This is a genomic window from Bacteroides sp. 51 (genome assembly GCF_010500965.1).
Taxonomy (GTDB): domain Bacteria; phylum Bacteroidota; class Bacteroidia; order Bacteroidales; family Bacteroidaceae; genus Bacteroides.
In genome coordinates this window covers 1-57,671 of the sequence record NZ_QVMI01000025.1, presented here as the reverse complement: position 1 = coordinate 57,671, position 57,671 = coordinate 1, and the positions used below count along the sequence as shown (strand labels likewise).

The 57,671-nt window shown below is 39.6% G+C and carries 48 protein-coding genes and 2 tRNA genes (1 of these 50 running past the window's edge); 12 read left to right on the top strand and 38 right to left on the bottom strand.

The window, feature by feature from the left end; all coding sequences use genetic code 11:
- The 16 genes from D0T87_RS17155 to D0T87_RS17080 form a co-directional block, all read right to left on the bottom strand.
- Positions 1-459 carry the beginning of a VWA domain-containing protein gene (locus D0T87_RS17155; protein ID WP_163176352.1) on the bottom strand. The gene continues 567 nt to the left of window position 1, outside the view, so the window shows 459 of its 1,026 coding nt (coding positions 1-459); its start codon is at positions 457-459; its stop codon lies off the left edge, out of view.
- Between the two features lie 12 nt (positions 460-471).
- Positions 472-1,455 (bottom strand): VWA domain-containing protein, encoded by a 984-nt coding sequence (locus tag D0T87_RS17150; RefSeq protein ID WP_163176351.1) that lies wholly within the window; start codon positions 1,453-1,455, stop codon positions 472-474.
- 37 nt (positions 1,456-1,492) lie between these two features.
- Positions 1,493-2,566: a BatD family protein gene (locus D0T87_RS17145; RefSeq protein WP_163176350.1), complete on the bottom strand. Its 1,074-nt coding sequence runs from the start codon at positions 2,564-2,566 to the stop codon at positions 1,493-1,495.
- Between the two features lie 7 nt (positions 2,567-2,573).
- A complete protein-coding gene (locus D0T87_RS17140; protein WP_163176349.1) occupies positions 2,574-3,443 on the bottom strand; it encodes a DUF58 domain-containing protein in 870 nt (289 codons plus the stop codon).
- Positions 3,444-3,479: 36 nt separating this feature from the next.
- Positions 3,480-4,475 (bottom strand): MoxR family ATPase, encoded by a 996-nt coding sequence (locus D0T87_RS17135; protein ID WP_163176348.1) that lies wholly within the window; start codon positions 4,473-4,475, stop codon positions 3,480-3,482.
- Between the two features lie 196 nt (positions 4,476-4,671).
- Positions 4,672-5,964: an HU family DNA-binding protein gene (locus tag D0T87_RS17130; RefSeq protein WP_163176347.1), complete on the bottom strand. Its 1,293-nt coding sequence runs from the start codon at positions 5,962-5,964 to the stop codon at positions 4,672-4,674.
- A 10-nt stretch (positions 5,965-5,974) separates the two neighbouring features.
- Positions 5,975-6,247 (bottom strand): HU family DNA-binding protein, encoded by a 273-nt coding sequence (locus D0T87_RS17125; protein ID WP_163176346.1) that lies wholly within the window; start codon positions 6,245-6,247, stop codon positions 5,975-5,977.
- A gap of 69 nt (positions 6,248-6,316) precedes the next feature.
- Positions 6,317-7,618, bottom strand: coding sequence for a 30S ribosomal protein S12 methylthiotransferase RimO (rimO, locus tag D0T87_RS17120; protein ID WP_163176345.1), 1,302 nt, complete (start codon positions 7,616-7,618; stop codon positions 6,317-6,319).
- Positions 7,615-8,574, bottom strand: coding sequence for a signal recognition particle-docking protein FtsY (gene ftsY / locus D0T87_RS17115; RefSeq protein WP_163176344.1), 960 nt, complete (start codon positions 8,572-8,574; stop codon positions 7,615-7,617). Before ftsY ends, rimO begins: the two co-directional genes overlap by 4 nt.
- Positions 8,575-8,783: 209 nt before the next feature.
- Positions 8,784-8,942 carry a DUF4295 domain-containing protein gene (locus D0T87_RS17110; RefSeq protein WP_163176343.1) on the bottom strand — a complete coding sequence of 53 codons (159 nt, stop codon included), beginning with the start codon at positions 8,940-8,942 and terminating at the stop codon, positions 8,784-8,786.
- A gap of 14 nt (positions 8,943-8,956) precedes the next feature.
- The gene (gene rpmG / locus D0T87_RS17105) at positions 8,957-9,145 is read right to left on the bottom strand and encodes a 50S ribosomal protein L33 (protein ID WP_008761579.1); all 189 of its coding nucleotides are present in this window, start codon (positions 9,143-9,145) and stop codon (positions 8,957-8,959) included.
- Positions 9,146-9,167: 22 nt separating this feature from the next.
- Positions 9,168-9,428, bottom strand: a complete 261-nt coding sequence (gene rpmB / locus D0T87_RS17100; RefSeq protein ID WP_163176342.1) for a 50S ribosomal protein L28 — start codon at positions 9,426-9,428, stop codon at positions 9,168-9,170.
- Positions 9,429-9,550: 122 nt separating this feature from the next.
- Positions 9,551-10,018 carry a CinA family protein gene (locus D0T87_RS17095; protein WP_163176341.1) on the bottom strand — a complete coding sequence of 156 codons (468 nt, stop codon included), beginning with the start codon at positions 10,016-10,018 and terminating at the stop codon, positions 9,551-9,553.
- A 6-nt stretch (positions 10,019-10,024) separates the two neighbouring features.
- A complete protein-coding gene (tsaD, locus tag D0T87_RS17090) occupies positions 10,025-11,044 on the bottom strand; it encodes a tRNA (adenosine(37)-N6)-threonylcarbamoyltransferase complex transferase subunit TsaD (RefSeq protein ID WP_163176340.1) in 1,020 nt (339 codons plus the stop codon).
- A gap of 343 nt (positions 11,045-11,387) precedes the next feature.
- Positions 11,388-12,014 carry a GNAT family N-acetyltransferase gene (locus D0T87_RS17085; protein WP_163176339.1) on the bottom strand — a complete coding sequence of 209 codons (627 nt, stop codon included), beginning with the start codon at positions 12,012-12,014 and terminating at the stop codon, positions 11,388-11,390.
- Entirely contained in the window at positions 12,011-12,565 is a 555-nt protein-coding gene (locus D0T87_RS17080) for a hypothetical protein (protein WP_163176338.1), read from the bottom strand. The genes D0T87_RS17085 and D0T87_RS17080 overlap by 4 nt, the downstream gene beginning before the upstream one ends.
- Positions 12,566-12,777: 212 nt before the next feature.
- On the opposite strand from D0T87_RS17080, the gene D0T87_RS17075 reads away from it, so the two are divergent.
- Complete coding sequence (locus D0T87_RS17075) at positions 12,778-17,331, top strand: translocation/assembly module TamB domain-containing protein (RefSeq protein ID WP_370526891.1); 4,554 nt, start codon at positions 12,778-12,780, stop codon at positions 17,329-17,331.
- Between the two features lie 20 nt (positions 17,332-17,351).
- Here D0T87_RS17075 and proS read toward each other — a convergent pair whose 3' ends face one another.
- The 6 genes from proS to D0T87_RS17045 all read right to left on the bottom strand — a co-directional run bounded on the left by proS (position 17,352) and on the right by D0T87_RS17045 (position 21,838).
- On the bottom strand, positions 17,352-18,833 hold the full coding sequence (proS, locus tag D0T87_RS17070) for a proline--tRNA ligase (RefSeq protein ID WP_163176337.1): 1,482 nt from the start codon (positions 18,831-18,833) through the stop codon (positions 17,352-17,354).
- A gap of 80 nt (positions 18,834-18,913) precedes the next feature.
- Positions 18,914-18,988: transfer RNA gene (locus D0T87_RS17065), tRNA-Pro, on the bottom strand.
- Positions 18,989-19,020: 32 nt separating this feature from the next.
- Positions 19,021-19,095 (bottom strand) — tRNA-Pro (locus tag D0T87_RS17060).
- Positions 19,096-19,437: 342 nt separating this feature from the next.
- Positions 19,438-20,520, bottom strand: a complete 1,083-nt coding sequence (locus tag D0T87_RS17055; RefSeq protein WP_163176336.1) for an HpaII family restriction endonuclease — start codon at positions 20,518-20,520, stop codon at positions 19,438-19,440.
- A complete protein-coding gene (locus D0T87_RS17050) occupies positions 20,510-21,193 on the bottom strand; it encodes a C39 family peptidase (protein ID WP_163176335.1) in 684 nt (227 codons plus the stop codon). The genes D0T87_RS17055 and D0T87_RS17050 overlap by 11 nt, the downstream gene beginning before the upstream one ends.
- A 39-nt stretch (positions 21,194-21,232) precedes the next feature.
- Positions 21,233-21,838, bottom strand: a complete 606-nt coding sequence (locus tag D0T87_RS17045; RefSeq protein WP_163176334.1) for a YigZ family protein — start codon at positions 21,836-21,838, stop codon at positions 21,233-21,235.
- Between the two features lie 128 nt (positions 21,839-21,966).
- Here D0T87_RS17045 and D0T87_RS17040 point away from each other — a divergent pair, with 128 nt between their 5' ends.
- On the top strand, positions 21,967-22,905 hold the full coding sequence (locus D0T87_RS17040) for a ribose-phosphate pyrophosphokinase (RefSeq protein ID WP_163176333.1): 939 nt from the start codon (positions 21,967-21,969) through the stop codon (positions 22,903-22,905).
- Between the two features lie 92 nt (positions 22,906-22,997).
- Here D0T87_RS17040 and D0T87_RS17035 read toward each other — a convergent pair whose 3' ends face one another.
- From D0T87_RS17035 to D0T87_RS17010, 6 genes are all read right to left on the bottom strand, one after another.
- Entirely contained in the window at positions 22,998-23,756 is a 759-nt protein-coding gene (locus D0T87_RS17035) for a creatininase family protein (RefSeq protein WP_163176332.1), read from the bottom strand.
- 86 nt (positions 23,757-23,842) lie between these two features.
- Entirely contained in the window at positions 23,843-24,652 is an 810-nt protein-coding gene (locus D0T87_RS17030; protein WP_370526888.1) for a helix-turn-helix domain-containing protein, read from the bottom strand.
- 455 nt (positions 24,653-25,107) lie between these two features.
- Positions 25,108-27,399, bottom strand: coding sequence for a TonB-dependent receptor (locus tag D0T87_RS17025; RefSeq protein ID WP_163176330.1), 2,292 nt, complete (start codon positions 27,397-27,399; stop codon positions 25,108-25,110).
- Positions 27,400-27,852: 453 nt separating this feature from the next.
- Positions 27,853-28,347, bottom strand: coding sequence for a GAF domain-containing protein (locus D0T87_RS17020; RefSeq protein ID WP_163176329.1), 495 nt, complete (start codon positions 28,345-28,347; stop codon positions 27,853-27,855).
- Positions 28,348-28,357: 10 nt separating this feature from the next.
- The gene (locus D0T87_RS17015; RefSeq protein ID WP_163176328.1) at positions 28,358-30,097 is read right to left on the bottom strand and encodes a bifunctional UDP-sugar hydrolase/5'-nucleotidase; all 1,740 of its coding nucleotides are present in this window, start codon (positions 30,095-30,097) and stop codon (positions 28,358-28,360) included.
- 12 nt (positions 30,098-30,109) lie between these two features.
- Positions 30,110-32,059 carry a HAMP domain-containing sensor histidine kinase gene (locus D0T87_RS17010; RefSeq protein WP_163176327.1) on the bottom strand — a complete coding sequence of 650 codons (1,950 nt, stop codon included), beginning with the start codon at positions 32,057-32,059 and terminating at the stop codon, positions 30,110-30,112.
- Between the two features lie 115 nt (positions 32,060-32,174).
- Here D0T87_RS17010 and D0T87_RS17005 point away from each other — a divergent pair, with 115 nt between their 5' ends.
- Positions 32,175-34,307: a Tex family protein gene (locus D0T87_RS17005; RefSeq protein WP_163176326.1), complete on the top strand. Its 2,133-nt coding sequence runs from the start codon at positions 32,175-32,177 to the stop codon at positions 34,305-34,307.
- Between the two features lie 91 nt (positions 34,308-34,398).
- On the opposite strand, the gene D0T87_RS17000 is transcribed toward D0T87_RS17005, so the two are convergent.
- A complete protein-coding gene (locus tag D0T87_RS17000) occupies positions 34,399-35,319 on the bottom strand; it encodes a CPBP family intramembrane glutamic endopeptidase (protein WP_239063737.1) in 921 nt (306 codons plus the stop codon).
- A gap of 138 nt (positions 35,320-35,457) precedes the next feature.
- Between D0T87_RS17000 and D0T87_RS16995 the strand changes: the two genes are divergently transcribed.
- Both D0T87_RS16995 and D0T87_RS16990 read left to right on the top strand, forming a co-directional pair.
- Complete coding sequence (locus D0T87_RS16995; protein WP_163176324.1) at positions 35,458-36,507, top strand: leucine-rich repeat protein; 1,050 nt, start codon at positions 35,458-35,460, stop codon at positions 36,505-36,507.
- A gap of 272 nt (positions 36,508-36,779) precedes the next feature.
- Positions 36,780-37,175, top strand: coding sequence for an HU family DNA-binding protein (locus D0T87_RS16990; protein ID WP_163176323.1), 396 nt, complete (start codon positions 36,780-36,782; stop codon positions 37,173-37,175).
- Between the two features lie 40 nt (positions 37,176-37,215).
- Here the strand turns inward: D0T87_RS16990 and D0T87_RS16985 are convergent, their stop codons facing one another.
- Positions 37,216-38,835 (bottom strand): ABC-F family ATP-binding cassette domain-containing protein, encoded by a 1,620-nt coding sequence (locus tag D0T87_RS16985; protein WP_163176322.1) that lies wholly within the window; start codon positions 38,833-38,835, stop codon positions 37,216-37,218.
- A 193-nt stretch (positions 38,836-39,028) separates the two neighbouring features.
- Here D0T87_RS16985 and D0T87_RS16980 point away from each other — a divergent pair, with 193 nt between their 5' ends.
- Together D0T87_RS16980 and dnaJ are read left to right on the top strand one after the other, a co-directional pair.
- Positions 39,029-39,592, top strand: a complete 564-nt coding sequence (locus D0T87_RS16980) for a nucleotide exchange factor GrpE (protein ID WP_163176321.1) — start codon at positions 39,029-39,031, stop codon at positions 39,590-39,592.
- 7 nt (positions 39,593-39,599) lie between these two features.
- On the top strand, positions 39,600-40,775 hold the full coding sequence (dnaJ, locus tag D0T87_RS16975; protein WP_370526894.1) for a molecular chaperone DnaJ: 1,176 nt from the start codon (positions 39,600-39,602) through the stop codon (positions 40,773-40,775).
- Positions 40,776-40,908: 133 nt separating this feature from the next.
- On the opposite strand, the gene D0T87_RS16970 is transcribed toward dnaJ, so the two are convergent.
- From D0T87_RS16970 to uvrA, 3 genes are all read right to left on the bottom strand, one after another.
- A complete protein-coding gene (locus D0T87_RS16970; protein WP_163176319.1) occupies positions 40,909-42,453 on the bottom strand; it encodes a peptide MFS transporter in 1,545 nt (514 codons plus the stop codon).
- Positions 42,454-42,579: 126 nt separating this feature from the next.
- On the bottom strand, positions 42,580-43,077 hold the full coding sequence (gene ybaK / locus D0T87_RS16965) for a Cys-tRNA(Pro) deacylase (RefSeq protein ID WP_163176318.1): 498 nt from the start codon (positions 43,075-43,077) through the stop codon (positions 42,580-42,582).
- 39 nt (positions 43,078-43,116) lie between these two features.
- Positions 43,117-45,966: an excinuclease ABC subunit UvrA gene (gene uvrA, locus D0T87_RS16960; protein WP_163176317.1), complete on the bottom strand. Its 2,850-nt coding sequence runs from the start codon at positions 45,964-45,966 to the stop codon at positions 43,117-43,119.
- Positions 45,967-46,189: 223 nt separating this feature from the next.
- Between uvrA and D0T87_RS16955 the strand changes: the two genes are divergently transcribed.
- Positions 46,190-47,980: a LysM peptidoglycan-binding domain-containing protein gene (locus D0T87_RS16955; RefSeq protein WP_163176316.1), complete on the top strand. Its 1,791-nt coding sequence runs from the start codon at positions 46,190-46,192 to the stop codon at positions 47,978-47,980.
- 21 nt (positions 47,981-48,001) lie between these two features.
- On the top strand, positions 48,002-48,694 hold the full coding sequence (locus D0T87_RS16950; RefSeq protein WP_203558717.1) for a porin family protein: 693 nt from the start codon (positions 48,002-48,004) through the stop codon (positions 48,692-48,694).
- On the opposite strand, the gene D0T87_RS16945 is transcribed toward D0T87_RS16950, so the two are convergent.
- The 3 genes from D0T87_RS16945 to rfbC form a co-directional block, all read right to left on the bottom strand.
- On the bottom strand, positions 48,674-49,495 hold the full coding sequence (locus tag D0T87_RS16945; RefSeq protein ID WP_163176315.1) for a DUF4738 domain-containing protein: 822 nt from the start codon (positions 49,493-49,495) through the stop codon (positions 48,674-48,676). The two genes, D0T87_RS16950 and D0T87_RS16945, sit on opposite strands and share 21 nt — an antisense overlap.
- A gap of 132 nt (positions 49,496-49,627) precedes the next feature.
- Entirely contained in the window at positions 49,628-50,941 is a 1,314-nt protein-coding gene (locus D0T87_RS16940; protein ID WP_163176314.1) for a UDP-glucose/GDP-mannose dehydrogenase family protein, read from the bottom strand.
- A gap of 18 nt (positions 50,942-50,959) precedes the next feature.
- Positions 50,960-51,508: a dTDP-4-dehydrorhamnose 3,5-epimerase gene (gene rfbC, locus D0T87_RS16935; protein ID WP_163176313.1), complete on the bottom strand. Its 549-nt coding sequence runs from the start codon at positions 51,506-51,508 to the stop codon at positions 50,960-50,962.
- 160 nt (positions 51,509-51,668) lie between these two features.
- Between rfbC and D0T87_RS16930 the strand changes: the two genes are divergently transcribed.
- Complete coding sequence (locus D0T87_RS16930) at positions 51,669-52,757, top strand: SPOR domain-containing protein (RefSeq protein ID WP_163176312.1); 1,089 nt, start codon at positions 51,669-51,671, stop codon at positions 52,755-52,757.
- 15 nt (positions 52,758-52,772) lie between these two features.
- The gene (locus D0T87_RS16925; protein ID WP_163176311.1) at positions 52,773-53,303 is read left to right on the top strand and encodes an FHA domain-containing protein; all 531 of its coding nucleotides are present in this window, start codon (positions 52,773-52,775) and stop codon (positions 53,301-53,303) included.
- Positions 53,304-53,366: 63 nt separating this feature from the next.
- Here the strand turns inward: D0T87_RS16925 and D0T87_RS16920 are convergent, their stop codons facing one another.
- Positions 53,367-54,806 (bottom strand): tagaturonate reductase, encoded by a 1,440-nt coding sequence (locus D0T87_RS16920; RefSeq protein ID WP_163176310.1) that lies wholly within the window; start codon positions 54,804-54,806, stop codon positions 53,367-53,369.
- Positions 54,807-54,834: 28 nt separating this feature from the next.
- The gene (locus D0T87_RS16915; RefSeq protein ID WP_163176309.1) at positions 54,835-55,893 is read right to left on the bottom strand and encodes a substrate-binding domain-containing protein; all 1,059 of its coding nucleotides are present in this window, start codon (positions 55,891-55,893) and stop codon (positions 54,835-54,837) included.
- A 219-nt stretch (positions 55,894-56,112) separates the two neighbouring features.
- Between D0T87_RS16915 and uxaC the strand changes: the two genes are divergently transcribed.
- Complete coding sequence (uxaC, locus tag D0T87_RS16910; RefSeq protein ID WP_163176308.1) at positions 56,113-57,519, top strand: glucuronate isomerase; 1,407 nt, start codon at positions 56,113-56,115, stop codon at positions 57,517-57,519.
- Positions 57,520-57,671: the final 152 nt, after the last annotated feature.

Sequence of the window (57,671 nt, the reverse complement as noted above, 5' to 3'; positions counted from 1 at the left end):
TGCAGAAATATAGTCACTTGTGATAGGTAACTGGGTAAATGCATCACCCGCAAATACAATCATTCCGACTTTATCATTATGCAATTCATCAACCATTCTGGATATCAAACGTTTAGACCTTTCCAAACGATTCGGTTGAACATCCTGAGCCAACATTGAATTGGATATATCCAAAGCAATAATAACCTCCACCCCGCTTCTCTTTACAGTTTCTTTCTTTGAACCGAATTGCGGACGTGCAAGAAGTACTGCAAATAATGCTACAGCCGAAAATAAAAGCCAGAATTTTACGTCGGGCCTATATTTTGATACATTGGGCATTAATGGTGCCATCAATACCGGATCTCCAAACTTACGAAGTGCTTTTCTCTTCTTATAATTGGAATATAGATAAAATGCTACTAAAAAAGGTAATAGTAGTAACAAGTATAAATATGTAGAATTCTCAAATTGAAACATCTCAAAATCAAATTAAGGTATTTTCTTCAAAATAGAGTTTCGTAATAGTATCTCAAGTAAAACACAGAGGAAAGCAATTAATGCAAATATTCTGTATTCTTCCTGACGTTTGCTATACTCTTTTACATTCAATTTAGTTTTTTCCAACTTATCAATTTGCTCGTATACTTCTTTTAGTTTAGAATTGCTAGTTGCGCGGTAATAGGCGCCATCTGTAATTCCGGCAATTTGAGTCAGTACTTTCTCATCAATTTCAACAGGTACATTTCTGTATTGGATTCCTGCTACTGTTGGGTATGGGTATGGAGCTGTTCCATTCGTTCCTACTCCAACGGTATATACTCTGATTCCAAAGCTTTTAGCAATTTCTGCGGCTGTTAATGGAGATATGTCACCTTTGTTATTTGTACCGTCAGTCAGCAAAATGATGACTTTGGACTTAGCATTGCTGTCTTTTAATCGGGTAACAGCATTAGCAATTCCCATTCCTATAGCTGTACCATCTTCAATAATCCCACATTTAATACCTTGAAATAGGTTCAGCAATACAGCATGGTCTGTTGTTAGTGGGCATTGAGTGAAACTTTCACCAGCAAATAGCGTAATACCAATGTTATCGTTAGGTCTTCCGTTTATGAACTCGGCTGCAACATCTTTGGCTGCTTCCAGACGATTTGGTTTTAAATCTTCGGCAAGCATACTTGTCGATACGTCAATTGCCAGCATAATATCTATCCCTTCTATTTCACTATTCTGCCAACTGTTAGTCGTTTGCGGACGGGCAAGCACTAAAACAATCGCTGTCAGGGCAATAATACGTAATACAAAAGGCGCATGTAATAAATATATCTTATAGCTTTTAGGCGTATGGGCATATACACGGGCATCGGAAACTTGCAGGGTAGCTTCGTTCCTTTTTCGCCTCATTATATACCATACGATATAAGGTATAAGTAGTATGAGTAAAAATAAATATTCAATATTGGCAAATACCATTCTTTAATTCAATTAAGCGTTTATACTAACGTTATGTTTATAACAGGTTGATTAACTGTGTTATGACATAAACGATAATCGTAATAATGGATAGTGACAAAAACAAAATACCACATACAAGAATAATCTTGGTGCGCAATGAGCGCTTTTCGATAATTGTAATTTCTGTGGGCTGTGGTTTCTGATTTTCTTCTTCAACCAACTTTGTTTCATTGATAAATTCAATTGCATTAATAAGATTAGCATCATTTTCGTTTATCAATGGGTTGTGTTTTGCAAATTTCACAAGGTCGGCAGTCTGGAAAAGAGATTTCAGTTCACTGAGATCTTCTTTCTCTTTCATTTCCAATAACTTATCAATGATCTCGGATGAGGTCATTTCGAGTGCGTTAAATCCGAACCGGTCTTTAATATATGTACGGATAATATCGGTCAGCTCGGTATAGTATTCTTTTGGCTGATCTTTCTGCCATGACTTTTCTTCCTTCACCTTTTCTATATGTTTCATAGCCAGGACATGAGGAGGAAGTTTAGGCTCAACTTTCACTTTGCGAATGATCGGTTTATTATCACGTATACGTACTACAAGATAAATTAAAAGAATCAACAGTGGAATACCTAAAAGAGATAATCCTATGACTCCCCGCCAATCCTCCCACGCAAAAGGTGCTTTCATCACTGTTTTTTGCCCAAAGAAATGGTCGGGATTCAGCGTATCGACCGGAATAGAATATACTTTTAACGCCAATGCTCTGGACTTGTATTGTTTATCGTCTACCATTACCGATAAAGGTGGCAGGTAATATAAAGCAGAGTCAAATGATGTAATTGTATATTCCTGCGTAAGGAGCATTCGTTGTTTGTCGTTCAGATATTGCGTATCAATTTTAGAGGTTTCAACGATTTCCACTCCTCTTACCAGTGTATCGGTCAATTGAGGGAAAGAAGCTTTTTGCTTGCTATCCATCGCTACTTGTAGTTGAATTTTTGCTTGTTCGCCAATCAGAATCTGTAAAGAGTCTATTTTGGCTTCCACAGTTACAACTTGTGCGGTAGCTTTGTTTGTGATACTTAATAATAGCAGTAATATTATAAATATATTCCTGTTCATTTTTCGGTTAATTTCGTTTTGCAAACAAATTCAGTAGGGCTTTGACGTAATCCTGATCAGTACGTACAGAAACTGCATCTACATTACTTTTGGCAAACACATCATTTAATTCGGTTTGTTTATTTACCCACCAGTTATGATGTGTTTTACGTACGGCAGATGAAGATGTATCTATCCATTGCTCATGACCAGTTTCAGCATCCTTGATCTTCATTAATCCGATGGATGGAAGTTCGGCAACTCGTCTATCATATACCTGGACGGCTACAACGTCGTGTTTCCTGTTGGCAATAGTCAATGCATTTTTAAACCCGTTTTGATCGATAAAGTCTGAGAGGATGAATGCCGTACATCGCCTTTTCATCACATTTGTCAGATATTCAAGAGCTGCCTGAATATTTGTCCAGCGGCTATCGGGATTGAAATCGATTAATTCGCGGATTATATATAAGATATGTTTTCTACCTTTTTTCGGAGGGATAAATTTCTCTATCCGGTCTGAAAAAAAGATAACTCCAATCTTATCGTTATTTTGGATGGCAGAAAAGGCTATGGTTGCTGCGATTTCTGTAACCATATCTTTTTTGAATTGTTTGACTGTACCAAATTCCAAACTACCGGAAACGTCTACCATCAACATTACAGTTAGTTCCCGTTCTTCCTCAAACACTTTGATGTAGGGTTTATTAAAGCGGGCTGTAACATTCCAGTCAATATCACGGATATCGTCTCCAAATTGATATTCGCGTACTTCAGAGAATGCCATACCCCTTCCTTTGAAGGCGGTATGGTATTGTCCTGCAAATATATTATTGGATAATCCGCGGGTTTTGATTTCGATACGACGTACCTTTTTTAGTATTTCAGCTGTTTCCATATAGTTTCTACTAAGGAATAGATCGTAAATAAATGATTAAGGTACTTCGACTTTATTCAATATCTTACTTACAATTTCATCGGAGGTCATGTTGCTGGCTTCGGCTTCATATGTTAAGCCGATACGATGACGCAGTACATCATGTGCTATTGCTCTGACGTCTTCCGGAATAACATATCCACGACGTTTGATAAAGGCGTATGTACGGGCTGCAAGTGCCAGGTTTATGGATGCACGTGGAGAACCACCGAATCCAATCATATCTTTCAGTTCTTTTAAACCGTATTGTTCCGGATATCGTGTAGCAAATACAATATCTACAATGTAGCGTTCTATCTTTTCATCTAAATATACCTGACGAACGACTTTTCTTGCTTCAAGGATTTCTTCTGCTTTCAAGATTGGTTTTACGTCAAATTTCTCGCCATTGATATTTTGGCGTATGATTAATTTTTCTTCTTCATGTTTTGGATAGTCGATCACGACTTTAAGCATGAAACGGTCTACTTGTGCTTCTGGCAGAGGATATGTACCTTCCTGTTCGATGGGGTTTTGGGTAGCCAGAACCAGGAATGGTTCTGGTAATTTGAATGTTTCTTTACCTATTGTGACTTGACGCTCTTGCATAGCTTCCAGTAGCGCACTTTGTACTTTAGCCGGAGCACGATTGATTTCATCGGCTAATACAAAGCTAGCGAATATAGGTCCTTTTTTAACTTGGAAGGTTTCATCTTTCTGACTATAAACCATTGTACCAATAACGTCGGCTGGAAGTAAGTCGGGCGTAAACTGAACACGACTATATTTTGCATCAATCAACGATGCCAAGGTTTTGATAGCCAAGGTCTTTGCCAAACCCGGCACCCCTTCAAGAAGTACGTGTCCATCGGATAATAATCCAATTAACAAAGATTCAACTAAGTGTTTCTGACCAACGATAATTTGGTCCATACCTTTTGTAAGATTGGTCACGAAAGCACTTTGTCTTTCAATTCGCTCGTTTAATTCGCGGATATCAATTGATTCAGCCATAATTATAAATACTATTTTTTAATCTATAATGTCTTAAAATAAAAAATGATTCCAAAATTACATTTTATAATTAACCATAGCAACTAAAAATTATTAAAAAAGTATGCTAAACGTTTTATAATAAAAAAAACCATTGCAATAGGCCGGTTTTAGCACTTTTGCAATGGATCAAATGATGAGTTTTTAGCTCATGGGATTACTTTTTCTTCAATTCCGGTATGTTTATTGTTGTACCGAGTGGAACGGAATTAGGATTCTTGATAACCGAACGGTTATGCTTTATCAGGTATGGGTATAAATCTTTTGTTCCATAATAATTATAGGAGATTCGGATTAAGGTTTCTCCTTCTTTTATGGTATGGGTGGTTTTAGTACCAATAATCTCATAACTCGTGGAGTCTGGCTTTACGGGTATTTTAGCGAATGGTATAGCGCTATTATCTGTTTCAGTAGCATTATTTGCCACAGGTTTGGCGGTGACTACAGGCTTTTCTACTTTTGGAGCTTCTGGCTTAACTTCATCAGGTTTGGCTTTTGTTTGAGGTTCCACTTTAGTTTCTTCTTTAGATTCGGGTACTGCTATTGGTATTTCTACATCTGGAACTATTGCTGCTGGTTTTTCCATCGAATCCGTAACTATAGGGGCAGTGGTGGTAGCATTTGTATTTTCCACAACCGGAGGTATCACGAATACAGGTTGCTTTTTTTCTTCGGGAAAAATATCTTCGTAATATGTAAAAAACAGAAGTATACCGCACAATAAGATGGTTAAAATCACAACTATCGTTAGTACCTTATTATTAGGAGCAGAAAGTTCATTATCGTTTTCCTTTTCAGAGGTTGGTGTGGCAGGCGGCGGAGCTAATCTCTCTGCTGCTATAATTTCTTCAATTGTTAAGGTTTTTTTTACTGGAACCTCATTTTCTTTATTTTCTTCTATTTCTTCTTCAGGAATAGAAGTTGTTTGAATCTCTTCTTCTTTTTCCTCCTCGGTTTCTTGTTTATCTGTATCTTCTTCCTGATAAGTAATAATAGTTTCTTCGGATACGACCTCTTCTGCTTTCAATTCCTCTTCGGGGGCAAGAGTTATTTTTTCTTCAACAAGGTTCGATTCTGTAGAGTCTAATGACTCTGTGTTGTCTGGCGTTATATCGTTGAATTCAACGCCTTCATTAAGAACAACAGTTTCAAAATGAGCAAATGGCTTATTAATAATATCACGTAAGGCAGTATCCGGCGTAAATGAAATCTTGGTATGACCTTGTATCTCAATTCTTTCTCCTGTGTTTACATTTACACTTTCCCGGCTTTCAACATCAACCAGTTTAAATGTACCAAACCCTTTAATTTTTACGAATCTATCTTTTTCAAGCCCTTCTTCTATCAATGCAAAGAATTCTTTGACGAAGTTTTCGGCTTCTTTCCTCTCGATTCCTCGATGGTTTATTAATAGATCGATCAAGTCTTGGGTATTTAATCTGTCACTCATAGCCTACGGTTTATTTGAACTTCTCTTTTAGTATGTTACTTGGTTTGTAAGATAATACAAGTTTAGGAGGTACAAGCATTCGTTCTTTAGTAGTGGGGTTAACGGAAATGCGTTCGGCTTTCTTTTTAACCTCAAAAGAGCCAAATCCTTGTATTGTTACTGACTTGCCGTTTTGTAATTCTTCAACCAGTTCGGACAATAAGGATTCAATTGTTTGAGCGGTTTCCTTTGAGGAAGTGCCCAATCTCTGAGAAAGTTCTGTTGTAAACTCTTTATTATTCAAAATTTGTTCGTTTTATTAGTGCGCTGCTATATTAGTAAAATTTAGTGGGAATTGCAAATTTAGCTTTACTTACCTTTCAATAATCTCTCCAAAAAGATCAAATTCATCGGAGTCTACAACTTGTACCCAATAAAAGTTTCCTATAGACAATGCTGCATCTGTTTGTTTGATTAAAACCTCGGGGTCTACTTCGGGTGAATCAAATTCTGTTCGTCCGATGTAGTACTCTCCTTCTATTCTATCAATGATGATTCTGAGTTGTTGCCCAATCTTTGAAGCACTTAACTTTGCTGATATGGATTGTTGAATACGCATAATCTCGTCAAGACGATTGTTTTTAGTATCTTGATCAATCGTGTCTTCGTAATGTTTGGCGGCATACGTACCTTCTTCTTCTGAGTAAGCAAAAGCTCCCATTCTATCGAATTGTACTTCTCGTACAAACGCTTTCAGTTCTTCAAAATCGGCTTCGGTTTCCCCTGGATGTCCTACCATAAGGGTGGTTCTGAGGTGTATTCCCGGAACTTCTTTTCTGAATTGATTAATGAGCTCGTATGTTTCCGCTTTCGAAACATGGCGTTTCATCATGGAAAGCATATTGTCGCTGATATGTTGCAGGGCGATATCCATGTACTTGCAAACGTTATCTCTTTCCCTCATTACACGAAATAAGTCTTTGGGGAAATGTGCCGGATATGCATAATGTAGTCGTATCCATTCTACTCCTGGAATCTCTGATATACGTTCAATCAGTTCGGGCAGCATTTGCTTTTTGTATAGATCAAGTCCGTAATAAGTTAATTCCTGAGCTATAACCTGAAATTCCTTAACTCCCTCCGAGACTAAGTATTTAACCTCGTCGATGATTTCCTCCATTGGACGGGAAACGTGCTTACCGGTGATAATCGGAATTGCGCAGTATGAACATTTTCTATCGCAACCTTCTGATATTTTTAAATATGCATAATGTTTTGGGGTAGTTAAGGTGCGTTCTATCTCAATTTCATTATGATATGATTGGCCTAAATCGGCTAATAGTTCTTTCCAGTTGAATTTGCCGTAGTATTTATCTACTTGAGGTATTTCTATTGACAATTCTTTCAGATAACGTTCTGATAGACAGCCCATAACGTAGAGTTTGTCTAGGTTTCCTATCTCTTTTTGTTCCGCAAATTCCAGAATAACATTGATGGATTCTTCTTTGGCATCTCCGATAAAACCGCAGGTGTTTATAACGGCTATATCTCCTTTAGGGTTTTCTGAGTCGTGGGTGACGTCATAGCCTACTTCCTCTAGTTGTCTGATTAATTGTTCAGAGTCGACAAGGTTTTTGGAACATCCTAAAGTAATAATATCTATTGTTTTCTTCATTCACTATCTCCGAATAAGGATTCTACGAATTCTTTTTTACGGAACACCTGCAAATCTTCTATTCCTTCTCCAAGGCCGATGTATTTTACAGGTATCTTGAATTGATCGGAAATGCCAATGACTACCCCACCCTTTGCTGTTCCATCCAACTTAGTGATTGCCAATGCAGTAACTTCGGTGGCGAGGGTAAATTGTTTGGCTTGTTCGAATGCATTTTGTCCGGTAGAACCATCCAGAACCAATAAAACTTCATTTGGAGCATCGGGAACAACCTTCTTCATTACATTCTTTATTTTAGTTAACTCATTCATTAAGCCAACCTTATTGTGCAGTCGACCTGCTGTGTCAATGATAACTACATCTGCGTTGTTTGCTACAGCAGAATTTAATGTATCGAATGCTACAGAAGCAGGGTCTGCCCCCATTTTTTGTTTGATAACAGGCACTCCTACTCTTTCTCCCCAAATCACCAATTGTTCTACCGCTGCTGCACGAAAAGTATCGGCCGCTCCCAGATAAACTGATTTACCGGCTTTTTTGAATTGGTAAGCTAATTTTCCGATAGTAGTCGTTTTGCCCACTCCGTTTACTCCAACCACCATGATTACATATGGTTTTTTGTCTAGTGGGGTTTCAAAATCGACTTCGTCTCCTGAGTTATTTTCAGTCAATAATGCGGCGATTTCTTCCCGTAATATTGTATTAAGTTCTTCCGTATTTACGTATTTATCGGAAGAAGCGCGTTGCTCAATACGTTTGATAATATTTAACGTAGTTTCAACTCCTACATCTGAAGTTATAAGTACCTCCTCGAGGTTATCCAAAACTTCATCGTCAACTTTGGATTTCCCTGCAATAGCGCGGGTTATTTTGCTAAATACGCTTTCTTTGGTTTTTGATAACCCTTTGTCAAGCGTTTCTTTTTTTTCTTTGGAGAAGAAATTGAAAAATCCCATAATGGTATTTGATGTTATCTATGTTATATTATTCTACAAAGATAAATATTTAAGATCAATCTAAAAAATGGGTAGATAAGTTTGATGAGTAATAATGCATTGCTTTATAGAAATAATGTATTAAGTTATGATAAACTTTGTCTTAAACAAAAAAACCTTTCATTGAGATCAATGAAAGGCTTTATATTATGTGTTGGTTTCTATAAGAATTACTTCTTGAAGAAATCTTGTACTTTATCATTAGGAACCATTTGTTCATCAAAGATATAAGCTCCTGTCTTTGGAGATTTTACCATTTTGATAACTTTGGTATAAGAACGGCCTTCTTTAGTTCCGTCTTGTAAACTTGCTACGGTTTTCTTTGCCATGGGTTATATTCTTCTTATTTAATTTCTTTATGTACTGTCACTCTTTTCAGAATTGGATTGTATTTTTTCAATTCAAGTCTTTCAGTAGTGTTTTTTCTGTTTTTAGTTGTGATATAACGAGAAGTTCCCGGCATGCCACTTTCTTTGTGCTCTGTACATTCAAGGATTACCTGAACTCTATTACCTTTTGCTTTCTTTGCCATAATTCAATTCCTCTCTAAATGTTTAGCCTATTACTTTAATGCTTTTCCAATCACAAAAGCCTTTTTTCACTGCATCGTTCAAAGCTGCGTCCAGGCCTTTTTTATTGATGGTACGTAAACCTGAAGCGCAAATGCTTAGGCTAATCCAACAATCTTGTTCTACATAGTAGAATTTTTTCTTAAACAAGTTCACATCAAAAGTTCTTTTTGTTCTTCTCTTTGAGTGCGAAACATTGTTGCCAATCATGGCTTTTTTTCCGGTAATTTGACAAATTTTCGACATTTCTATCTTGTTTTTTATAGTTTTTTTCTATATTTCCTTTAAACAGAGCGCAAAGTAAGTACTTTTATTGATACGAAACAAATAATTTTAGAATTAATTCACTGTGTAATAGCAATATTTCTTCATTTTATAAGTTTCAGAATCAGATTCAGGGCTTCGCAAACGGCGTTTTCTATATTTGGGGCTCTTCCCCTATCCTTTTCCAATTTTTGCGTAATAATTTCGTTTTTATAGGCAGCTGCTATCCAGATTGTCCCTACCGGCTTAGTTGGTGTTCCACCTCCGGGGCCGGCAATACCGGATGTGGCCACAGCACAATCCGTTTTTAGCGTACCCATCGCTCCTTTTACCATTTCAATTACTGTTTCACGACTAACAGCTCCATGTTCTTCCAGTGTGTTGGGGGAAACCCGGAGCAAATTCATTTTCACTTCATTGTCGTAAGCAATTATACTTCCTTTATAATATTCAGAACTTCCCGGAATTGCAGTAATTCGTGCCGAAATATTTCCTCCCGTACAGCTTTCTGCGGTGGAAAGGGTTAAATTCTTCTGTTTTAGTATATATCCAATGGTTTCTTCGGTCTTCATTATATATTATAGAGTAACTCTGGAATAAGCTGGAAGATCTATTGAGCAGAAATCCTTATTTAAGTATTTGAAATAACCTGTTATCGCTATCATCGCAGCATTGTCTGTAGTATACCCGAATTTAGGAATAAATATCTTCCAACCGTATTTCCTGGCATGTTCATGGAACGCATTTCGTAATCCGGTATTTGCAGATACTCCACCGGCTACAGCTACCTGGTTAATTTTATATTGTTTGGCTGCTTTGCGCAGTTTATCCATTAAGATTTCTACAACAGTAGCTTCCAGAGACGCCGCCAGGTCTTGCTTGTGATTCTCAATAAAATCAGGATCTTCTTTTATCCAGTCCCTCAAAGAATATAGGAATGAGGTTTTTAGCCCGCTAAAGCTATAATCAAGCCCAGGAATATGAGGTTTATTAAAAGTGTATGCTTTAGGATTTCCCTGGCGGGCTAATTTATCAATAATCGGGCCACCCGGGTAACCCAATCCCATAACCTTGGAACATTTGTCAATAGCTTCTCCTGCGGCATCATCAATCGTTTGACCCAATACCTCCATTTCATCATACGACTTTACAAGTATGATTTGCGAGTTTCCCCCAGATACAAGTAAGCAAAGAAACGGAAATTCAGGCTGCTCTGCCTCTTCATCTTTTTCTTTTATAAAATGAGCTAATACGTGAGCCTTTAAGTGGTTAACATCAATAAGAGGAATATCTAATGCACGTGCAAACCCTTTAGCAAACGAAACGCCAACCAGTAGCGACCCCATTAAACCAGGACCACGTGTGAAGGCTACTGCACTGATCTCATCTTTACTGACTCCTGCCTTTTTCAGCGCCTCATGAACAACTGGTACTATATTCTGCTGATGAGCTCTCGAGGCCAGTTCGGGTACAACTCCACCATATGATTCGTGAACAGCTTGTCCGGCGACTATATTGGATAATAAGACTCCATCCTTAATGATTGCCGCAGAAGTGTCATCACAAGATGATTCGATTCCTAAAATTATCGTACTCATATTTTTAATATTTAACGATGCAAAAGTAGTGATAAAGTCGGTTCATAACATTATATTTTATATATTTCTAACCTATACTGATTATCAGTGAATTACAAAACTAGTTATTAGAACTCGTTGTTCAAATCCTACCCTTTCAACCTTACAAAGATAGGCATTTTCCTCCAATAACACTTTCTCTTGCTCAAAAAGTCAAATTAGATTCTCATCAAATAAAAACATAGGGATTTGAATCGGCTAGGTAACTCGTGTGGAGTGTGCTTAAGAAGTTACCACACCTATATCATGGTAATGGTTATGCAATCATCGGAAAATTTTCCAGAAAAAAAATCTGTAGAAATAATTAGGTCATAGTTGCCGCACTTTCAGTTTGCAAATTGTCCATATCGTTGTTATGGTTAATATTTAATGATTGTCTATTCTTTCTCATTTCTGATACCGACAATAACATATCTTCATACCCAGTTATTTCTTTTCCACAGTATTCGTGGCAAAAGCTCTTGCTTGCTATTCTATTTCGATATTTACTTTCATCCATGTTTCGTGGTCGAAATTTTTGATTGTACACTGTGGCACGCCATACATCAGTATGAGTATTGAAGTAGTTACCTATCGCCATGTTAACGGTTTTAATATATAATTTGTATCCTTCATTCTTGAATATACCACCAACAAAATTGCATATTATAGAACCAATATTTAAGCCGTGAAATTGAGGCAACACAACAAGGCGACTTATACTTAATGCGTTGGACATATTACGCTTAGGAGCATGGAGAACTGCACAAAAGCCAACCACCTTATCCTCCCAATAGAAAACAAAGCATTTGGATGATTTATTGAGTTTCTTCGTGCGGTAGTGGTGAACGTGAAATGATAAATCTTCCCATACATTTGCTTCTACCCTCTGCACTCTTAACTTAATCTGAGGTCTTATACCTTTGTTGTGTTCTACTATGTTCACCTTCATGGTAATTCCTTAATTTCAGTTAGCATATCTTGCGCTGCTATTTGTTTATAGGTTTCATATTCCTTATCATCAGCATATATCTGCCATTCAATATTCACAGTATCATCTTGGGGCTTATTAAGGTTCAAAATCCAATCTGGCTGAATCCATTCTATTACATCTGTGTTGGATGTTGCCAAAATTATTTTTTTGTTAATCCTTCTTATATATCTCTGCAAAGAGTAGCTCATTGACATAGCCCAATCCCTATCTAACATGGAACTATATTCATCACAAAGAATTATTTCATCATCCTTAGCTGTAGATATAAGGAAAGCGAGATCTAAGCGAGCCTTCTCACCTAGAGATAGCTCATGTACTTTGCGGAGATATGTGGGAATAGATGATAACCCAACTGAACTAAAGAGCCTACAAACCTCTTCTTCTGCTAACCAAGTAAAGTTACTGACAATAGCTTTGGTGTCATCATATTGGGGTTTCTTTAATTCACCAATACACTTTTGCCTAAGGTTGAAGCGTAGTTGAAAATCTAAAAAAAATTGCTCTTCCATGCCTTTGGTTCTTTTTTAGGTTATTACTTTTGGTTACTGAAATTGGTGGTTGGAAGGCTATTTTTGAACTGTTTTGTTCCTTTAACTTTTCTAAGTGACTGATTTATAGTGCTGAAAATTAATGTTTTATATAATCTTTTTTTTTGCAAATAAAATTTATATTTTTGTTCGCAAAATAACCTCAATAGCTTATCAGAAAGTTTAAAAAAGTAGTGCGTTATGTACTCGGGATTATACTTGGAGTATATTTCGGGACTGTAATATTGTTGAATATCCCTTATATTCAGCGAAAAACGACTTTGCTGGTAGCCAATGAACTTTCAGAATTATTAGAGTCGGAAGTAAGTATCAGTAAAATCAATATAGGCCTTTTTAATCGTATTATTATTGATGACCTGCTATTGAATGACCAGTCCGGAGAAGAGATGCTAAAGGTTTCCCGGCTTTCGGCTAAATTTAGTGTTCTTCCTCTCTTTAGAGGTCGGGTATCTATTAGCAGTATTCAGTTATTTGGTTTTAATATTGCTTTAAATAAACCTTCTCCAGATGCAGATTCAAATTTTAAATTTGTGATTGATGCTTTTAGCCCCAAAGAAAGTACAGAGAAAAAAACGAATATTGATTTACGTATAAATTCTCTTCTGATCAGACGCGGTAAACTGGCTTATGATGTTTTATCAGAGGAAGAAACCCCTGGTAAATTTAATCCCAAACATATTAAACTCTATAATATTATTGGCAACATTTCGCTGAAAGCACTAAGTAATGATTCGATCAATGCTCAGATAAAACGCTTTAGTATAGATGAGCAATCAGGACTGGAGTTGCGAAAGTTAAGTTTGAAGTTGTTGGGCAATGAACAACAAATGGCTATTGAGAACTTTGAAATTGACTTACCGGGTACTTCGCTAAAAATGGACACCATTCGGATGCAATATGATAGTCTGGGAGCGTTTAATCGTTTTATTACCGATGTGCAGTTTTCTTTCAAAATGCTTCCGTCTTATGTGACATTGCACGACCTCTCTCCTTTTATTCCTGCCTTTGCCAATTTTAAAGAGAAAGTAGAACTGGAATTAGATGCAGATGGCACAATAAATCAACTGAATATACCGCGTTTGATTCTTAATGGAGGAAATCATTTACGAATCAGAGGAGATGTGGCCTTTCAAGATCTGTCAGACCCGTCCAATGCATTCATATTTGGAAATCTATCCCATTTATCTGCTGATAAGGAAGGAGTGGATTTTATTGCCCGGAATTTCAGTGAGAATTATGGGGAAACTCCCCGTATGCTAAAAAATCTGGGAGATGTCTTTTTCCGTGGAGAAGTATCAGGCTATTTCACTGACCTTGTAACTTATGGTTTATTAAGAACAGAGTTGGGTATTCTGAATGTAGACGTTAAGTTGACTTCAGATAAGACCAAAGGGTTATTTTCATATTCAGGTAGGCTAAAAACAGATGAGTTTGAGTTTGGACAGTGGTTGGACTTTAAGAAATGGGGAAAGATATCATTTAATCTCGATGTAAATAGTAGTATCTATAAAAACCGAAAATACCCTTCTGTTGTCATGAAAGGGTTGGTTTCTTCTTTAGAATATAGTGATTATGCCTATGAGAATATAACATTAGATGGCGAATATAAATCAGGCGGTTTTAATGGTAAAGTAGCATTGGATGATGCAAATGGCTCCATTTTATTAAATGGTAGTTTTAATCTGGCCGAAAAAACACCAACTTTCGACTTCCTTGCCAGTATTAAACATATTCGTCCACATGAATTGAATCTTACTCCTAAATATGAGGATGCGGAATTTTCCATGATACTCAGGGCTAATTTTGTAGGAGGAAGCATCGATGAAATGATTGGTACTATTGATGTGGATAGTGTGCGCTTTGAAGCTCCTGAAAAAACATTCAATTTAGATAATATACGCGTGGTAGCAACCCGCGAATTAGGGAAGAATAAGTTAGTACTTCGATCCGAATTCTTAAATGCAGATATTGAAGGGAATTATTCTTACCGCACTCTTCCTGCGAGTATCACAAGTATGGTGAGAAGATATCTTCCCTCAGTATTCTTGCCTCAAAAAACAACTGTTGCTACAAATAATATCCTTAATTTCGATATCCATATCTATAATTCAGAGATTCTACCGATGATTTTCGATATTCCCTTGAATATATATAGTCACTCCACATTTAAAGGGTATCTTAATGAACAAACAAACCGTATTCGTGTTGAAGGTTATTTTCCACGTTTCAGTTATGGTAACACTTTTGTAGAGTCGGGCATGGTTCTACTGGAAAATCCATCTGATCACTTAAGAGGGCGTGTACGATTTAGTAATCACAGGAAAAGTGGGGCTGTTAATATTTCCCTGGATACACAAGCTCAGAATGATATGTTAACTACCCGGTTGAACTGGGGTAACAATGCAACTACAACCTATAGCGGACATTTCCTGGCTGAAACAAACTTTTCCAGATTAGAAGATGAACAGAAATCATTGAAAACCGTTGTTGACATAAAACCGACTAATGTAATTCTGAATGATACAATCTGGAAGATACATCCTTCACAGATCATCTCCGATTCGGAAAAAATACATGTCGATAATTTCTATTTCGGGCACACAGATCAATATTTGCGGATTAACGGTTATGCTTCTCAGAATCCTGTCGATACGCTAAAAGTAGATCTAAAGGAAATTAATATCGGCTACGTTTTTGATATTGTCAACTTAAAGGCAGTAGATTTCAAAGGTTCTGCTACCGGCATTGCTTATGCAAGCGGCTTACTTAAAGACCCTGTTATGAATACCCGCCTATTCGTTCGGGACTTTAGTTTTAATGACGGTATGTTTGGCGATATGAATATTTACGGCGAATGGGACCCAAAGGAAGAAGGTATATATCTTGATGCAGATATTAGGGAAAAGGATATTGCTTCGGTAGATGTAAAAGGATATATTTACCCTCTGCGTCCTAAGAGTGGCCTTGACCTTGATATCAGGCCCCAAAATGCAAATATAAAATTCCTGGAATATTATATTAATAGCATCATGTCTGATATTAAAGGGCGTACAAGTGGTCGAATTCATCTTTATGGTCCTTTTAGTACTTTAAACCTGGAAGGAAGTGCCAGGACTGATGCCAGATTTAAGGTGAATGCTCTTAACACTTATTTTTTGTTAGAAGATAGTGTGCATCTCGTGCCTGAGAAGATGTCGGTTCAAGATGCTTTAGTTTCAGATCTTGAGGGCCGGCGAGGAAAGATTACCGGGCACATATTACATAATCATTTTAAAGATATATCTTATCGTTTGGAGGTAGATGCAGCCAATATGTTGGTAATGAACACAGCCGAAGATCCTGATGTTCCATTCTATGGAACAATATACGCCACTGGAAATGCTCACCTCAATGGAAATAGCCAGGGATTGCGCATAGATGCTGCCTTGACAACAAACAGAAATACAAATTTTGTATACACAATGGCTTCTGCGGCTTCTGCGGCAAGCAATCAGTTTATTAAGTTTGTAGATAAGACTCCCAATGTAAATCAGCAGGACTCTATACAGTTAATATCTGAATTTGAATTGGCCCAGAGGGCGCAAATGAAGGAGGAGGGTCAGGAAACTGATCTCAACATTAATATTCAGGTGGATATAACTCCTGATGCAACAGTGAAAATTATCATGGACCCAACATCAGATGACCACATAACAGCAAAAGGACGTGGTAATATCCGCACCGAATATTACAACAAGGGTGATGTGAAAATGTTTGGTAATTATGATATCACTCAGGGGGTATATAAGTTTAGTATACAGGAGGTTATCAGAAAAGACTTTTTAATTAAAGAAGGTGGTAATATTCAATTTAGCGGAAACCCTTATGACGCTATTATGGATATTCAGGCTGTATATACGGTGAATTCTGCTTCTTTGTCGGATTTGGTTCCTTCAGAGGTGTTATCAGATCCAAACAGAACGGTGAACCGGAATGTGCGGGTAAACTGTTTGATGAATCTTAACGGTTCTCTGTTTCGTCCTATGGTGAAATTAAATATTGATTTACCCAATGTTTCTGCTGAGACAGAAAACCTTGTACGCAACTATATCCGAACAGATGAAGAGGTAAATATGCAGATACTTTATCTGTTGGCTATCGGTAAGTTCTATACGCCCGACTATGTTGGAAATACCCAAAGTTCTAATATGATGACTTCTGTTCTCTCGTCTACCCTTTCCGGCCAATTGAATCGTATTCTATCTCAGATTATAGACAACAATAACTGGGTGGTCGGTACAAATTTAAGCACAGGTGAAAGAGGATGGACCGACGTGGAAGTTGAAGGAATGCTTTCCGGGCAGTTATTGAATAATCGTCTGTTGATCAACGGAAACTTCGGCTATAGAGATAACCCTTTGTCAAACACTAATTTTGTAGGTGATTTTGAAGCAGAATGGTTATTGACCCGAGCTGGTGATATACGCTTGAAGGCTTACAATGAAACGAATGATCAATATTATACGCGTAGCAATTTGACAACGCAGGGCATTGGTATTATATATCGTAAAGACTTTGATAATTGGAGAAATTTATTCTTTTGGAGGCGGAAGGCTGCTCGTTACAAAACATCATTACCACAGTATTTACCTACTTCCGAATCGGTAGACAGCATAGATCAGGTTATAAATAAACTCCGGTCAGATTCTATACCTGCCGGAGTTCCAAATAATTCTATTTTACCGTAGGGGCGCGTAAACCGCCCGCTTTAATATGCTCTTGCAAAAACAACACGCTGGGCTGATGGTTTTCCTGTAACCATACAAACTCCTGGGGTTTTGTCGCCATCCAAAGGAATGCAGCGGATGGTTGCTTTAGTTTCTTCCTTGATTTTCTCTTCTGTTTCAGATGTACCATCCCAATGCGCCAGAATAAATCCACCCTCTTCGATCTTTTCCTTGAATTCATCGTATGAATCAACAGTGGTGGTGCGTGAGTTACGATAGTCAAGCGCTTTTTTATAAATATTCTGTTGCATTTCCTGAAGAAGATTCTGCACATATGTTTCAATTCCATCGCACGAGATGGTTTCTTTCTCCAGTGTGTCGCGGCGCATCACCTCCATTGTATTGTTTTCCAGGTCACGTCCTCCCATAACAAGACGAACTGGAACACCTTTCAATTCATAGTCGGCAAACTTAAATCCGGGACGTTTATTATCTGCATTATCGTATTTTACAGATATTCCTAACGCTTTCAGTTTGCTTACTATTCCTGCGATCTTTTCATTGATTTGTACTAACTGTTCGTCATTTTTATAGATTGGAACAATAACCACTTGAATAGGCGCCAATGATGGAGGAAGTACTAAGCCGTTATCGTCAGAGTGAGTCATGATAAGCGCACCCATTAAGCGGGTAGATACTCCCCATGAAGTAGCCCAAACGTATTCCAATTTATTTTCTTTATTTACGAACTGTACGTCAAATGCCTTAGCAAAGTTTTGTCCAAGGAAGTGTGATGTGCCACTTTGCAGTGCTTTCCCATCTTGCATCATTGCTTCGATTGTGTACGTTTCAAGTGCACCGGCAAAACGTTCGTTGGCACTCTTTACTCCCTTTACAACCGGTACAGCCATGTATTTTTCTGCGAATTCAGCGTATACATTCAACATTTTAATTGCTTCTTCCTCAGCTTCTTCTTTGGTGGCATGAGCGGTGTGCCCTTCCTGCCATAGGAATTCTGCTGTGCGAAGGAATAAGCGTGTGCGCATCTCCCAACGCATTACGTTTGCCCATTGGTTAACCAGAATAGGCAGATCGCGATAAGAATTAATCCAATTTTTATATGTGTTCCAGATAATTGTTTCTGATGTAGGACGAATAATCAGTTCTTCTTCCAACCGAGCTTCAGGATCTACCACTACCCCTTTCCCATCCGGATCATTCATTAAACGGTGGTGGGTTACTACGGCGCATTCCTTGGCAAAGCCTTCTACGTGTTCGGCTTCACGGCTCAGAAATGACTTAGGGATCAATAGCGGGAAATATGCATTCACGTGACCGGTTTCTTTGAACATGTCATCCAACTGACGTTGCATTTTCTCCCAAATTGCGTATCCATAAGGTTTTATCACCATACAGCCACGCACAGCCGACTGCTCTGCGAGATCAGCTTTAACCACCAAATCGTTATACCACTGTGAGTAGTTTTCGCTACGTTTGGTCAGGTCTTTTAATTCTTTAGCCATTTCAAATTAGTTTAAAAGATACACATGGTTAAAAACAAAAAAAGCATCCTTCTGGATGCCTTCTTTGTTACTTTAAATTGTCGGGGTACCAGGATTCGAACCTGGGACCCCCTGCTCCCAAAGCAGGTGCGCTAACCGGACTGCGCTACACCCCGAAATTTCAATAAAAACCTTTCCTTCTAAACTGTCGGGGTACCAGGATTCGAACCTGGGACCCCCTGCTCCCAAAGCAGGTGCGCTAACCGGACTGCGCTACACCCCGTTTTTATAAGAAAGTTCTTTTCTAAAGCGGTGCAAAGATATGGACTATTTTCTAAAAAGCAATAGTATTAGATGTGTTTTTTTACATTTTTCTTTTAAACTCTTATTTTACAGTTGGTTATATTTTAATCTTTGTTGCATACCTTGTTTACCTCTGTTCGTTGCTTTGTTAATACATTATCTCTTAATGATAAGATGTTTTCCATAGTATGATAACACAATTATCTCCTAATGATAATGTTGCCGACATGTACATGATGGTAACGTTATCATTAGGAGATAATTTATTAACTCTTAGAGTAAGGCATGAAACTCATTAAGAGAGTAAATAGATAAGTTGGAGTTAACGCTTTACAAGCCCTATCTTAGCGTTCAACTTAAAGTAGTATATCCCATTTTCACGCTCCAGGTATCCGTATTTATCCTTTTCTGTGGCACCTTTCTCAAAGCGTGTATTTTGGAAAAGAAAGTTCTCAAAATTCTCTTTATCAGATTTATGATAGCATAGTATTTCTCCGGTGCTATTAACCAGAAACATTCCTTCAATAGCAGAGTCTGTTCCATTGAATATTTTGGCGGGACGCATGCCTAATGCTAATGCCATCAGAAACTGTTTGATTTTGTATTCATAAAAACGATGTTTATTGATTAACTCATCCTTGATCTTCAATGGATTGGTGGTTTTTATGATGTCTGTAAGTTCATTTACACGTGCGACGGCATCTAATTGCATAATTCGTAGCATTTCGGCCAGTAGTCGGGGGAAATGTAGATCTATCATGGATAGGTTGCTGCGAAATACCCGGTCGGCGACATCGGAGTACTTCAAAACTCCACCCAGGCGTTCGATGAGCATCATTCGATCGGCTACTTCATCGGGGGTGTCTAAGGCATTGACTTTATTTACTGTGGGAACAGCAAATTTTACTCCCGACAATTCGAATTTTAAGTTAGCGCTTCGTCCTCCATCTAATAAAGGATTCATTTTAGCCATTCGGGAGCGTATATTAAATCCGGTCAATGGAGCTTGTGGATGCCAGAATGCTATTGAGATATCTGTCCGGTCGTTTGTCCGGGCTTCCAGATTGAATATGCCGATTTCATCCAGGAACTCTTCTACTCCTTCGGGAGATGTTGTTTCATCTTCAGAGGATGACTTCATGGCATTGAATATCAAACCGGCTACGATTCCAAAATCTTCCCGGGGAAAGCTGCGGGTTTCTTTTTCGCTAACGACACGAATTTCTTCTTTCTCAATATAATATTGACGGGGACCATCGTGCTCTTCGCGTTGAATCATGGCAACTACCCAGCATGTTCCGCTGATTTTTGCATCTGGTGTACCTAAAGATACATATCCATCCGATAGTATCCGAAAGAATGTATAGATTTCACTCCATTCCTTTTTTGTAGCTTCAAAGGCCATATTCTTCTTTGTTTTGGGGAACAATTACCATCATACGACCTGTCCAACAGCCGTCAAAGTAAGATGGATTGCCTGTTTCTTTTTTTATTGGGTAACGACGGTTCTCACCTTTTTCACGCATCATTACCGAGCGTCCGGGGTCATTCACCCATACATGTGTATCTGTTATGCCGCGTAATACCATCCAATGACGATGAGTACCCGGGATCATGCCGGTAGTGGAACTACGATAACTCACATTGATAAGTACCGGTATTCCCCGGTCGATATAACTTTTCAGCAATGCATAATCTTTTTTATCATGGTATGCTGCTTCAACCATATTTTCGTAATAACGGGATAAGGAATCTATTTCAAAAGTATAATATCCTCCTTGTGCAATGGAAGTTCTCCTTTTGAACGGTGCTTTTTTCTTCAGGAAGTATTCTTTTTGATACTCAATCAGTTTTTTCTCAGCATCTACGGGGGTACGTTGATTGTCGGAAGTCATTCCTTTGAAGTAATCAAAAACCATCAATGAGGATGCGAGTGAACAATGTGCATAAGGGCAACCAGTGATCTTTTGGGAATACCAGGGAACGGGAATATTATTCGGGGCTACATCCTGCCCGAAGCTTTCCACGCATCCCCATCCTATAAAGAAGATTAGAATAAGACTGGTTTTAAATTTCATTGTTATTTATAAATTTGAATGCAAAGATAAGGAATAGAGCTAAATATCTTCTACAAACCGTAGGGTTTCTACTTTATCCAAGCGTGCCCTGAGTTTGGGCATCAGGGATTTACGGATTCGGAGAGTCATCTCGCAATCCATTTCATAGGATTGACTTAATAGCTCGGATTCTTCTTCTTTTACGATGCGCATCACATCATTCATAAAAGGATATTCAAACATGAAGGTAATGCTTTCATCGACTGTTTTTTCTATTATTTGCGCCTGTGCAATTGCTTCTGCGGCAGCGGCTTTGTATGCAGTAATCAATCCGCTTGTTCCTAGTTTAATGCCACCGAAATAGCGCACTACTATGATCAGGATGTCGGTTAGGTTGTTTGAGTTTATTTGTCCCAGTATTGGTTTCCCGGCGGTTCCTGAGGGTTCGCCATTGTCGTTTGCCCGGAAGTCCTTTCGTTCAGATCCCAACATATATGCATAACACACATGGCGGGCATCATAATATTTCTTTTGGTAGAAATCAATATATTCCTTTATTTCGCTGGTGGTGCGCACAGGCAATGCTATGGCAATGAACTTGCTTCGTTTTTCTGTGTAAACCGCTTCGGAAAGTTCGGGTATGGTAAGATATGTATCTTCTGTCATCTATATAAATAGGTTAATAATGCAAAGATACAGTAAAATACATTTTTCTACAATAAGTCTTTGTATAATGGTAAGAGAATTCCTACCTTTGCACGCAAATTTAACCCAATAGGTAATCGCATTACAAAATGAGCAAAACAGCCCCTTTTATGGTATTCTCGGGTACAAAATCGAGATATCTGGCAGAAAAAATTTGTGCAAGCCTGAATTGTCCTTTGGGAAATATGAATATCACCCACTTTGCTGATGGTGAATTTGCTGTTTCCTATGAAGAATCAATCCGCGGTGCAGATGTATTTCTCGTTCAATCCACTTTCCCCAACTCTGATAATCTGATGGAGCTTCTTCTGATGATAGACGCTGCCAAAAGAGCATCTGCGAAAAGTATTATTGCCGTAATTCCTTATTTCGGATGGGCACGTCAAGACAGAAAAGACAAACCACGCGTTTCTATCGGAGCGAAATTAGTGGCTGATCTGCTTTCTGTGGCTGGTATTGACCGATTGATCACTATGGACTTACATGCAGATCAAATCCAGGGATTCTTTAATATTCCGGTAGACCACTTGTATGCTTCGGCTGTGTTCTTGCCTTATATTCAATCGCTTAAGCTCGACGATTTAGTTATCGCTGCTCCGGATGTGGGTGGCTCTAAAAGAGCCAGTACTTTTTCTAAATATCTGGGTGTGCCTTTGGTGTTGTGTAATAAATCGCGTGTGAAGGCAAATGAGGTTGCTACTATGCAGATTATTGGTGACGTAGAAGGTATGAATGTGGTATTGATTGATGATATCGTTGATACGGCAGGTACAATTACTAAAGCTGCGGATGTGATGTTGGAAGCCGGTGCAAAGTCTGTACGTGCTATTTCCAGTCACTGCGTGATGTCCGACCCGGCATCTGATCGTGTAATGGCCTCCGGATTGGTTGAAATGGTATTTACCAATAGCATTCCGTTCTGCAAAACGTGTCCTAAGGTTAAGCAATTGAGTATTGCTGAGATGTTTGCAGAAACCATCAGACGTGTATTAAACAATGAGTCGATCAGTTCTCAATATATCATTTGATGTAGTCTCTGAACAATAGATAAGAAAAAAGAGCGGATAAGAGAAACGATTGTTTTCTCAGTATCCGCTCTTTTTTATTGAGGTGTTTTGTTTTAATATAACTTATGGATACCTACTTCGGTAAATAGCTTGGCTAACTTTTGAATAACGGGTTCCAGATAACGTTCTCCTTTTTCTGCCGATGCTTTTTTAGGATTACCTACCCCACTATCGACGGTTGCTTTATCCCAGTGTCGTGGCGCCCAGCCTATTTTTTCATTTAATGATGCAATGGCAAAAGGTTTGGACTCACCGTCTCCCGCTTCTTCCAGATTGATTAATTCCGGATAATAGTGCATCATAACGGATGTTTCCAACTCTCCTGCATGGTCGTCGATTTCTGCCTCAAAATATCCTTTCGAGGGAATGACGTTGAACCACTCGGCGACAATGATTAAGAAGTCGGGATATGTAAAAGCCAGATCGCGTATCATTCCTTTAAAATGATTACCACCATGACCGCTGAGTATGATTAGCTTACGCATGCCTTGTGCATAAAGAGAGGCGACAATATCTTCCAGAATAGCCTGCTGCGTGGAATAGCGTGTATGGATGCAAAAAGGCAATTCGCGCTGCCCCGGATTATGTGCTCCGAAAGCAACGGGAGGCATCACCATACTCCGTACACTCGATTGTTGTAGTGCCAGGCGGGCGGCATCTACAGCAATGCGGTGCGGAATCATACAGTCGGTTAAGTAGGGCAAATGATAGTTGTGTGGTTCTGTTGCTCCCCACGGAAGTATTACTACATCGTACTTTACATCTTTAACTTTTCCGTAAGAAGACACTGTGAGATCAAGCTCTTTATTCATTTTCTTTGGGGGTATTTGAACATACTTAATATTACAAACGTACACAAATTAAATGAATTCAGAAAAATCTTCTATGGAAAACTCTTTTATTTCCGTCGATACTCTTTAGGAGACATTCCGGTATAATGCTTGAAATATTTGCCGAAAAAAGACTGATTGGCAAAGTTTAATTCATCGGCAATTTCCTGAATGTTTTTCTGCGAGGATTTTAAAAGAGATTTTGCTTCGAAAAGAACAAAATTATCTATCCATTCGCCTGCCGTTTTCCCACTCACCTCTTTAACGACGCTCGAAAGGTGTTTGGGAGTCAGGAAAAGTTCTTTTGCGTAATAGTTCACGCTTCTTTCCTGTTTATAATGTTCGGAAAGGTGGCGCATGAACTGGTCGAATAGCATTTCTTTTCTGTTTCTGGCTTCTTTTTTCCGGGGTATTCTATTGCGATAGATGGCGTATACCTCATATAATAGGGCTACCAGCAGGCTTTGGATTACATCTTTGTTTGATTCGTTTTCTCTTTTGGTTCTTTCCCAAAGCATGTTATAATATTCCATGATTGTATTTAGCTCTTGGCCTTTGATGTTAATGCATGGATATTCTTTTGTATAAAAGTAGATGGGAAGCATTACTTTGACTTTGGGGAAGATTTCATCGGTATAATCTTTAGATACCACCATAAAGACTCCTTGGTATTCATCGCTAACTTCCAGACTTTGGATAATTTGATCGGGTACGGCAATCATCATTGTTCCTGGTCCAATGAAGTATTCCTGCATATTTATTGATACTCGTGTGTATCCGTTCAGGCATATGGATACTACCGTAGTTTCAAGTCTTGTTGGCGTTTCATAAAGGGGCAGGATTTTTATATCATTATAAATATAAAAATCATCATTCACTCGATTTAGGTTTGTCGGGTCTTGAATTACATGAAATGAATTCAATTGAAAGATAGCAGCAACGTTCATATCTGTGTATTTTTCACAAACATATGGAATTACTTAAAGAAAAAGAAGAACTTTTTGTAATAAAACGAAATACAGAACACATTTTGGGAAATATGGAATATTTTTAGTCCTCTTTTATTTTCCGGATGTTACATTTGTTTTTCATTAAACAGATATAGGAAACAAAAAAAGGTCAATCCGGAAAGTGGGTTGAAATGACGCACTGTCTCAGTGACGTTGCCCTACTGGTTGAAGGAGATTTAGCCTATGGCTGGGGGAGATTGAACTACTGGCTGAACCTTATTAAGACAGTGCTCTATTCGTTGGCAACCTATTTGGGGGATTGGCCAAAAAAAAGCATCCTGTTCGAGGATGCTTTTTTATGTGTCTACTGTAGGACTATTCTATTAATTAAATATCTTTATTCCAATAAAGTAAGTACGTGGTTGGGTAGGTCCATAAAAATAGCCCGAGTCTCTGTATTCTCCTTTATCCAGGTCTTTCTGGAAGCTATTGAAGATATTCTGAACACCTCCGTTTACTTGGAGTTTGATGTGGTCTTTTAACGTAAATGTATAGTTTAATTTAACATTCAGATCCATAAAATCGGGAGTATCTTCCATGCGTGGATTCTCTTCGTGTGGCATGTGAGGCACGATCATTTTACCCGTATATATACCCGATATTGAGAAATCGAAAGCCTTCACTGGGGCAGAACTGAATGTAAAATACCCATAATAGTTTGGCGTGCGTGGCATGCGCTTAGTGGTTAATGGGTTGTCATCCAGATCGGTAGCCCATTCTTCGGATTTAGTATACACACTGCGTTGTGCGGTGAAACCCAACTGGAATTGGGCTGTACGTCCGTGAGCCAGTTTGGCATCAAGATTAGCACCATAAACACGTGCGCCATTTCCATTGCGGCGTTCTTTGATTACATCGCCATTATCATCTTTACCGATTTCTTCCAGAACGAATACATGTCTTAAGTCTGTATAAAATCCTTCCAGTAAGATATTAGATTGCCAATGGCCCAGGTTTGCAGTCCAGTCAATAGACCCGCTGAAGCTATTGGAGCGTTCCTCTTTCAGATTATCAGCCAGCTTAATCTGAACACCCTCCCCTCCTACGGCCGTAACATGGAGGTCTTCATCATAGGCTTGTGGAGCACGGAAACCGGTAGAATAAGTTAATCGTCCCTGGAAGTTGTCACTTGGTTTATACAAGAAGTTTACGCGCGGGCTGAATATCAGATTATCAATCAGGTTATGTTTATCAAGGCGTGCACCAAGCAGCATCGTGAACTTATTCATTCTCCACTCGTTTTGTACAAACCCTCCGGCAATGCGTATATCCTGTTTCATATCGCGATGGTATCCGGTCATGATGTCATGCAGAGAGTTGTTTTGATATTCAACGCCTCCGGTAAACGTGGCAGGAGCAAACCAGCATTGATCCATGTTTCCTACATACATGGCTCCGCCAACCCATGTCAAATCGTCCGTTTTCCCATAGGCATCAGGATCTTTCCCTGCACCATAATAGCTGTTTCGGTCCACATGCTGAACAGAACCGTATACTGATAGCTTATGCTTCTCCGTCCAATAACGATCGTAGCTTACCCCCCCACTATTGATGACATGTTTTGTCTGTTCGGTGATGTCTGACTCATGAGGCTGTAAATCAAAAGCATTACCCCCCCGGCGAAACTCGTTTGTTGTATGATATTCAATGTTAACACGGCTATAGTGATTAGGACGGTAATAGGCACGCACGCCAAATGTGTTCATATTTAGCTTACCTACTTCCGAGAATCCATCACCATCAGCATCATACGGATTTCTGTTACGATATGTTTCGTAAAGAGCAATGCCGTATGAATTGTCTTTGGCTACCAGAGATACATTGGCACCCATGTTTTGCTCCCACGACTGCCCATCCATATTCGATAAACCCGTAGTAATCTGGAACGAATTACTGATAGGATCTTTAGTAATAATATTGATTGTTCCCCCTACTGCATTGGCGCCAAAGAGCGCAGAACCTCCCCCGCGAACGATTTCGACGCGCTCAATCATGTTTACCGGAATCTGTTCCAGTCCGTATACTCCCGAAAGTGCGCTGACAATCGGACGGCTATTAATTAATATCTGCGAATACGGTCCTTCCAGTCCATTAATCCTGACTTGCGGAAACGAACAGTTCTGGCAGTTGTTCTCTACCCGTAATCCGGATTGATAGTTCAGTGATTTGGCCAGGTCTGTTGAGTTAACCATTTCGAAGAGTTTGGGACTCATCACATTCACCACTACCGGTGCAGACTTTCTGCTAACCTCATTACGGTTGGCCGAAACAACAATCTCGTCCGTAACAATACTCTCTTCCGCCATTTTAAAGTGAACAACAGCCGAAAATTGATTGCTGACTGTTATCTTCTTTTCTTGTGTCCTGTACCCTAATGCTTGTACGCGGAGTGTGTATTCGCCTGCCGGAAGTTTATGGAATTCGAATTGTCCCTGTTCATTTGAAGTTGTTCCTTTCCCATTCTCCAGGATAAGGATGCTTGCATACGCAATGTTTTCTTCTGTATTTTTCTCGATAACATGACCCGAGATCATGTTTCCTTCTTTAATTGGATTGGCTCCATATACGGAGGTGCCTATACATATCAGTATAAGCATTATAATGTAGTGTTTCATTAAAATTGCTAATATAGGATGAATAATAATAGATTGATATATCGTGTATATCAAATAAAAAGGTTGGTCAGTTAGGAGTAAACCGGAGGTGCACGCAACGCAGAACTATCCCAATATGGATTTATAATGAGTACATTCTCTTGTTCCGGTTCAATAATATATAAGATGGATTGTTGCGATGTACAATAAGTACTATACGTAGCTTTTAAGGAATAAAAAACACTCAAGCGATTGAGAAGTAATATCTCGGCGTTTGAGTGTGTATGTTCACCTTTATTGGGATGGGAATGAGTTATAGTTATTCCGTTCACATAGTGTATGTGCATATTTAGCATAATATTCGTCTGATATACAGCGAATAAAACTAATAATGTAAACGGTAATATAATCCTTTTCAGAGATCCCAACTTAAGTAAATTCAAATGATGGGCGCAAAGGTAGCCATTATTTTGCTTATTTGTATTCTTTGCAGGATATAATTTCATTGCACAGCCTTTCCAGATATTCCCGATCTATATTGTCAAAGCTGCCCAATTCATCGCTATCAATATCTAAAACGCCCCATACTTTGTTGTCACATACGAGTGGTACAACAATCTCAGAGCGGGATCTCGCATCGCAGCAAATGTGATTAGGGATTGCATTTACATCTGCTACCACTTGCGTAGCCGCTGTTTCCCAGGCAGTACCGCAAACCCCTCTGCCTTTTCTTATGCGAGTGCATGCTAACGATCCCTGAAATGGACCAAGAACAAGTTCATTTTCAGATTTAACCAGATAAAAACCTATCCACAAATGATTAAATGCTTCTTTGAGTACAGCAGTTATATTACCTAAATTAGCAATCAAATCGCTTTCGTCTTCTACTAAAGCTTTGATTTGCGGAAGTATAGATATGTATATCTCTTCTTTACTGCCAGCAGCAGGATATAAAATCTGTTCTGCCATAAACGATAACTTACTTGGTTTTATTGAATAATATATTATAGTCTTCTTTTGCAGCAGTTTCAACCCATTCTTCCGGAATAAATTTCCAGTGGTTTAGCGCTTTAGGAGCCAGTGTATCATGCCTTTCCAGTTCACGGATCAGATAATATCGAAAATCCTTATCCGTAACATTTATAATGCGTTCCTTAAGTTTATCGTGAGGTATTCCTGCCCCTTTGGTTAGTAATTCTCCTCCCCCGTTTCCTCTGTATGAGTTGACTACAACCTTATACTCTTTATCCAAGTTGAACGGACTACCATCTGCCATACTAATGATATTGACTTTATGTCCTTTTTTCTTAGTCAGGTCAACCGTATAAATAATACCGGCCGCAGAATCAAAGTTGAAACTAAAGTATTTAAGAGCGTTGAAATGCCAGTCTTTCTTCTTCTTATCCTTGAATTTGAGCATATGGTCCGATGGAGATTTCATGCGGTCCGTCCACATATCATACGACATTTCCAGGTGTTTTTTTATCTCCCTTCCCGATAGCCGCATGGTATAAAGCTGGTTCTCAAAACGATAGAGCGCAAATAAATCACTAACCAGCACATCTCCTTTCTTAATCTCAACATCAAAAGCCAGTGGCGAAGCAAAGGAGACGTCGGCCCCGGTTATTTTCAGTTGCATGGCATGTACAAAATCAACAAACGGTGACGGTCCGAAATAAGACTCTCTTGTAGTTAATGCCTTATCAAATACACCAATCTTTTTATTGACAAACGCCTGTATCGAATCAAACTGGGGCGAGAAATGATCCATAAATGCCGGGCTTGGATTATATTGTTCAATAGACGTTAGCTCTCCGCTTATACTCTTTTCATACACCTTTCCCTCTCTGAGTTTTAAGGTTATATTGACTTCTGCCGCAATTCTGCCATTATCGGCCGGATTAACCACCAACATCGTGTCTCCGGCATTTCCGATTATTTTCTTGCACTCACGAATATGGTCATGTCCGATCATCAGGATATCGAATCCCTTTACTCTTTGTGCCACACTTATGGATGCATTATCCTTATATTTCTTTCCTAATAGCGATTCATACTGCCCGGAATGGAAAAGACCGATAATTACATCCGGTTTTTCTTTCTTTTTGATAATATTGATCCACCTACGAGCTGTCTTCTCCATATCATCAAAGTATAATCCCTCCCAAAGGCTTTCCGGAAGCCAGAACGGTATGGCGGGAGTTACCATTCCGAGTATGGCCACTTTAATACCTTCGCGTTCTATTACTTCATAGGGTTTTAGAAAAGGTTCGCCTGTACTTTTATCAATGATATTAGCTCCCAATATGGGGAACTGGCAATCTTTTATCCAACGCTCCATAGCAGGCCGCCCCACCTCAACATCATGGTTTCCTATATTGCCCACACTATACCCCATGTAATTTAGCATATCTGCACATAAATGGGTAGATGTCGTATCAATATAATTATAATAATAAGGAGTCGGTTGCCCCTGTAGAATATCACCATTATCTATAAGAATAAGGTTATTACCATACTCTTCACGTCTTGTCTCTATCAGTGAATATATACGGGCTAAGCTACCCGGTTCGGGTTTCTTTGTAATAAAGTTGTATGGGAAGAAATTGCCATGAATATCACTTGTCTCAATGAATTTTAGCTTTACCTCTTTGTCTTGTGCAGGTAAAACATGGCTAAATAATATGAATAATAAGCTAAGGACTGTTAGTTTTCTCATCTCAATGTTGGTTTATGCATTGGTTTGCTGTGTTGATGTGTTGTTTATGTGGAGAGGATGTGTAAAGACAAAGCGGGCTCCCAACGTATACGTAGGATCTACCCAGATTTCTCCACCGAATTTAGTTACGATTAATAGGCATATAGATAAACCAAGTCCGGCACCTTGGGCATATTCGTTCAACTTCTCGAATCGTTCGAAAATCAGTTTCTGCTTATCCTGTGGGATACCCGGTCCTGTATCTGCTACTGAAAATACGGCTTTATCATTTGTTTTATCTATTTCGAGGGTCAATGTAATCTTGCCATTTTTAGTGAACTTGGCTGCGTTGGATAATAGGTTAATAACAACCTGTTGCAAGCGCTGTACATCGGTCATCATGGTTAGTTCGGAAATCTCCGAATTGAATATCAGTTCATTGTTATTCTTATTTGCATATCCGATGGAGGTTATAACTTGTTGCATAAGTCCTACTACATCAGCATTTTCAAAAGCAAAAGACACTCTATCGGTTTCCAGTCTCGATAAATCCAGAATATCATTAATCAGGCGCAGTAGTAAGTCCGAGTTCGTTTGAATAACATCCGCATACATTTGTTGTTCTTCGGGCGAAGTATCTCCTGCTGCCAATACATTGGAAAATCCGACGATGGAATTAAGCGGTGTCCGTATCTCGTGGCTCATATTTGCCAGGAAAGCACTTTTCAGACGGTTAGACTCTTCTGCCCTATCTTTAGCTATCCGGAGTTCGGCTTCTGAAATGATAAGTTTATCTTTTAATCTTTTTGTGCGCACATAGAAATAAAGAGCTACCAGGAATCCGATTAATAAAGTCAGAAGTGTAGATATCACTACCCAAACTTCGTATTTATATGTTTCATAAAAAGAAGGGGGCTGATTGACCAGCATAATGTCTGACGGAAATTGCGAAAGATCAATATTCAACTCTTTCACTTTATTATTATCCAGCCTGATCTTATTGGGAATTGTTTGTATGTAACTGGATGTATCCATCGGATTTCTGAGGATATCGAATGCTTGTTTGGCCAGTTCTTTTCCCTGTGGCCTGTACATAGGGATAACTCCTCCGATGGCCCAGTATCCAAGACCTACTGACGATATGGAGAAAGTAGGCATATGGGGTACGGCATCCATCATGGCATATGTTGCATTTCTCATGGAATATCCCTCGTTTTTATCCACACGCCAGGTCCCTACTAATAGAACTGTATTGTCCGGTAATTCCCGTAATTCATCCAGAAGGGTATATACAGTATTTGTACGTCCATCCAAAATAAGCAGGTTCAGTTCCGGATGGTTGGACATTTCTTTGCGTACAAGCGCCTGCATAGCTACCCCACCATACGAATTGTCTGTGATTAAGGCCACATTCTTTGTTGCTGGGTAGATTTGCTTTATTAAGTTAATATTGCCCTCAATATCATATTGGTACACTAATCCTCCTCTGATTCTATTAGCGAGTGAACCGGATGCAAAATCAATGGATTCGGGCATCCATGTAGATAAGGAAAGGGTGTCCTGATCGGGCAGTATAATTGCGTTCTGGCTAGCCATAGCAACAACAACAGGCACATTCATTAACGTTGTATCTTCCTGAGATAAATAGGAAGCCCATGCTTCTTGTCCTAGTAAAACGATAAGTGATGGACGATTCTCTGTTTCATATTTAAGTAAAATACGGGCCATTCTACTTTTCCACCGGGTAGATTCGGCAAAGCTTTTGCAATTCATGTTTTCGATCAACGTAGGGTTCTGACCTCCCAGCCGGTTGAACTCGTCCATGAAATCGGTAATATTTGTAGAAGTACTATGAGAATCCGGATTGTATGAACTGATGATCAATATTGGATTATCATCTATAGCAGCACTTAGGTTTAGTGGCAGCAAAAGGAATACAGATGATATAGACAAACAGATCGAAAGTTTCAAATTATCCAACATACATAACTGCTGTTTAAGTTGCTTAGGGGGTAGCTTTGTTTGCAAATATAATATTTTATTGCGGCTTATAAAAATTAAGTATGTACATTTGTCTTTCATAATTTCAAAAAATAAGATGGAACTATTTAATGTTATTATCTCTAAAGAGCTGAATATTGCCGAAAAGCAAGTAAAAAACACCTTGTCGTTGTTGACCGAAGGAGCTACCATACCTTTTATCAGTAGATACCGTAAGGAGGTTACCGGAGGGCTTGACGAAGTACAGATTGGAGAGATTAAAGAGAAATATGATAAGTTGTGCGAGATTGCCAAGAGGAAAGAGACGATTCTTTCGACTATCGAAGAGCAGGGTAAGTTGACGGATGATTTAAAGAAACGCATCAATGAAACCTGGGAGTCTACGGTTCTTGAAGATATCTACCTGCCATACAAGCCCAAACGTAAGACCAGAGCCGAAGCAGCCCGCCAGAAAGGGCTTGAGCCATTGGCGGTTATCTTGATGATGCAACGCGAATATGATGTTGAAGGACGTGCACAGGCTTTTGTGAAAGGCGATGTAAAAGATGTGGAGGATGCACTTAAAGGTGCACGCGACATTATAGCTGAGCAGGTTAATGAAGATGAGCGTGCCCGTAACGCTATACGTAATCAATTTGCCCGTGAGGCCATCGTTACGGCAAAAGTAGTGAAGGGTAAAGAGGAAGAAGCGGCAAAGTATCGTGATTATTTCGACTTTTCCGAACCATTGAAGCGTTGTACCTCACATCGTATTCTGGCTATCCGGCGCGCCGAAAGCGAAGGTTTACTAAAGGTTTCCATTTCACCGGATGATGAAGAATGCATCTCCCGTCTGGAAAGGCAGTTTGTTCGTAGCCAGAATGAAAGTGGCCAACAGGTACAGGAGGCAGTGCACGATTCTTATAAACGTTTACTGAAACCATCAATAGAAACGGAGTTTGCCGGACTGTCTAAAGAGAAAGCCGATGAAGAAGCGATACGTGTATTTGCTGAAAACCTACGCCAACTGCTGCTTGCTTCTCCATTGGGACAGAAACGGGTGTTGGCAATAGACCCGGGATTCAGGACCGGCTGTAAGGTTGTTTGTCTGGATGCTCAGGGAAATTTATTGCATAATGAGAATATATACCCTCACCCGCCTGTAAGCAAAACAAGTGAAGCGGCTTCTAAGTTACGCAAAATGATCGAGGCCTATAACATTGAAGCCATTGCTATTGGTAATGGTACGGCCAGCCGTGAAACGGAAGATTTCATTACCCGTCAGCAGTTTAACCAGGCTGTGCAGGTATTTGTTGTTAGTGAGCAGGGAGCTTCTATTTACTCGGCCTCTAAGATTGCCCGCGATGAATTCCCTGATTATGATGTAACTGTACGTGGAGCGGTTTCTATTGGCAGGCGTTTGATGGACCCGTTGGCCGAATTGGTAAAGATAGACCCTAAATCAATCGGTGTAGGGCAATATCAGCATGATGTGGATCAACCTAAATTGAAGAAGTCATTGGACCAAACGGTCGAAAACTGTGTGAACCTTGTCGGGGTAAACCTGAATACAGCGAGTAGCCATTTGCTGACTTATATTTCTGGTCTTGGTCCGCAATTGGCTCAGAATATAGTGAACTACCGTGCCGATAATGGCGCTTTCGCTTCCCGTAAGCAAATTATGAAGGTAGCCCGCATGGGTGCAAAAGCTTTTGAGCAGTGTGCCGGTTTTCTCCGTATTCCCGATGCAGCTAATCCACTGGATAATACGGCTGTACATCCCGAAAGTTATTTTGTGGTTGAACAAATGGCGAAGGATTTGAAGTGTAGCGTTGCCGAATTAATTTCGAACAAGGAATTACGTGCAAAGATTGATATTCAGAAATATGTTACGCCCACCGTGGGTATCCCGACATTGAAGGATATTATGTCGGAGTTGGATAAACCCGGACGCGACCCACGTAAAGCCATCAAGGTTTTTGAGTTCGATAAGAATGTGCGTACGATTAATGATTTGCGTGAAGGGATGATATTGCCCGGTATTGTGGGGAATATAACAAACTTCGGCGCTTTTGTCGATATAGGTATCAAAGAAAACGGATTGGTGCATTTATCGCAGATGGCCGACCGTTTTATATCCGATCCATCGGAGGTTGTATCCATCCATCAGCATATTACTGTGAAAGTGCTCAGTGTGGATATGGAACGAAAGCGTATACAGTTAACGCTGAAAGGCGTACAGCAAGATTAAAGTCGGTCTACGAGATAACAGTGGGATGCCCTAGGGATAGTAATGATATGCCTAGGGCATCCCACTGTTATCTCGTAGACCGATTAAGTGCTTATGCTTGGGCGGTTCGCGAACCGCCCCTACGATACCACATAATGATTAATGCTGTTCCGATAATCATCAATACGGTGCAAATGATAGAACCTTCAAAGCCAAACCGGCCTCCGTTGATTATATTTTCTTCGGGTAAATGGAGGTTTATTACAGAAGGAAACATCTTCGTTCCGCTAACCTCATATCCGAGTATCGGTCCCTGAATCCAGTTCCATGCCGTATGCAAAAAGATTGGAAACCACAGGTTTCGGGTGTACATATAAGAAGCACCAAGCAACAACCCAGCCAGAAACAGGTTGACAAGGGCGAAGAAGGTAATATTATCATTCGCTATATGCAGTACCGAGAAGATGAGCGAAGCAATACACATAGCCAGGAATTTATTCATTTTGGTCATCAGTCTGCCTTGTATATATCCGCGTACCATCACCTCTTCCATAGATGCAGCGACGAAATAAAAGCAAAAAGTGCTCAGCAAGATTCCGAAGTCGCAACTTATGGATGTAATTTCAATAGCTCCCAGTGCCAAGGATGCGGTAAATCCTATAATATAAAGTACAATAGCAAAAAGAAGGCCGGCTAAACAGTCTTTCCATCGTCCTTTTATACTCATTCCCAGTTCGCTAACCGGCTGGCGGTCTATCAGTTTCAGAAATATAATAGCTGCTATCCATACTGCTGCTAATGATGATGCCGAGGAAGCAAACATCTGACCTATCATATAATAAACAGACTTCGATTCCGGAATGAATTGCATGAGCAGTAATACCAAAGCCCCGAAAACACCCATGAAAAGGAAGCTGGTGATTATATATAAAGGAATCGTTGCCCATAAAGGAAGCAATGGCTTTGGGGGCTCAGGAGTAGTTTGTTTTTCAATATCCATAGTTGGTAGTAATTTAGTTTGTTTTGAATTCATTCATTTCCAATCCTTTTACATAAACGCAGCACCTCACTTCAAAAACAAAAATATATATAAAACAGCAAAAAAACTCCATTCTACGGACTATTTCTTTTATATTTGCAACGTTTAGAATATAATAATCCAACATATCTTATGGGAAGCAAACAACTACTATTCATCGGAGTAGCTCTTCTGGCCAATGTCTTTGGAGCAACTGCACAGGTATCTAAAACATTGTACGTCGATAAGGCCGGGTCTATGATTTCTCAAATCACAGCCGACGAAGCCAATAAAGTAACTCATCTGACACTGATGGGCAAAATCAATGCGGTTGACTTTAAAAGCCTGCGCGATGGTTTTCCTCATCTCGAAATGCTCGACCTCGCGAATGTAGATATTAAAATGTATACAGGGAAAGCAGGCACGCATGCCGATAAATTCTATGTTTATCCCCCCAACTGCATTCCGGCTTATGCATTTTCCCGTTTAGAAGGCGAGACACTTTATGGTAAGCAAACACTGAAAAAGGTGATTCTATCGGAAAAGATCAAGAACATAGAAGATGGGGCTTTCTTTGGTTGCTCCAATCTGCACATTTGCCAGATAAATAAAAAATCAGCTCCCAACTTGTTGGATAATGCTTTATCAGACACCATCACTGCTATCTTTATTCCATTGGGCACCCGTGATGAATACCGTTTGAAGAAAAGATGGGAAAACTTTGCTTTCATCGAGGGTGAACCTATAGAAGCTACATTTCAGGTAGGTGCGCAAGGTAGTTTAAAAGCCGAAATACAAGCCGCCGGTTTACAACCGAACAACATTAATTTCCTTACGGTCGAAGGTAAACTTGATGCGGACGATCTGAAACTGATTACCGATTATATGCCTAACCTGGTTTCTGTCGATATCTCAAAGACAACGGCAACTGCTCTGCCCGACTTTACATTTGCCCAAAAGAAGTATATGTTGAGAATAAAACTTCCTAATGGACTAAAGTCTATCGGCCAACGTGTGTTTAGTGGTTGCGGACGTCTTAGTGGTATGCTTATATTGCCCCCTGAAGTAACTACAATTGATTATGGTGCGTTTATGGGATGCGAAAGCCTGAAAGGCGTAATGGTCACCGGTTCTAAACTGACAGCTGTGGGCGATAATCTTTTTGGCGATTCCAACGGACGGCTGTATTATCAGAATAAGTAACGGTTGATACATACCGAATTCACCCTCTATGTTGGCATAGAGTGCCTTGCTATCAGTTAAAAGCGTGCGACATTCTTTGAGATGCTGCATGCTTTTTTTCGTTTCCATCTTTATTTTTATATCTTTGCAAGTAGTAAACTTTTTATCACACCCGGGTGTCAAGTGTGTTTAGACCCGGGTGTGAAGACATCTGACACCCGGGTCTAAACGGCCCTGACACCCGGGTGTCAGAAAATTAAAGAATAAGGCATTAACTAAAAACCAGCTTTGATATGGCAAAATACGTTGTACGTTCTAAGAAAGACAAGAGTGGAAATGAAGAAAAGACCTTGTATTATGGAATACCCGTAAGCTCGGGAGTCATTGACCTGGATTATATTGCCAGGGAAGTCTCCGTGCGCAGTTCATTGACCGAGGAAGATGTTATTGCAGCAGTCAGTGCAGTAGCCCGCCTTACGAGCAAGCATCTGTCGAAAGGTGATTCGGTGAATCTGAAAGGTTTTGGAATGTTTACCGTATCGGCCAGCAGCGAAGGTTGCGCCACGCCGGAAGAGTGCACGCCGGCCAAAGTAAAACCCCAACGCGTCTGTTTCAAAGCAGATAGTTATATGCGTGGAGCGCTGGCGGGGATAAAATATGAGTTGCGCGAGGCAAAGAAAAGCAAATAATTCCTTTTGTAGGGGCGGTTCGTGAACCGCCCCTACATGTTTATTGATTACCGTACATCCGTGCACGGATCTCCTTGATATGATCGGAAGTGATATACTCATCATATTCCATCATCTTATCAATAATACCGTTCGGTGTCAATTCAATGATCCGGTTCGCCACCGTCTGTATAAACTCGTGGTCATGAGACGAGAACAGCACAATTCCCTTATACGCTTTCAGGTTGTTGTTGAACGCCTGAATAGATTCAAGATCCAGGTGATTGGTAGGTGTATCCAGAATCAGACAGTTGGCATTGCGTAACTGCATGCGGGCAATCATACAACGCATCTTCTCGCCTCCCGAAAGCACATTTACCTTCTTCAGCACCTCCTCGCCCGAGAATAACATCCGGCCCAGGAAGCTCTTCATATACACCTCGTTTCCTTCGCCGTATTGTCCCAGCCAATCGACCAGGTTCAGGTTCGACTCAAAGAAACTCGTATTATCCACCGGCAAATAAGCCGTAGTAATCGTTACCCCCCACTTGAAATGCCCCGCGTCAGGCTTCATATTCTCATTGATAATCTCGAAGAAAGAAGTCATGGCACGCGGATCACGCGACAGGAATACGATTTTATCGTCCTTTTCAACGTTGAAGTTCACGTCTTTGAACAGCACCGTGCCATCATCCAGCGATTTCGACAATCCCGAAACCTCCAGAATCTGATTGCCCGGTTCACGCTCCGGCGTAAAGATAATACCCGGGTATTTACGTGACGAAGGCTTAATTTCATCCACATTCAACTTCTCCAGCATCTTCTTGCGACTGGTCGTCTGTTTACTCTTAGATACATTGGCGCTGAACCGGCGGATGAACTCCTCCAATTCCTTTTTCTTTTCCTCGGCCTTAGCCTTTTGGTTCTGTTGCTGACGAAGGGCCAATTGGCTCGATTCGTACCAGAAACTATAGTTACCGGCAAACTGGTTGATCTTGCCGAAGTCGATATCTACCGTATGCGTACAAACAGAGTCCAGGAAGTGACGGTCGTGGCTCACCACCAACACCGTGTGCTCGAAGTTAGACAAATACTCTTCCAGCCACATCACCGTCTCCATGTCCAGGTCATTGGTAGGCTCATCCAGCAGCAAGTTGTCCGGGTTACCGTAAAGCGCCTGTGCCAACATGACACGCACTTTCTCCTTACCACTCAGGTCGCCCATCAACAGGTAATGTTTATCTTCTTTGATACCCAATCCGCTTAATAACGATGCCGCATCACTCTCGGCATTCCAGCCGTCAAGCTCGGCGAACTTTTCTTCCAACTCAGAAACCTTCAGTCCGTCTTCATCGGTGAAATCTTCTTTGGCATAAAGCACTTCACGCTGCTTCATGATGTCCCACAACACGGTGTGCCCCATCATTACAGTATCCATTACCGTATGTGCATCCCATTTAAAGTGGTCCTGACTCAATACCGAAAGGCGCTCGCCCGGGCCCAGAGTGATTGATCCCGTGGTCGGGTCCAAATCGCCAGAGATAGTGCGCAGGAATGTCGATTTACCAGCTCCGTTGGCACCAATAATGCCATAACAGTTACCACTGGTAAACTTCAAATTTACATCATTAAACAACACTCTTTTACCAAACTGTACCGAAACGTTCGAAGCTGTAATCATTCTTTTTTACTTAATATAGTTAATCGGGCGCAAAGGTAGACATTTTTGTCGAATTACGAGCTATGCACTATGTGCCAATCTGACATATTTATACTACCTTTGCATTTTCTTTTCCGAAACAACCATACTGGCAGGGTTTTTGTTATAGGAGAAGTAGCTCTCTTTACTAATAAGAAATAAAAAACATATTGATATGAAATCAAAGAAAGATCACGAAGAAGAATTCGAAGAGCAGATAGAGCAAGACGCTCCTGATATGCAGGAGCCAATGAGCGATGAGCCTCTGTCAAGAGAAGAAGAACTTGAAGCAGAGATCGAGAAACTCAACGCACAGATCGAAGAAGATAAAGATAAATATCTACGCCTTTCTGCCGAGTTTGACAACTATCGCAAACGTACCATGAAGGAAAAAGCAGAACTCATCCTGAATGGCGGCGAAAAGAGTATCACTTCCATGCTACCGGTTATCGACGACCTGGAACGTGCGGTAAAAACAACCGAAACCGCTACGGATGTTGCTGCAATTAAAGAAGGAATAGACCTTATTTATAGCAAATTCATTTCCATCCTGGCACAAAACGGGGTTAAGATTATCGAAACAAAAGATCAACCCCTGGACACGGACTACCACGAAGCGATTGCAGTAATACCTGCCCCGGCGGAAGAATTGAAAGGCAAAATCCTCGATACGGTACAAACCGGATATACAATGAACGATAAAGTGATTCGTCACGCAAAAGTAGTTGTAGGAGAATAAAAAAACAATTATGGCAAAAAGAGACTACTACGAGGTGCTTGAGGTCACCAAAGAATGTACAGTTGAAGAAATAAAAAAAGCGTATAGAAAGAAAGCCATCCAATATCACCCGGACAAGAACCCGGGTGATAAAGAGGCCGAAGACAAGTTCAAAGAAGCTGCCGAAGCATACGATGTACTAAGCAACCCCGATAAACGCGCCCGTTATGACCAGTTTGGCCATGCCGGAATGAGTGGAGCTGCCGGAAATGGTGGGCCATTTGGTGGTGGTATGTCTATGGACGATATATTCTCCATGTTTGGCGATATCTTTGGTGGTCACGGTGGCGGCTTCGGTGGATTCAGTGGTTTTGGCGGATTTGGTGGCGGTGGCCAGCAACAACGTCGCTTCCGTGGGTCCGATCTTCGGGTAAAGGTGAAGCTGAACCTGAAAGAAATTTCTACCGGAGCAGAAAAGAAATTCAAACTAAAGAAATATGTAGTCTGTAACCATTGTCATGGTTCGGGTGCAGAAGGTAGTTCAGGATCGGAAACCTGTGCAACCTGTAATGGTAGCGGATCGGTAATTCGCAACCAACAAACCATTCTTGGAACCATGCAAACCCGCAGCACCTGCCCCACTTGTAACGGTGAGGGTAAGGTCATTAAAAACAAATGTAAAGTTTGCGGTGGCGATGGAATCGTACATGGCGAAGAGGTAGTTTCAGTTAATATCCCTGCCGGTGTTGCCGAAGGTATGCAACTCTCTATGAGTGGCAAAGGAAATGCCGGAAAGCACAATGGTGTGCCGGGCGATTTGCTTATCCAGGTACAGGAAGAGCAGCATCCGGAGTTAATTCGCGAAGACAATAACCTGATCTATAACCTATTGTTAAGCTTCCCAACAGCTGCCCTTGGCGGAAACGTAGAAATCCCCACCATCGACAGCCGTGTAAAAGTAAAAATTGATCCGGGCACACAACCTGGCAAAGTCCTACGTCTGCGTGGCAAAGGGCTGCCAAGCGTAAATGGCTATGGATATGGAACGGGCGACTTATTGGTTAACATCAGCATTTATGTTCCCGAATCCTTAAATAAAGAAGAAAAAGGTACGCTGGAAAAACTGGAAACAGCAGATAACTTCAAACCCAGCGGATCGGTTAAAGAAAAGATATTTAAGAAGTTCAAGAGCTTCTTTGACTAGGCGGCAAGGTGCCGCTGCCAGGTTTCGATGCCGAAACGTTTATAAAAAGAAAGAGACTAATCCTGAATTGAGGTTAGTCTCTTTCTTTTTTACATTATTACAGTATTAAGAACTTGGGTGCGGCACCTTGCTGCTATTTAGCTATTCTTTCCAGCCATTTCAGCATGCCAAGCATAGTGAACATAGAAATAAGACATGCTGCAACAAATACACACCAAGTTGCCCAAATTGGAATATTTTCGTAGAATATAGTTCCTAAGATAAGCAATTGATTACCAAGTGCAGTTGCGCCTAACCAACATCCTTGCATAATACCCTGGTATTGAGGAGGTGCTACTTTAGATACGAATGACAATCCTAATGGGCTAATGAATAACTCGGCAATAGTCAGGATCAGATAAGTACCAATCAATAAGAATGGTGTAACACGAGCAGCATCCGAAAGTCCTCCCATTCCTTTTACAGTTTGTGCATCGGGTAATCCGTAAGAACCAATAGCCATAACAACAAATGCGATGGCAGCAATACCCATACCAATTGCAATCTTCTTGGGTGTGGAAGGCTCTTTGCCGCGGGCTTTTAACCAACCAAAGAAAGCAATAACTACCGGAGTAAGGAATACAACAAAGAATGGATTGAAGAATTGGAACACTTCGGCACCTGCAATGGTGGTAAAACCAAGATCGAAGCTTAGGAAGCTCAAATCGGTATAATCATTGGCAAAGAATGTCAACGTTACTCCATTTTGATGGAATGAGAACCAAAAGAATATAACTACGGCAAATACTGCAAACAAAGCATACAGGCGTTGCTTAACCTCATCTGCCGACATTTGTGGAGCATTGTCGGCTACACTTTCTTTTTTTGCATTAACCGCTTTAAGAGCAGGATCGGGAAGTTTATTCTTATTTGAAATAAAAATAACTAAAGAAATAAGCATAGCTACAATCGCAGCACCAAATGCATAATGGAATCCGGTGTTGAAAACATCCAGATATTGACCGGCAAAGATACCTAAATCGGCTGGAGCACCACCCTTACTTACTTCGGTTGCAAGTTCGGCAAAACGCGTAGAAGCCTCAGGAGTGATTGTACCTTTAATAAACTGATGGCATAGCGCAGGAAGGTCGGGGTTGTAAGCAAAACCATTTGCTCCTACCCACCAGTTACGGATACCTACTGCAATCAGCGGAGCAAATAATGCACCGATATTGATGAACATATAGAATATCTGGAAACCCGTATCACGCTTATCGGCAAAATCTTTATTATCATACATCTGACCCACAACAGCTTGCAGGTTACCTTTAAACAGGCCATTACCAAATGCAATAACAAAAAGACCGATACAGGTCAGGGTAAGATATAATGGTAAGTTAGGAACCGGTGTTGGAGTAGGTATAGCGATCAATAGATAGCCCAGTGACATTAATACTAACCCGGCAAGAATTGTTTGTTTGTATTTCTTGGTTTTATCGGCAATAAATCCGCCAGCTAAAGCTAAAAGATAGATCAGAGCATAAAATATAGAATAAATAATGGTTGATTCTGTCTTTTCTAATCCGAATTTAGACATGAGAAACAGCGATAAAATCGCCATCATAATGTAAAACCCGAAACGTTCCCCCATATTGGAAAGAGCGGCTCCGATTAATCCTTTAGGATGTTTACTAAACATAGATTTAATAATTTAAGTGTGATTATTAATGAATTTTTATAATATATACATGCAAATATAGCCGATACTGGATAAATATCATAAAAAACAACCGCTTTTTATCGCATATAAGTTTAGAAACATATATTAATTATGTAGGAGGCATTCAACTTGTGCCCGTACTAAGTCAATTAATTCTTTAGGGGCTACTTTAATTTGCAACCCACGTTGTCCCGCACTAACATAAATGAAATCAAATTCCAAACAGGTTTCGTGGATATAAGTAGGGAAATGTTTTTTCATCCCAATAGGAGAACATGCCCCTCTGATATATCCTGTTATTCCTAACAAATCCTTCATTGGAATCATTGCACAGTTTTTATTACCGGAGACTTTAGCAGCAAGTTTTAAGTTTAATTCCTTGTCGCCAGGGATAATACATACAAAATACCCGCTTTTATCGCCATGCAAGACCAAAGTCTTAAATACCTGATCTACGTTTTCCCCGAGTGTTTCTGCCACATGTGTAGCACTTAAATCGCTTTCATCTACTTCGTAGGGTATCAGCTCATATGCAATTTTAGCTTGATCAAGCAATCTTGCAGCATTAGTCTTAGTGGCAGCATGCCGCTTCGGAGTTTTCATTTTAATTCGCGTAATATATGCAATATAGGTATAGAGATCTTAAACGGAAGCCTTGGATTGACGTGTTGCCGCCAATTCTTCACGAAGGAACTTAGGAGTATAGCCTTTTTTACTCTTTGCAACTTCTTCCGGAGTACCGAAACTGAGCAACTCTCCTCCTCCTTTTCCCCCTTCGGGTCCCATATCAATAATATAGTCGGCCATCTTAATCACATCCAGATTATGTTCGATGACGATAACCGTATTGCCTTTGTCTACCAATTTATTTAATACATTCATCAGTACACGGATATCCTCAAAATGAAGTCCGGTGGTAGGCTCATCTAAAATATATACAGTCTTACCTGTATCCCGTTTGGAGAGTTCTGTTGCAAGCTTAACCCGTTGGCTTTCTCCACCGGATAGTGTAGTTGATGATTGTCCGAGCTTAATATACCCTAGCCCTACTTCCTGTATGACTTTAATCTTATTCAGGATTTGTGGCACGTTCTCGAAAAACTCTACAGCGCGGTTGATGGTCATATCGAGTACATCGGCTATGGATTTTCCTTTAAACCGGACCTCTAAAGTTTCACGGTTATAGCGTTTGCCATGACATATTTCGCAAGGAACGTACACATCCGGCAGGAAGTTCATTTCAATTGTTTTGTAACCATTGCCCGAGCATGCTTCACATCTTCCTCCGGTTACATTAAATGAAAAACGACCGGGTTTATATCCTCTGATCTTTGCTTCGGGAAGTTCTACAAACAAATTACGTATATCGGAGAATACACCGGTGTAAGTTGCCGGATTTGAACGTGGTGTACGCCCCAGCGGAGCTTGGTCTACATTTACTACCTTGTCTATATGTTCCAAACCTTCTATGGAATCGTATTCCAGCGGGTCTTGTAAAGAACGATAGAACTTTTGCGACAATATAGGTTGCAGGGTTTCATTAATTAAGGTGGATTTACCGCTTCCGGATACCCCTGTTACACAAATCAGTTTGCCTAACGGAAACTCTACATCTACATTCTTCAGGTTATTCCCTTTTGCTCCACGCAACCAAATAGATTTACCATTGCCCGGGCGTCTTTTCCGGGGTATTTCTATCGCTTTTTCCCCGTTCAGGTACTGTGAAGTCAATGTTTCTGTTTTCAGCATAGCTTCGGGAGTTCCTTCAAACACAACCTCCCCTCCCAGCCTACCGGCTTTAGGACCCATGTCGATAACATAGTCAGCGGCGAGCATCATATCTTTGTCATGTTCAACCACAATGACCGAATTACCCATGTCGCGCAACTCTTTCAATGAATTGATAAGTCGCAGGTTATCCCGTTGGTGAAGCCCGATACTAGGTTCGTCTAATATATAAAGTACATTAACCAGTTGGGAACCGATCTGAGTAGCCAATCGTATACGCTGACTCTCACCACCGGATAAAGAAACGGAACCCCGGTTCAACGAAAGATAATCCAACCCTACATCTAACAGGAATTTGAGGCGTGTACGTATTTCTTTCAGGATTTCAGAAGCAATAAGCCTTTGTTTTTCAGATAGATGCTCATCAACATGCATCAGCCACTCGTAAAGCTCCGAATTGTCCATTGTAGCTAATTCATAGATGTTCTTATCGTGTATACGGAAAGAAAGCGCTTCTTTGTTCAAACGAGCACCATTACATTCCGGACAAGTGGTGGTACGGGCAAACTGGTCCGCCCATTTTTGTGCAGTTGCAGAAGCATCCTTTTCCTGTAACATATGGATGTACTTTACAACCCCTTCATAGGTAACAAAATAATCCGATGAAGTTCCGATCAATGAGCTTTTGATTTTAATACGATCGTCGGAGCCATATAGAATTTCTTCGATCACTTCATCACCCAAATCTTTTATCGGTGTTTTTAGCGTTGCTTCATACTTTTCCAATAAGGCTGATATTTGCCAGAATATCATAGAATTCTTATACTTACCGAGTGGAGCTATACCACCATCGTGAATAGATAACCCTTTGTCTGGTATAACCTTATCTACATCTATCTGATTAATTACTCCAAGTCCTTTACACTTAGGGCATGCACCTTGCGGAGAGTTAAAAGAGAAATTGTGCGGTGCCGGTTCCTTATAGGATAATCCGGATAATGGAGACATTAATTGCTTGCTGTAGTGACGGGTTTCCATGGAATTTGCATCCAGAATCATAATCAGGCCATCTCCTTGTCGCATAGCTGTGGCAACGCTTTGTTTTAACCGCTTATCGTCTTTATCAGAAACAACCATTTTATCGATAACCACTTCAATATCATGGTTCTTATAGCGGTCAAGCTTCATGCCATGTTTAATCTCGCGTACTTCTCCATCAACACGCACATAGAGATAGCCCTTTTTACGGACATGTTCAAAGAGCTCTTTATAGTGTCCTTTACGGGTGCGTACTAAGGGTGCCAGCATAAAAATCTTCTTACCGTTATACTCCTTCAGAATTAAGTCCAGAATTTGCTCTTCGGTATATTTCACCATCTTCTCTCCGGATAGATAAGAGTATGCCTCGCCTGCGCGTGCAAAAAGAAGGCGGAGGTAGTCGTAAATCTCGGTCGTAGTACCTACGGTGGAACGGGGGGTTTTATTTGTAGTTTTTTGTTCTATGGAGATAACCGGACTTAAACCAGTGATTTTATCTACATCGGGGCGTTCCAGATTGCCCAGAAAGTTACGCGCATAAGCTGAAAATGTTTCGATATAACGGCGTTGTCCCTCTGCGAAGATCGTATCAAAAGCCAACGATGATTTACCACTTCCACTTAACCCCGTTATCACCGTCAGGCTATTGCGGGGCATTTCAGCATCAATGTTTTTAAGGTTGTGTACACGTGCACCGTACACGTTAATATATTCTGTTTCCTGCATTATCTATTATAAATCTAAATAAAAAAGAACTTGGGTGCGGCACCTTGCCGCCGCTCGCCAAAAGGAATACAAAATTAGTGTTTCCAGTCGAAATAAAGATTTCTTTTTCTTTTTAAGTGCAATTGAATTATGAGTTTTTAAGTTCTTAACTCAATTAATGATGAAAATGTTTGGTATAATTTGTACATTTGCGCCTTGAATAAAACTTATTAAAACATCGTTGATGAAATCTATAACACAAATCCTATTTATTTTGCTGGTTAGTAGCCTTTCTATAACAGCACTTAAAGCTCAGGAAAACACATCTTACTTCTTGCATACGGTTGAAAAAGGACAAAGCCTTTATTCAATTTCAAGTATGTACAACATCTCTAAAACTGAAATCATACGATTAAATCCGGGAAGTGAAGAAAAAATATATGCCGGACAAACGCTAAAAATTCCACAAACAATAAGTGTAGAACAGCAACCGGCTTTTCACACTATACAGCCAGGAGAGAATTTATATAGATTATCCGTAACTTATAATGTTTCCGTAAAAGATATTTGTGATGAAAACCCGGGGTTGAGTGTTGAGACATTCAAAGCAGGTCAGGTTATACGTATTCCTTCTGCTGCCACAAGTACTACTGTCCCTGTTCCTACTGTTGAAAACACAGAGATTCCTCAGGTTCAGCCCGAAGTAAAGCCCCGCTGTAAAGAGATGCACAAGGTAAAACGTAAAGAAACGATTTTCAGTGTCAGCCGCGAATATAAAATAACAGAACAGGAATTAATTGAAGCAAATCCGGAACTGAAAGAAGGAATGAAAAAGGGGCAACTTTTATGTATTCCTTATCCTAAAACATCTACAGTGGTGGTTCCGGCAAAGAATCCGGATTTTATCATACCACCATCCAACCGCGATTTATTCCGTGAAAACAAGGAAGCGGTTCACTCTATAAACACCATAAAGGCTGCTTTAATTTTACCATTCCTTACTCACGATGGGCGTAAAAGCGATGCGGCTCGTATGATAGAATATTATGAGGGATTTCTGCTGGCTGTAGATAGTTTGAAGCGTAAAGGAACTTCTATTGATCTTTATGTTTATGATTCGGGTGGTGAAAATGCATCTGTTACACCTATCCTTGCCAAAGAAGAGCTAAAGAACATGGATATTATATTTGGCCCGCTTTACAAACAGCATATTCACCCATTGGCAACATTTGCCGACGAGCATGATATACGCCTGGTTATTCCTATACTGAAAGATGATGAAGTTTTTCAGAATAGCCATATTTATCAGGTTAATACTACACAATCTTATTTGTATTCAGAGGTTTACGAGCATTTTACCCGTCAGTTCCCTAATGCAAATGTGATTATTCTGGATATGCACACGGAAGATAAAGACAAGAGCGAGTTTATTCAAGGGCTGAAAATGGAATTGAGTAGGAAAGGCATTCCAATGCAGATAGTAAATGGAGTGAACCTTTCACAAGCTGCAATAAATAGTGCATTAAGAAGCGATAAAGATAATGTTTTTATTCCAACATCCGGCAACGCAATTACCTTGAATAAAATAATGCCACAGTTAAAAATACTGGTGAAGGAGAACCCTACAACAAACATTAGCCTTTTTGGTTATCCGGAATGGCAAACCCATATCAACGATAACTTAGAGAGTTTCTTTGAATTGAATACCTATTTTTATTCCTCATTTTATACGAGTAACCTGCTTCCTGCGGCAAAAGCATTTAACCAGTCATATCGTAGGTGGTATTCTAAAGAGATGCTTCCCAATTATCCTAAGTACGGTATGTTAGGGTTTGATACTGGCTTGTTTTTTCTTACAGGATTGGAGAAATATGGAACAGGATTGGAGCAGAACCTTTCATCGATTGATTTAACTCCGGTCCAAACCGGCTTTAAATTTGAGCGTGTGAATAACTGGGGAGGATTTATTAATAAAAAAGTATTCTTTATTCACTTTACGAAAGACTTTGAACTGATCAAGCTGGATTTCGAATAAAAATCGATAGAAAATATTATAATGATACGTCTACAATCAAAAATATTCATAAGTATACTATTGGTGCTTCTTTGCTTACCTGCTATGGCGCAGGTGGGAGAAATGCGTAATAATTTTGCCGTTGGTGTGAACGGTGGTATTAATATAAACAGCGTGTCATTTACCCCTACTATAAAACAAGGTAGTTTGATGGGAATAACCGGAGGGCTGACTGCCAGGTATATTTCCGAAAAGTATTTTGCAATGATCTGTGGGATTCAAATGGAGCTTAACTATTCCCAACACGGATGGAAAGAAGAGTATGAAGAATCTACAGATTCTTATAGCCGTACAATGGATTATATAGAAATCCCTCTTCTGGCACACCTGGCTTTTGGTAAAGATAGAGGTGTACAGTTTTTCCTGAACTTGGGCCCTCAGATTGGCATTTTATTGAATGAAACTGAAAAGTATGAATATACAGGAGATAAATGGGAACCGAACACCCAAGTTAAGGTACAATATGGAAAAATGGCTGATAATAAATTCGACTATGGTATATTAGGAGGAGCTGGTTTGGAGTTACGTACCAAAGCAGGGAACTTTCTTTTAGAAGGAAGATACTACTTTGCTCTTTCTGATTTTTATGGTAATGCAAAGAAAGACCCTTTCTCCCGGTCGGCTCATTCCACTATTCAGGCAAAAGTGACTTACCTATTTGATATTAGCAAGTAATTCTTCTTCTGAAGAAGTGATTTTTAATATTCCGTCAAAACTCACAGTTAAATTGACTAATTGACAGACATAACTTTCGGGAATACAAACATTAGCCTGATAAAGAAAACCAGACGAATTGACATTAATAAAATTCATGTCAGCCAATATGGAATTCGATAAGAACTCAGTGGAGATAATCTGATCAAACATCTGCTTATTGATATCTTTAGCATAGACTTTCTCATTCCCTTTGTATACGCAAATATGGATAATATTGTCGTAGTATACATTATCAACACCCAATCCTTCGTCAGAATAAACGGTTTTGGTCACCTTCATCTTTGAAGGGTTTATATACACATATGCCCTATATCGGGTATTATTGTAGAATACAATACTATCTTTTTGAGTTACTTCTGAGTATGTAGGAATAGCCCCCAGTTGGTTTTCTGAGAAAATGATAGAATCTCCAAGGTTTTCCGATTTGTATAACTTTATAACATTTCCGGATATGGAATGGAACCAAAACGTATGCTCCGTCTGGCGATCTATATGATAGCTCGTAGTTGTATGGCCTAGTATGTATAGGCTATCTTTTACTATTTTGAAGTATGCAGGAACGTTTTGTGGATCATTGTGGTATATGGTATCTCCTTTTATGCTCATTAAAGGCATTTCACTGTCATTGTCTATCCAAATACCTTGCAGCAATTCTTTAGCTCTGGCATCTTCAGGTTTTTCTAAGTTGCTTACTCCACTACTTCCTGTACAACTACTGAATAGAATCGTTAATATGGATATAACAAACCACTTCATCATTATCAAAAGTTTAATGCGAAGGTACACATTATTCTTGAGATATGACGCTACAAAACAGTTAAAAGTAGATGGATAGTACAACTTTATCGATTGATAAAACAACTACTTCAATCGATAAAGTTAATAATAGGTTTATTTTCCGATGCAATAGTAGGCAAATCCTTGCTCTTCTATCTCTTTCTTTTCATAAATATTCCGGCCATCAAAAACTATAGGATTAGACATTGCTTTTTTGATGACAGGCCAGGATGGTAAGCGGAATTCTTTCCATTCGGTGATGAGCATTAAGGCATCTGCATCAAGAACGGCATCATACATGTCTTGTGCGTAATATATACTCTCTCCTATTTTTCTCTTAGACTCTTCCATTGCGATAGGATCATATGCACGTACATTACATCCGGCTTTCAGCAGTTTATCGATGAGTATCAAAGATGGCGCCTCACGCATATCATCAGTCTCGGGCTTAAAAGAAAGTCCCCACAAAGCGATTGTCTTTCCATTAAGGTCGTTATTGAAATACTTTTCCAATTTATGGAACAGGATACTTTTCTGATTTTCATTCACTTCCTCTACAGCTTTTAAAACACGCATATCGTATCCGTTTTGTTCGGCTGTTTTAATAAGTGCTTTTACATCTTTAGGAAAGCAGGAGCCACCATATCCAATACCCGGATATAAGAATTTTCGTCCGATACGAGTATCAGAGCCAATGCCATTGCGTACCATATTTACATCAGCACCAACCAATTCGCAAAGGTTTGCAATATCATTCATGAAGCTGATGCGTGTTGCAAGCATTGAATTTGCAGCGTATTTGGTCATCTCGGCCGAAGGAATATCCATGAATATTACCCTGAAATTATTCAGAAGAAATGGTTTATATAGTTTCGACATCACTTTTTCGGCACGCTCAGACTCCACTCCTACAACCACGCGGTCCGGACTCATAAAGTCATTGATTGCATTTCCTTCTTTCAGGAATTCAGGGTTGGATGCTACGTCAAATTTGATATCAACTCCTCTTTTGTCTAATTCTTCTTGTATAGTAGCTTTCACTTTAGCGGCTGTGCCAACTGGTACCGTACTTTTGGTGACAACCAATGCGTATTTGGACATATTTTGACCTATAGTACGGGCTACTTCAAGTACATATCGTAAATCAGCACTGCCATCCTCGTCCGGTGGAGTTCCTACGGCGCTGAATATAACTTCTACTTTATCTAATACGCTTTCCAGTGAGGTTGTGAAATGAAGCCTTCCGGCTTTGGAGTTTCGCAAAACCATTTCTTCAAGCCCATTTTCATAGATAGGTATTATACCTTTTTGTAATGACTCTATTTTTTCTTTGTTTGTATCGACGCATGTAACTTCTACGCCGATTTCGGCAAAACATGTACCGGTCACTAAGCCGACATAGCCGGTTCCAACAATTGCAATTTTCATAATCTGGTGTTAGCTATATTATTCAAAATATTCTGCCTCATTAAATAAGGCCGCTTGCTTATCTTTTTCAGAAATTATTAATTGAGATTCAGATATTGGCCAGTCTATCCCTAATGAAGGATCGTTATATAATATACTCATTTCGGCTTGTGGCGCATAGGTATTATCAACCTTATATGAGAAAATCGCTTCTTCACTTAGTACCAAAAAACCATGAGCAAACCCTCTGGGAATAAAAAATTGCCTTTTGTTTTCTTCGCTTAATTCAACTGAGAGATGTTTTCCGAATGTTGGTGACGATTTACGCAGATCAACAGCAATGTCCAGAACCTTACCTTTGATGACTCTTACCAGTTTTGCCTGGCTAAATTGTCCTTTTTGATAGTGTAGGCCACGAAACACGCCAAATGATGATTGAGACTCATTGTCCTGGATAAAGTTTACGACTCCAATATTTGCTTCAAATTCTTCTTTCTTATAAGCTTCGAAAAAATAGCCACGTGGATCAGGAAATACTTTAGGTTCAATAATCCATACTCCATCAATCTCAGTTTGAATATATGTCATACAACGAAAATCGTATTAATTATATGTTAAATTAAAAATGGTTATACAAAAGTAGTGAATTTTACTCGAATAAGTTGTATCATACAACTGTTTATAATTTGTTAATAATAAAACGAGTCTTTTTCTCTTGTATCTTCAAATTATCTTTTAATTTTGCATTATGATTGAATTAGTACGGCATATTGAAATCTTGTTGTTAGAAAACGACTGTGTTGTAGTTCCTGGGTTTGGGGGCTTTATTACCCACTATATGCCTGCATCCTGGAATGATGAGGAAAAACTATTCCTTCCTCCTATGCGTACAATCGGATTCAATCCGCAATTAAAGATGAATGATGGTATTTTAGTTCAGTCCTATATGGAGGTCTATAATACTGATTTTTCTGATGCGACAAAGATTTTAGAACAGGAAGTTGATAAGTTTATAGGACTATTGCATAAAGAAGGAAAAGTTGAATTAGCCAATATTGGTGAATTATCCCTTTCAATACATGGTACTTATGTCTTTTTATCTTATGATGAGAAAATCATCTCTCCTCTGTTTTATGGCTTGGATTCATTTGAAATGAAAGATATCAGAACATTATTGCAACAGTCTCCAGCTAAAGAAATGACTATATCTCAACCTAAAGCTACAACGGCTAAGAAAATGTATGAGATTCGGATTAATCGTGCACTGGTGCGTAACGCTGTAGCCGCTGTAGCCGCTATATTTTTATTCTTTTTTATGTCTGCTCCGATAGAAAATACGTATGTAGAAAAAGAAAACTATGCACAACTTCTTCCGGCAGATTTATTTGGAAAAATAGAACAGCACTCTTTATTAACTACACCGATAATAAACACTTCCGAGATAAATGTAGAAATACAGCCTGAAGCTGTAGCAGACAATTCGTTGAAAGTTGAAACAGAAGTTGCTCAACAGGAAAAGACATCTGTTCCTGTTGCTGTGAAGGAGGTTAAGGTTGCTAAAGGTGAAGTGCAGAAAGCTTCTATATCTCAAGAGGTTACCAAACGTGCTTCAAAACTTCATCATATTATAGTAGCTAGTTTAGCATCTGAAAATGATGCGCATACTATGGTTTCCGACCTCAAACAACAAGGGTATTCTAATGCATGTGTGTTAACCGGCGAAGCAAGAGTTCGCGTTAGTATAGGGTCATATAATACCAGAGAAGAAGCTGATCGGCAGATTGTTGAAATACGCAAAAATAATGCATATAAAAGTGCCTGGTTGTTGGTCAGGTAACAAAATAAAATATAAATGAAGCGAATCCTTTGTCCCAAATGCGAGAATTACTTGTCATTTGATGAAACGAAATATAACGAGGGGCAATCCCTCGTTTTTGTATGTGAACATTGTGGAAAGCAGTTTAGTATTCGTTTAGGAAAAACGAAACTGAAAGCAACCCGCAAAGATGAGAAATTTGACGAAGATGCAGGTCAAATGGAGTTTGGTAGTATAACAGTTGTTGAAAATGTTTTTGGGTATAAACAAGTATTGGCACTGCAAGAAGGCGATAATGTTATAGGACGCCGTTGCGTCGGGACGGTTATAAACACTCCTATTGAGACTGGCGATATGAGTATGGATCGCCGTCATTGTATTATTAATGTGAAGCGCAATAAACAAGGAGAAATAGTTTATACCCTTCGTGATGCTCCCAGTTTAACAGGGACTTTCCTGAAAAATGAGATTCTGGGTGATAAAGACCGGATACGGATTGAAGATGGGGCGGTTATTACCATTGGGGCTACTTCTTTAATTCTTCATGCTACACCTATGAATGATTAAGAAGTTTGATTCCTTATTTATCATAAGAAAAGCTCAGGGTTCAAACCCTGAGCTTTTCTTATATTATAAAATAGCTTTTACTGTTTCCAGCATGCCTTTTTCCTGGATGGAATCTAGATCTGCTTTCACAGTTGCTGTTAATCCCGGAATATTATTCAGGTCTTCTCCCCAAATTGATTTTGCAGCAAGAACACCCTGAGCGACTTTTTCTGTATCTCCGGTAGCCCAAAGCTCTTTTAGCAAGTTCATGATTTCAGGTGCGTCATTGGGAACGATTTCTGCTCCGTCGGCACGTACACCACCTTTATAATATGTGATGATTGCAGCGAGTCCCAAAACTAAACCTTGAGGTAATTCGCCTTTGCGTTCCAGATACGTTTTCAAACCAGGTAAATCACGCGTTTCGAATTTAGGGAACGAATTAAGCATAATGCTGGTAACGGCATGGTCTACAAATGGATTGTTGAAGCGTTCCAAAACATCGTCTGCAAATTTGATCAATTCATCTTTAGGCAAGTTTAATGTTTCCATTAATTCATCATACATTACTTTGTGAATGTATTTGCCTACAACAGGATGTTCGCAAGCTTCGCGTACGATATTAATTCCCGATAGGTATGCTACGGGTGAAAGAACGGTGTGAGGGCCGTTTAATAAACATACTTTCCGTTCATGGTATGGGGCTTCTGATGGTACAAACAGTACATTGAGTCCAGCCTTATCTGCGGGGAATTCTTTAGCTACTTCTTGTGGTGCTTCAATTACCCAAAGGTGGAAGATTTCGGCCTGTACAACCAGGTTGTCGTTATATTGTAGTTTTTCCTTAATAGCATCAATATCTTTGCGTGGGAAGCCCGGAACAATACGGTCAACCAATGTTGCATATACACCGCATGCTTCTTCGAACCAGGTTTTAAATTCTTCGCCTAACCCCCAAAGCTCAATATATTGATAAATGGTTTCTTTTAATTTGTGGCCATTCAGGAAGATCAATTCGCATGGGAAAATGATTAGGCCTTTGCTTTTATCGCCATTGAAAGTTTTAAAACGACGATACAATAATTGTGTTAACTTACCGGGGTATGATGAAGCGGGTGCATCATCTAATTTGCATGAAGGATCAAACGTGATACCAGCTTCGGTAGTATTTGAAATCACGAAACGCATTTCGGGTTGATCTGCCAGTTTCATGAATTCTTCATTCTGCGAATATGGATTCAATGAGCGGCTGATAACATCAATCAAGGTTAAATCGTTAACTACTTTACCCTTATCCAGTCCTTGAAGATTAACATGATATAGGTTGTCTTGTTCATTTAGCATATCTACCATGCCTTTTTCGATAGGTTGCACGACAACAACACTGCTATTGAAATCTGCTTTTTCGTTCATGTTGTAGATGATCCAGTCTACAAAAGCACGCAAGAAGTTACCTTCACCAAATTGAATGACACGTTCAGGATATGTGTTTACCTGAGCTGTTTTTCTGTTTAATTCTTTCATGTTCTTAGTTTTAAATATTCACTATATTTTATTGAAATTCAAAGTAATAATCAATATTCTCCTTCATCAGTATGTCGATCGGCATATATTTAACCGGACGTACGGACTTTTTGAGCATTATATATTCCGATAAGGTTTTAATGCCGTAATACCCTTGTAATCCAGGTCGTTGACCGATGAGATATTTAACTTCCCCTGTTTTGAGTAACTCAATGTTACGGTTCAATAAGTCATAACCTACAAGGCTTTTTAATCTTCGCCCGGATTGTTGGAAATACTCTCCTACCTGATATACTCGCGAATTAAATATTGCTCCGAGAGTGACATTGGGGTGTGATTGGAAAAAAGAGTCTAGTATTTCTTTATTTCCCTGGGGATCTTCTTTATTTAGAATCACATCATGGATAATTACTTTATCGCATTCCATAGCAATATGATTCATAAATCCATCCAATCGGCGTTGCATTTGCAATTCGGCCTGATCATTCCGGCTACTGTTTAGAAAGAGTACAACTTCTTTCTTGTCAGCATAATCATTCATCAGCAATTTGGCGGCAATATATCCACTTTCGTAGGAGTCTTGTCCAATGTATATTAAAGCATTGGTATCCTTAATGTTATGATCAATAAATGCATAAGGTATTTGATGCTCATCCAGTGTATTCAACAATGACAAAGTTGTTTCTTTGTAAATTGGCGCAATGAGTACCGCATCCATATGCATGTCATGTAATTTATTGCATGCTTCTTGATATGACGTTTCATCGCCATGTTTGTAATGAATATATTGGATATTTACATTTAAGGGCTGGTATTCTTCGGCAGCGCGCTCAATGCCCAATGCGATTGAATGCCAATAATCCTGCTCTATATAATAAGGTATAAGACAAATAATTGTATAACGCCTTTTGGCAGCCAGGCCAATAGCAAACATGTTGGGATGATAGTCGATTTCTTCTAAGACTTTCTGCACTTTCTCTTTACTGGCTTTAGAAACGTCTCCCCGATTATGTAATACGCGATCCACTGTCCCAGCCGATACTCCAGCCATACGGGCAATGTCTTTTATCGTATAGTTCCTTTTCATAGTATGCGTACAATAACGTGATTACAAAGCGTTTAAATATCATAAATCTTAGGCACAAAGATACAAATTATTTTGTAGTAACAAGTAAAATTTTTATTTTTGTGTTCGATAACGGTTAATAAAACTAAAATTCAAAATGGTGCTATATGGCTAGTAATCAAGAAGATGCATTACTATATAGCGAAAGTAATAATTATATATACCTAAAACACATTCGAAATGAAGAATTTTATGGATGAAAACTTCTTGTTGCAGACAGAAACTGCGCAGAAGTTGTATCACGAGCATGCAGCAAAAATGCCAATCATTGACTATCACTGTCATCTTATTCCACAAATGGTAGCCAATGACCACAAGTTTAAATCGCTAACAGAAATTTGGTTGGGTGGCGACCACTATAAATGGCGTGCTATGCGTACTAATGGCGTTGACGAGCGTTATTGTACCGGAAAAGATACCTCAGATTGGGAAAAGTTTGAGAAATGGGCAGAAACTGTACCTTATACCATGCGTAATCCTCTGTATCATTGGACACACCTTGAGCTAAAAACGGCTTTTGGCATCAATAAAATATTGAATCCCAAAACAGCTCGTGAAATCTATGACGAATGTAATGAGAAGCTAGCTTTGCCCGAATATTCAGCTCGTGGAATGATGCGTCGCTATAAAGTAGAGGTTGTATGTACTACGGACGATCCTATTGATTCGCTTGAATATCACATCAAGACACGCGAAAGCGGCTTTGAAATCAAGATGTTACCTACGTGGCGTCCCGACAAGGCAATGGCAGTAGAAGTGCCTGCTGATTTTCGTGCTTATGTAGAGAGACTGGCAGAAGTGAGCGGGGTAACAATCTCGACTTTTGATGATATGATTGCTGCCCTTCGCAAACGCCATGATTTCTTCGCTGAACAAGGTTGTAAACTTTCCGACCATGGTATTGAAGAGTTTTATGCCGAAGACTATACGGATGCTGAGATCAAGGCCATATTTAATAAAGTATATGGAGGAACGGCATTGACACAAGAAGAAATCCTGAAATTCAAATCGGCTATGTTAGTTGTATTTGGTGAAATGGATTGGGAAAAAGGATGGACTCAGCAATTCCACTATGGTGCTATTCGTAATAATAACAGCAAAATGTTTAAGTTGTTAGGTGCTGATACCGGATTTGATTCTATCGGTGAATTTACTACTGCAAAAGCAATGTCTAAGTTCCTGGATCGTTTGAATTCTAATGGTAAGTTAACTAAAACAATCTTGTACAATCTTAACCCATGTGCTAATGAGGTTATTGCTACTATGCTGGGCAACTTCCAGGATGGTACAGTTGCGGGAAAAATCCAATTTGGCTCAGGCTGGTGGTTCCTGGATCAAAAGGACGGTATGGAAAAACAGATGAATGCTCTTTCTGTATTAGGATTATTGAGCCGTTTCGTTGGTATGTTGACCGACTCTCGTTCTTTCCTATCCTATCCTCGTCATGAGTACTTCCGCCGTACCCTGTGTAACCTTGTAGGACGGGATGTAGAGAATGGCGAAATACCTGCATCAGAAATTGAACGTGTAAATCAGATGATTGAAGATATTTCTTATAATAATGCCAAAGCATTCTTCGAATTCTAACATGGTCTGACAGTAAATAATTTGTGGAGGAGAATATCGGGATATAGCGATATTCTCTTCTTTTTGTTCGCCCAGCATGGGTGTCTTCTAATGGGTGCAAGTCCCTCACACGCCCTAACAACGGGAAGTGTCTAGCCTTCGGCAAGGGTGTC

Excerpts from the sequence above, each read along its gene's own strand:
- D0T87_RS17150 (WP_163176351.1), bottom strand. The coding sequence starts at position 1,455 with ATGGTATTTGCCAATATTGAATATTTATTTTTACTCATACTACTTATA.
- D0T87_RS17145 (WP_163176350.1), bottom strand. The coding sequence starts at position 2,566 with ATGAACAGGAATATATTTATAATATTACTGCTATTATTAAGTATCACA.
- D0T87_RS17140 (WP_163176349.1), bottom strand. The coding sequence starts at position 3,443 with ATGGAAACAGCTGAAATACTAAAAAAGGTACGTCGTATCGAAATCAAA.
- D0T87_RS17135 (WP_163176348.1), bottom strand. The coding sequence starts at position 4,475 with ATGGCTGAATCAATTGATATCCGCGAATTAAACGAGCGAATTGAAAGA.
- D0T87_RS17130 (WP_163176347.1), bottom strand. The coding sequence starts at position 5,964 with ATGAGTGACAGATTAAATACCCAAGACTTGATCGATCTATTAATAAAC.
- rimO (WP_163176345.1), bottom strand. The coding sequence starts at position 7,618 with ATGAAGAAAACAATAGATATTATTACTTTAGGATGTTCCAAAAACCTT.
- ftsY (WP_163176344.1), bottom strand. The coding sequence starts at position 8,574 with ATGGGATTTTTCAATTTCTTCTCCAAAGAAAAAAAAGAAACGCTTGAC.
- D0T87_RS17110 (WP_163176343.1), bottom strand. The coding sequence starts at position 8,942 with ATGGCAAAGAAAACCGTAGCAAGTTTACAAGACGGAACTAAAGAAGGC.
- rpmG (WP_008761579.1), bottom strand. The coding sequence starts at position 9,145 with ATGGCAAAGAAAGCAAAAGGTAATAGAGTTCAGGTAATCCTTGAATGT.
- rpmB (WP_163176342.1), bottom strand. The coding sequence starts at position 9,428 with ATGTCGAAAATTTGTCAAATTACCGGAAAAAAAGCCATGATTGGCAAC.
- D0T87_RS17095 (WP_163176341.1), bottom strand. The coding sequence starts at position 10,018 with ATGAAGACCGAAGAAACCATTGGATATATACTAAAACAGAAGAATTTA.
- tsaD (WP_163176340.1), bottom strand. The coding sequence starts at position 11,044 with ATGAGTACGATAATTTTAGGAATCGAATCATCTTGTGATGACACTTCT.
- D0T87_RS17085 (WP_163176339.1), bottom strand. The coding sequence starts at position 12,014 with ATGAAGGTGAACATAGTAGAACACAACAAAGGTATAAGACCTCAGATT.
- D0T87_RS17080 (WP_163176338.1), bottom strand. The coding sequence starts at position 12,565 with ATGGAAGAGCAATTTTTTTTAGATTTTCAACTACGCTTCAACCTTAGG.
- proS (WP_163176337.1), bottom strand. The coding sequence starts at position 18,833 with ATGGCTAAAGAATTAAAAGACCTGACCAAACGTAGCGAAAACTACTCA.
- D0T87_RS17055 (WP_163176336.1), bottom strand. The coding sequence starts at position 20,520 with ATGGCCTTTGAAGCTACAAAAAAGGAATGGAGTGAAATCTATACATTC.
- D0T87_RS17050 (WP_163176335.1), bottom strand. The coding sequence starts at position 21,193 with ATGAAATTTAAAACCAGTCTTATTCTAATCTTCTTTATAGGATGGGGA.
- D0T87_RS17045 (WP_163176334.1), bottom strand. The coding sequence starts at position 21,838 with ATGACAGAAGATACATATCTTACCATACCCGAACTTTCCGAAGCGGTT.
- D0T87_RS17040 (WP_163176333.1), top strand. The coding sequence starts at position 21,967 with ATGAGCAAAACAGCCCCTTTTATGGTATTCTCGGGTACAAAATCGAGA.
- D0T87_RS17035 (WP_163176332.1), bottom strand. The coding sequence starts at position 23,756 with ATGAATAAAGAGCTTGATCTCACAGTGTCTTCTTACGGAAAAGTTAAA.
- D0T87_RS17025 (WP_163176330.1), bottom strand. The coding sequence starts at position 27,399 with ATGAAACACTACATTATAATGCTTATACTGATATGTATAGGCACCTCC.
- D0T87_RS17020 (WP_163176329.1), bottom strand. The coding sequence starts at position 28,347 with ATGGCAGAACAGATTTTATATCCTGCTGCTGGCAGTAAAGAAGAGATA.
- D0T87_RS17015 (WP_163176328.1), bottom strand. The coding sequence starts at position 30,097 with ATGAGAAAACTAACAGTCCTTAGCTTATTATTCATATTATTTAGCCAT.
- D0T87_RS17010 (WP_163176327.1), bottom strand. The coding sequence starts at position 32,059 with ATGTTGGATAATTTGAAACTTTCGATCTGTTTGTCTATATCATCTGTA.
- D0T87_RS17005 (WP_163176326.1), top strand. The coding sequence starts at position 32,175 with ATGGAACTATTTAATGTTATTATCTCTAAAGAGCTGAATATTGCCGAA.
- D0T87_RS17000 (WP_239063737.1), bottom strand. The coding sequence starts at position 35,319 with ATGAATTCAAAACAAACTAAATTACTACCAACTATGGATATTGAAAAA.
- D0T87_RS16995 (WP_163176324.1), top strand. The coding sequence starts at position 35,458 with ATGGGAAGCAAACAACTACTATTCATCGGAGTAGCTCTTCTGGCCAAT.
- D0T87_RS16990 (WP_163176323.1), top strand. The coding sequence starts at position 36,780 with ATGGCAAAATACGTTGTACGTTCTAAGAAAGACAAGAGTGGAAATGAA.
- D0T87_RS16985 (WP_163176322.1), bottom strand. The coding sequence starts at position 38,835 with ATGATTACAGCTTCGAACGTTTCGGTACAGTTTGGTAAAAGAGTGTTG.
- D0T87_RS16980 (WP_163176321.1), top strand. The coding sequence starts at position 39,029 with ATGAAATCAAAGAAAGATCACGAAGAAGAATTCGAAGAGCAGATAGAG.
- D0T87_RS16970 (WP_163176319.1), bottom strand. The coding sequence starts at position 42,453 with ATGTTTAGTAAACATCCTAAAGGATTAATCGGAGCCGCTCTTTCCAAT.
- ybaK (WP_163176318.1), bottom strand. The coding sequence starts at position 43,077 with ATGAAAACTCCGAAGCGGCATGCTGCCACTAAGACTAATGCTGCAAGA.
- uvrA (WP_163176317.1), bottom strand. The coding sequence starts at position 45,966 with ATGCAGGAAACAGAATATATTAACGTGTACGGTGCACGTGTACACAAC.
- D0T87_RS16955 (WP_163176316.1), top strand. The coding sequence starts at position 46,190 with ATGAAATCTATAACACAAATCCTATTTATTTTGCTGGTTAGTAGCCTT.
- D0T87_RS16950 (WP_203558717.1), top strand. The coding sequence starts at position 48,002 with ATGATACGTCTACAATCAAAAATATTCATAAGTATACTATTGGTGCTT.
- D0T87_RS16945 (WP_163176315.1), bottom strand. The coding sequence starts at position 49,495 with ATGATGAAGTGGTTTGTTATATCCATATTAACGATTCTATTCAGTAGT.
- D0T87_RS16940 (WP_163176314.1), bottom strand. The coding sequence starts at position 50,941 with ATGAAAATTGCAATTGTTGGAACCGGCTATGTCGGCTTAGTGACCGGT.
- rfbC (WP_163176313.1), bottom strand. The coding sequence starts at position 51,508 with ATGACATATATTCAAACTGAGATTGATGGAGTATGGATTATTGAACCT.
- D0T87_RS16930 (WP_163176312.1), top strand. The coding sequence starts at position 51,669 with ATGATTGAATTAGTACGGCATATTGAAATCTTGTTGTTAGAAAACGAC.
- D0T87_RS16925 (WP_163176311.1), top strand. The coding sequence starts at position 52,773 with ATGAAGCGAATCCTTTGTCCCAAATGCGAGAATTACTTGTCATTTGAT.
- D0T87_RS16920 (WP_163176310.1), bottom strand. The coding sequence starts at position 54,806 with ATGAAAGAATTAAACAGAAAAACAGCTCAGGTAAACACATATCCTGAA.
- D0T87_RS16915 (WP_163176309.1), bottom strand. The coding sequence starts at position 55,893 with ATGAAAAGGAACTATACGATAAAAGACATTGCCCGTATGGCTGGAGTA.
- uxaC (WP_163176308.1), top strand. The coding sequence starts at position 56,113 with ATGAAGAATTTTATGGATGAAAACTTCTTGTTGCAGACAGAAACTGCG.